We start from the raw sequence: 43249 nt of genomic DNA, 5'->3' as shown, positions 1-43249 counted from the left end.
TTTTCGTAAAAGGAGTAGAGTGATGTTGATTTCCACTACAGGATGCTCGCTTTCCATGGGGCGAGACCTGAGCCTCCTCGGCAAGCCTGCGGGGTCTCAGCCTTCCCGCTAATCCCATAGGAGTCGAGCACCCCTCCGTTCCAATCAAACTATTCATCAAAGAAAAGTCTGCAATAAATCCTAATCAAATAGCCTTTACTTAGAGTAACCAAACTATTGTATATAAATCAACTTGTAGGTCTACTATTATCGAACTTTAATTAAACTAATCAACTGAATTTGTTTTTCTAAAAATTAGACCTAGAATTTTTAACTTTGGAAAAAAATCATTACTAGTGATTTTTGGAATCATGAAATTGATCAAAATACTAACATTTGAAACCATTAATAAATCATCCGATAAATGATAATTTCATCATAAATAACTTCAATTTAATATGCTTTTTCCCTATTGACCATTTTATATTTCAACACTCTGTAAAAATGGTGCCCTTTAAAGGCACCATTTTTTTATTTCTTCAATTTTAATACAAGTTCTTCATCAGGTGTTACATAAACCGTATTGTTTTGTTCGTATATGACAAAACCTGGTTTTGAACCATTTGGTTTTTTAACATGGCGGATTTCCGTGTAATCAACTGGGACCGAGCTTGATTGACGTGCTTTACTAAAATATGCAGCAATAATAGCAGCTTCTTTAATCGCAATTTCACTAGGATCCTTAGCACGAATGACAACATGGGAGCCCGGGATATCTTTAGTATGAAACCAAAGCTCATCTCGACTCGCAAGTTTATTTGTCAAATAATCATTTTGTTTATTATTTTTACCGACTAATAATTGTTCACCAGTAGTAGAGATGTATTCATCTAATGTAACTTTTTGTTTGTTTGACTTTTGGGCTTTTTTCGATTTTTTCTTTCTTATATAACCCGTCTCCACTAGTTCTTCTCTAATTTCTTCCAAATCACGTGGTGAAGCAGACTCGATTTGCTGGATCACTGTCTCTAAATAATCATTTTCTTCTTTCGTTAATTTAATTTGCTCTTCAATATGTGCGACTGAATTTTTAAGCTTAGTATATTTGGTGAAATAAGCTTGTGCATTTTCAGAAGGTGTTTTTAATGGCGATAAAGGTATGACTACAGTGGCACCATTTTCGTCATAGTAATTAATTACTTCAATTTCTTTCATACCTTTTTGAAGTGCAAACATATTTGCAGTAAGCAATTCGCCTTGTAACTGAATTTTATCTGCTTTATCAGTATCTTCAAGACTTTTGTGTAACTTTTTAATTTTTTTCTTGTTTTTTGTTAGTTCATTTTGTAACAGTTTTTCTAAGTCTCCGCTTTGTTGTTTTACACGGTCACGTTCAGCTTTACCAAAGTAATAAACATCTAAAAGCTCACTTAAGCTATCGAAAACAGTTTGTTCGGCTTGTAAGTGAGATAAATTTATGAAATAAAACATTTCTCTCGATTCTAAGCGAAAAAGAGAAGGAGTAAACTTTTTTAATTGTATTTCATTCATGATTGTTTTAAACGAATTATACACATCTTTTTTTCCATTATAGACAATTTCATTTGCGAGTAATGGAGAGATTCCGGAGAAATGTTCAACAATTGCTTCGGAAGGTGATTGATCATTTTGTGTAATAAGTTGATTAAACTCCTCTTTAGAAGTGACTTGAAATGGATCATGTTTTTCTTGATTAGGAGGAGAAATATAAGTAGCACCGGGTTGTACTATTCGATGACGATTAACAGCCATTGGTACATGCTTTATACTATCTAATATTACTTGTCTTTCTTCATCAATTAAAAGGATATTACTATGTCTGCCCATTAATTCAATGATCAATGTTCGGTATTGTTCATCACCAATTTCATTTCTACTACGAACTTTAATGTTAACGATTCGTTCGTGTTCTAACTGTGTAATGCTTTCAATGATTCCACCATTTAAATGTTTTCTTAAAAGCATTGTAAACATTGATGGTTCTGATGGTGTATCGTAGTTTTGATTTGTAAAATGGAATCTAGCGTAACTAGGGTGAGCGCTTATGATTAGTTTGTAATTGGCACCATTAGCTCTCACAGTAAGAAGTACTTCATAGTTACTTGGTTGTACAATTTTTGATATTCTTCCAGTTGTTAGTTTAGAAGCTACTTCGTTTGTCATAGCTCCTGTAAAAAGTCCGTCAAAAGACATATGTATCACGTCCTACTCTATAAAACACTATTTTTAAAAAAATGATAACTTTTAATCATTATCAATAAAATGATGAGGTTATTAAATGTGACCTAATATCAATGAAAATAGAACGTTGATGTTCACTACAGAGTGCTCGCTTACCATTTTGGCAGTACCTGAGCACATTCCCTCTAATCACGATCCTAAAGTTTCAATTAACTTCTAATTACATTCAATCTATTTCTCAAATCATCATAATTCTTAATCTGGCTCATATCCATTAAATAAACAATCAAGAAATTTCTCGTGGAATTCAATCATACAATATCTTGATTGGTCTTGTCACAGTTCTAGTTGGTTAAAAGCTAGATTTATTTTCATCATTATATCATTTATTTGGACGAGTCTGAATATGCTTTTATGAGAGGTAAGGGGGACAACTTACCTAATGTTTAATTAGGGGTGAACGCGGGTATGAATTTTTATCGGATGAGAGCGGAAGAAGTCGTGCAAGTAACGAATACAAATGTTTCCTCCGGTTTAACTGATGAGGAGGTAAAGAAAAGGCGAGCAACTTTTGGGGCAAATGAATTAAAGGAATCAGAGAAAACTTCCAAACTCGTTTTATTTTTAAATCAGTTTAATGATTTTATGGTTTTTGTATTATTAGGCGCAACGATTATATCAATCTTTTTAAAGGAAGTAGTAGATGCAGTTGCGATTATGGCTATTGTATTAATTAACGGGATTTTAGGATATTTTCAAGAAGCAAAGGCAGAGAGATCATTAGAAGCCTTGAAAGAATTGGCTGCTCCACAAGTAAATGTTTTGCGTGATGGGCAATTTGTTAAGCTCCCTTCAAAAGATTTAGTTGTTGGGGATATTATTAAGTTTTCAAGTGGCGATCGGATTGGTGCTGATATTCGCATAATCGAAGCATCAAGTTTATACATAGAAGAATCAGCGCTAACAGGTGAATCGGTTCCAGTTCAAAAAAGATTTGAATCAATTCAGACAGATGATATTGGTATTGGTGATCAAGATAATATGGGGTTTATGGGAACACTCGTTACGCGTGGAAATGGTAAAGGTGTTGTTGTATCGACAGGAATGAAAACTGCAATGGGTCAAATTGCGAATTTACTTCAAAATACAGAAACCATTGTTACACCTTTACAAAGACGATTAGAACAATTAGGGAAAATATTGATAGTTTTAGCATTGTTTTTAACAGCTTTAGTTGTATTTATCGGTGTTTATCAAGGAAATGAATTATATCATATGTTTTTAGCTGGTGTGTCACTTGCAGTTGCTGCGATTCCAGAAGGTTTGCCAGCAATTGTAACGGTTGCTTTATCACTTGGTGTGCAACGGATGATTAAAAAGAAAGCAATCGTTCGAAAGCTTCAAGCGGTTGAAACATTAGGTTGTGCTTCGGTCATTTGTTCAGATAAAACGGGGACTATGACAGAAAATAAAATGACTGTTACAAATATTTGGTCGGGCGGATCTAGTTATGAAGTATCTGGAAACGGATATGCAATCGATGGAGAATTTACGAATAAAGAGAGAACGATTAATCCAACTTTAAATAAACAATTATTTCAAACACTTGTATTTGGATCTATTTGTAGTGATGCAGAATTAATTAAAAAGAAAAAAGAAATCGTACTAGATGGAGATCCAACTGAAGGTGCAATTGTTGTTGCGGGTTATAAAGCTGGGATTGACCGTGAATACGTAAATTCAAATTTTACTAGAATACATGAGCTTCCTTTTGATAGTACAAGGAAAATGATGTCGGTCGTTGTAAAAAATCGATCAGGTGAGCAATTTGTGATTACAAAGGGTGCACCAGACGTCTTACTTTCAAAATGTAATACAATTTTATGGCATGAAAGAGAAGAACAATTAAATACGTTTAGACAAAATTCAGTTGAAAGTATAATCGAAACATATGCAAATAATGCACTTCGTACGATTGCAATTGCTTTTAAACCATTAAATCCTAATTCGATCATTGATGAAAGGGATCTCGAAAGTAATTTAACTTTTATTGGTTTACAAGGGATGATTGACCCACCTAGAGCAGAAGTTGCACAAGCTGTTCAAGAGTGTAAAGAAGCTGGTATTAGGACGGTTATGATTACTGGAGACCATAAGTTAACAGCTTCTAGTATTGCTAGAAAACTAGGAATCTTAAGAGATAACGGTAGAGTAGTAGAAGGAAAAGAATTAGATGCACTTTCTGTAGAGCAGATCCAGGAATTTGTTGAAGATGCTGCTGTGTTTGCCCGAGTTTCACCTGAACATAAATTGAAAATTGTTAAAGCACTTCAAGCGAATGGACATATTGTAGCAATGACTGGTGATGGCGTAAATGATGCACCAGCTATTAAAGCAGCGGATATTGGAATTTCAATGGGGATTACTGGTACAGATGTTGCAAAGGAAGCTTCAGCATTAGTTTTACTGGATGATAATTTTGCTACGATCAAGTCTGCAATTAAAGAAGGACGCAATATTTATAGTAATATTCGTAAATTTATCCGTTATTTATTAGCTTCAAATGTAGGTGAAATTTTAGTTATGTTGTTTGCGATGTTATTAGCGCTACCTTTACCACTTGTTCCAGTACAAATTCTATGGGTAAATCTAGTGACTGATGGATTACCTGCAATGGCATTAGGTGTTGATTCAGCTGAAGATGATGTAATGAAAAGAAGTCCTCGTTCATTATCAGAAGGGATATTTGCAAGAGGTTTAGGATGGAAAATTATTTCAAGAGGGTTTTTAATTGGATTTGTTACTCTTTTAGCCTTCATTATTTCGTATAATCAACATCCGAATCAACTAGAATACGCACAAACAGTTGCATTTTCTACATTAGTTTTAGCTCAATTAATTCATGTATTTGATTGTAGAAGTGAACGTTCCATTTTCCATCGAAATGTATTTGGAAATTTATATTTAATTGGTGCTGTTATTGTTTCGATGCTATTAATGCTAGTTGTTATTTACTACCCACCATTACAACCTATTTTCAAAACGATTCCGATCGTGCCTAGAGATTGGTTTTTAATTGGAGGTCTATCATCAATTCCAACTTTTATGCTTGCAGGCGCATTATTTACTAAGAAAAAATAATTTACGAACAAAATGGATAACCAATTTAAAATATGTTATAATTCCTTAAGGTAGTAGAGGTATGCTCTATTACCTTTTCTCTTTTACATATTGAATGAAATTTGGGAAATAAATTAGAGAGAAAATTAGTGTATTGGAAGTGGAACAATGGTCGTAAGTATGACAGGGTATGGTAAAGCCATTTTGTCAAATGAACAGTACAAAATACATATTGAAATGAAAGCAGTGAATCATCGATACTTAGAGACAATCGTTCGAATGCCGAGGCAATTATTAGCATATGAAGATGCAATTAAGAAAATTGTAGCTGAGTATACTAGTCGAGGTCGAGTTGAGGTTTTTGTTACAATTGAGGGCTTATTACAACGTACATTACAAATAGATGAAGGCTTAATTCAACAATATAAAAAAGCGATAGAACATCTTTCAGGTGAAGAGCAAAATAAATCTTTTTACAATCCAATCGATTTATTAAAGCTACCTGAAGTTACTACAGTAAGTGAAGTAGAACAAATCAATGATAATTTTGAAGAATTATTGTTAACGACTACTGAAAATGCATGTCAGCAATTTTTTGATGTTAAGTGCAAAGAAGGTGGACAACTTAAAAAAGATTTAATAGAAAGATTAACAGCAATTGAAGAATGTAAAAAACAGATTACTGTTCATTCTCCTCTTGTTTTGAAATCATATCGTGAAAAACTGCAAACTAAATTAGCGGAAGTTGAATTAACAGCGGTTGATGAGCAAAGATTATTAACAGAACTTATGCTCTTTGCGGATCGATGTGACATATCTGAAGAATTAGTTCGACTAACTAGTCATTTAGAATTGTTTAATGAAACTTTACAAATAAAAGAATCAATTGGACGAAAATTAGATTTCATCGTACAAGAAATGAATCGAGAAGTGAATACGATTGGTTCGAAAGCAAACTCATTAGATATTTCTAAACAAGTTGTTGAAATTAAAAATAATCTTGAAAAAATTAGAGAGCAAGTTCAAAATATTGAATAATGTAAAAGATTTGTTTATAGTTGCAAAGGTCCGGTAACAATGTGAAGTAGAAGACTAATTAATTTTTTATTAATTGACTCTAACACGCAGAAGTAACAATAGATTGACCTTTAATAAATAAAACTGTCTAGAATTAGAAGGGTAGGGTCATAAATGAGGCATGAAAGAGGCTTATTAATCGTACTTTCTGGTCCATCAGGAGTAGGTAAGGGTACGGTGCGTAAAGCTATTTTTGATAATAAGGACTTAGATCTGCAATATAGTATTTCGATGACGACAAGAAATCCTCGTGAAGGTGAAGTACATGGAGTAGATTATTTCTTTACATCAAAAGAAGATTTCAAACAGAAAATAAATGAAGATAAATTTCTTGAGTGGGCAGAGTTTGTAGGTAATTACTATGGAACGCCAATTGATTATGTTGAAAAAACATTAAGCGAAGGAAAAGACATTTTCCTAGAAATTGAAGTTCAAGGTGCCTTACAAGTAAAAAAAGCCTTTCCAGAAGGAATTTTTATTTTCTTAGCCCCTCCAAGTATGAGAGAATTACAAAATAGAATTGTAACAAGAGGCACAGAAACTGAAGATGTGATTATGAATCGTATGAATGCAGCAAAAGAAGAAATTGAAATGATGGATGCTTACGATTATGTAGTTGAAAATGATCAAGTTGATTTAGCTTGTGACCGTATTAAAGCAATTATTTTAAGTGAACATTTAAAACGTGAACGAGTTGCAAATTATTATAAAAGAATGATGGAGGCCGAATAAACTATGTTATATCCTTCGATTGACCGTTTATTAACAAAATTAGACTCAAAATATACGCTAGTAACAGTTGCTTCAAAGCGTGCTCGCGAAATGCAAGTAAATAAAGATACTCGTGTTGAAAAACCAGTATCTGATAAATTTGTAGGAAAAGCATTAGAAGAAATTAATGCTGGATTATTATCTTATAGAAAACTTGAAGAAGTTAAAGAAGATTAATATTTAACTGTGTGATGAGGCTGTCCCAAAACATTTGCTAATTTTCCATATGACTAAAAAGGACAACGTGGTGTTTAACACCTCTCCTAAAAGTTTCGTGGTGATTAGAAATGGGGGCAGTCTTATTTTTGTGATAAAATGGCCGAGTAGCTTAAACGACTAAAAGCCCTGACTTCAGAAAATAAGATAATACAACTAAGCTTATGCTTTGACGATAAGCTACTTGGTGAGCTTTTTTTAGAAAAGCCTATAACATTTATTTCAAACATATTTGTGGTATCTTAGACATAGAACGTCCAAAAGACCTATTTTTTGACATATTACATAGAAAGAATAAAATTTGAAAGGGTGAAGGTGAGTGGAACAAAAAAAGATTCTCCTATGTGTTTCAGGTGGAATTGCAGTCTATAAAGCAGCAGCACTTACAAGTAAACTAGTACAAGCAGGATATGACGTTAAAGTAATGATGAGCTTATCCGCTACAAAATTTGTGGCACCTTTAACGTTTCAAGCTTTATCAAGAAATGATGTTTATATAGATACTTTTGATGAAAAAGATAGTTCAAAAATTGCACATATTGATTTAGGTGATTGGCCTGATTTAATCATTGTTGCTCCAGCAACTGCTAACACAATTGGAAAATTAGCAAATGGTCTTGGAGATGAAATGATTCAGGCAACATTACTTGCTGCAACAAAACCAGTTTGGATCGCCCCAGCTATGAATGTTAATATGTATAACCATCCGATTGTTCAAAAGAATATGAACACATTGAAAGAGATTGGTCATCGCTTTATTGAGCCAAATGAAGGATATTTAGCATGTGGCTATGTTGGAAAAGGTAGATTAGCAGAGCCGGAAGAAATCGTTCAATTCGTAAATGAACATTTCCAAAGAGATGTCGGTTTATTAAAAGATAAAAAAATTATTATTTCTGCTGGCCCAACTGTTGAAAAAATTGATCCGGTTCGTTTTGTTTCAAATCATTCAACAGGAAAGATGGGTTATAGCATCGCAGAAGCTGCAGTTTCTTTAGGAGCAGAGGTAATACTCGTTTCTGGACCAACTAATTTAACACCACCTAATGGGTGTAAATTTATCCAAACCGAGTCAGCCGAGGAAATGTTTGAAGCGATTTGGTCTTATTATAATGAAGCAGATGTTGTAATAAAAACAGCAGCAGTTGCTGATTATACACCTTCAATTACTTATGATCAAAAAGTGAAAAAAGCTGATGGTGATCTTTCAATTGCTTTTAAACGTACGAAAGATATTCTTCTAACTTTAGGCCAACATAAAACACATCAAATTTTAGTAGGGTTTGCTGCAGAAACAGATCAAATAGATGAGTATGCAAAAAGTAAACTTTTAAAGAAAAATGCTGATATGATTGTTGCTAATGATGTAACAAAAGCAGGGGCTGGTTTTGGTTCTGATACAAATATTGTAACGATTTTTAAACGTAATGGTGAAGTTAAGTCACTTCCTAAAATGAGTAAAAAAGAAGTAGCAGAAGAAATACTACTTGAAGTTCATCATTTATTAAATGAGGTAGAAAGATGACATACGCATCAGTTTTAGTTGATGTATCAGTCAGACAAACAGACCGTCCTTTTGATTATAAAGTACCAACTAGATGGCAGGATGCAATACAACCGGGAATGCGAGTAATTGTTCCATTTGGTCCAAGGAAAGTTCAAGGATTCGTATTGTCTATAAAAGAAACAACTAATTTAGAGAAGGTTAAAGAAATCGAAGAAGTTCTTGATGTCATGCCAGTTTTAACAGAAGAACTTCTTCTTTTAGGTTCTTATCTATCTCAAAAAACACTTTGTTTTTTCATTTCTGCATATCAAGCAATGCTTCCGACAGCTATTAAAGCTGTATATAAAAAACATGTTCAAGTAACATCTGACGAAGCTTTAGAACAATTAGCTCCAGAATTAGCAAATCTATTTTCGATCGTAAAAAGAAGAGAATGGACTGAAATAGAAAGTCTAGTTAGTAAAATTTCATTAGTTCAACGAGCAATTAAAGACGGGTTGCTTGAAATTGAATATGAAGTAAAAAATAAAGCAAATAAAAAAACAGAACGTGTAGTTTCGCTACTAAAGGTATTAGACGAAGAATTACCTGTAATCAAATCTCCACAACAAAAAGATATTATTGAATACTTACGTATGAATGGTCAAACAAGTGTGAAGGAGTTAAAAGAATGTCTTGGCATCACTGATTCACCTATAAAGACATTGGAGAAAAACGAGGTAGTTTCAATTAAAACAGTTGAAGTTTATCGTGATCCATATGAAGGTAAGGAAATTGAACGCTCTAAGCCTTTACCACTAATAGAGGAACAACAGATTGCATTTGAGCAAATCGTTTCTTCATTTCATGAAAGTAAGAATAAAATCCATCTTTTACATGGAGTAACAGGTAGTGGAAAGACAGAAGTTTATTTGCAAGCCATTCAAGAGGTACTGTCTGTTGGGAAAGAAGCGATCGTATTAGTACCAGAAATTTCTCTTACCCCACAGATTGTAGGCCGTTTTAAAAGTAGATTTGGAAATGATGTTGCAGTTCTACATAGCGGTCTATCTATTGGTGAGAAATATGATGAATGGAGAAAGATCCAGAGAAAAGAAGTTAAAGTAGTAGTGGGTGCCCGCTCAGCAATATTTGCACCATTTGAAAACATTGGCATGATTATAATAGATGAAGAACATGAGACAACTTATAAACAAGATGAACATCCAAGATATCATGCAAGAGATATTGCAATATGGAGAGGAGAATATCATCATTGTCCGATCGTTTTAGGAAGTGCGACTCCTACATTAGAATCTTTTGCTAGAGCTGGTAAAGGTGTTTATGAGCTAAATACAATGTCTAAAAGGGTTAATCAAGGCCCATTACCTGAAGTGGAAATTGTCGATATGAGAGAACAGTTAAGAATCGGTAATCGTACGATGTTTTCTACAGCTTTACATGAAAAAATATTGGATCGATTAGAGAAGAAGGAACAAATCATCTTATTTTTAAACCGTCGAGGCTATTCTTCGTTTGTAATGTGTAGGGATTGTGGTTACACAATTCAGTGCCCCCATTGCGAGGTTTCCTTAACTTATCATAAACATAACCATCATCTAAAATGTCATTATTGCGGATATGATACCTATATGCCAAAACAATGCCCTTCTTGCCTGAGTGAACATATTCGATTTTTTGGAACCGGAACGCAAAAGGTAGAGGAAGCTATTACAAAAACCTACCCAGAAGCACGAGTCATTAGAATGGATAATGATACGACTAGTCGAAAAGGTGCCCACGAAAAAATGCTCAAGCAATTTGGTAATGGTGAGGCTGATATATTACTAGGTACACAGATGATAGCAAAAGGACTTGATTTTCCAAATGTTACATTGGTTGGTGTTTTAGCAGCAGATAGTTCACTTCATTTACCCGATTTCAGAGCAAGTGAGCGAACATTTAGCTTATTGACACAAGTAAGTGGAAGAGCTGGTCGTCATGAAAAACCAGGTGAAGTAGTTATACAAACCTATTCACCAGAGCATTATAGTATTGAATTAGCTAAAACACAGGACTATGTAGCGTTTTATGAAGAAGAAATGAAAATAAGACGCTCATTTCGCTATCCACCTTTTTATTATTTAGTTTTAATATCAATAGCACATAATGATTTGATAAAAACAGTCAAAGTAAGCGAACAAATTGCAGGCTATTTAAGAGAGTACTTATCAGAAGGATCAATAGTACTCGGACCAGTAGCATCACCTATCGCAAAAATAAAAGACCATTTTCGTTATCAATGTGTGATAAAATACAAATCTGAACCTGCACTCTATGACGTCCTAAACCGTATCCAACAATACTACCAAGACGAAACAGACAAAGGCAAACTACAATTAACAATCGACTTTCAACCTACTATGTTTATGTAACGAAAAGCGGAAGGCGTTTGCTCAGCCCCGACAAGCATAAGACAAAGATTGAGAAAGGTTGGTTTTTAACCTTTATTGGACTTTGGCTTATGACCTCGAGGGGCTAACGCCTGGAGCTAGACAGAACGAAAAGTGGAGGCGACTGGTCAGCCTTGACACCTCGAGGGGCTAACGCCTGGAACTAGACAAAACGAAAAGTGGAAGGCATTTGCTCAGACTAAGGCAAGCATAAGACATAGGTGGTTTTAAAAATTAAATTTAACGTACAATCAAGATAGGAGTTGTGAAATTGGCTTTATTAAAAATAGTAGAATTTCCAAATGAAGTTCTTGAAACACCTTGTGAAAAAGTGACGACATTTGATAAAAATTTAGTAAAACTTTTAAATAATATGTATGAGACAATGCTAGCAGCAGATGGTGTTGGATTAGCAGCTCCACAAGTTGGTATTCTGCAACAAGTAGCTGTTGTAGATGTTGAAGATGAGAATGGAAGAATTGATTTAATTAATCCAATTGTAATGGAAACAAAAGGCGAGCAAACTGATGTTGAAGGTTGTTTAAGTTTCCCTAACTTATATGGTGATGTAACAAGACCTAGCTATGCAAAAATCAAAGCTCAAAATAAACGTGGAAAATATTTTATTATAGAAGCTCGTGGATTTTTAGCTCGTGCACTATTACATGAAATTGATCATTTAAATGGAGTTTTATTCACTTCTAAAGTCTCGAAATACTATGAAGAAAGTGAATTAGAAGGGTAGGCAAAATAATGACAAAGATTGTTTTTATGGGGACGCCAGATTTTTCTGTTCCTGTTTTAAGAAGATTAATTGATGAAGGATATGATGTAGTCGGTGTAGTAACTCAACCAGATCGCCCCGTTGGTCGAAAAAGAGTATTAACTCCACCTCCTGTTAAAGTAGAGGCTTTAAAACATAATATTCCAGTTTTACAACCTGAAAAAATTAGACTTCCAGAAGAAACAGAAAAAGTGTTGGCATTGAAGCCAGATTTAATTGTAACTGCAGCTTTTGGACAAATTCTTCCTACAGATATTCTTGAAGCTCCTAAATTTGGTTGTATAAATGTACATGCTTCATTATTACCAGAATTACGAGGTGGAGCTCCAATTCACTATTCGATCATTCAAGGTAAGAGTGAAACTGGTGTAACAATTATGTATATGGTTGAAAAATTAGATGCTGGTGATATGTTAGCTAAAGTCGTTGTTCCAATTGAAGAAAAAGATCACGTTGGAACGCTTCACGATAAATTAAGTATTGCTGGTGCGAATTTACTTTCAGAAACAATCCCACCATTATTAAAAGGTGAAATGAATGCAGTGAAGCAAGATGAAAGTAAAGTTAGCTTTGCGAAAAATATTAAGCGTGAGGAAGAGCAAATAAATTGGTCAAAAACTGGTGAAGAGATTTATAATCACGTAAGAGGTTTACACCCTTGGCCAGTAGCTTATACTACATTAAACGGAGAAGTTTTAAAAGTTTGGTGGGGTGAAAAAGTAAATACGAATCAAAATTTAACACCAGGTGAAATAATTGATGTTTTAAACGATGGCATATTAGTAGCAACAGGTAATCATACTGCTATCAAAATTACTGATTTACAGCCCGCTGGTAAAAAGCGAATGGAAGCAAAGCAATATATAAATGGTGCAGGTTCTTTTATTGAACGTGGAATGAAGTTAGGAGAATAACATGAGTAAAAATGTACGAGAGATTGCCTTAGAGGCTCTTCTTTCAGTTTATAAAAATCAATCGTATAGTAATTTGTTAGTAAATAACTATATTCAAAAGAATGATTTATCTTCTGCTGATTCGGGATTATTAACAGAAATAATCTATGGTACTATTCAAAGAGATCAATTGTTAGATTTTTATTTAGAACCATTTATAAAAAATCAGAAGAAATTAGAAGAATGGGTTTATATATTAATAAAACTTTCTTTATATCAATTGCATTTTTTAGATCGTATACCTCCTCATGCCGTTTTAAATGAGGCTGTTAATATTGCTAAAAAGCGAGGGCATAAAGGAATTGCTTCTTTAGTAAATGGGGTTTTAAGAAATATTCAAAGAAATGGTTTACGATCAATCGATGAAATAAAGGACCCAATTGAAAAGCTTTCAATTGAAACAAATCATCCTAAATGGTTAATTGAACAATGGGTAAAAGAATTCGGCGAAGAAGAAACTAGAAAAATTTGTGAAGAGAACATACTTCCACCGTTTCAAACTGCAAGGGTCAATACAATGAAAGCAACAAGAGAAGAAGTGCTAAAAATGCTAGAAGATGAAGGAGTACAGGTTAAGGAAGGAAAACTGTCTCCATTTGCAATAGAAATCCAAAAAGGAAATGTTGCTTATACGAATGCATTTAAAGAAGGTTTCCTTTCAATTCAAGATGAAAGCTCGATGTTAGTTGCACAAGCACTTGGAGTTGAAAAAGGTGAAGATATATTAGACACATGTGCAGCACCTGGAGGGAAATCAACACATATTGCTGAGTTGTTAGGCGGTACTGGATCAGTCACTTCATTAGATTTACACAAGCATAAAGTAAAGTTAATAAAAGAACAAGCTAATCGTTTAGGGTTAGATAATATAGAAACGAAAGCTCTAGATGCAAGAAAAGCACCTGAAGAGTTTGAAGGAAGATTATTTGACAAAGTATTAGTAGATGCTCCATGTTCTGGTTTAGGGGTTATTCGTCGTAAACCAGATATTTTATTAAAAAAGAATGCTACTGATGTAACGAATTTACAAAGAGTTCAGAAGTCTATTTTAGACGAAGCTTCAAAGTTAGTTAAGCCAGGTGGAACTTTAGTATATAGCACTTGTACAGTTGGACATGAAGAAAATATTGATGTGGTCGAAGCTTTTTTAGATGAGCATCATGATTATGAATTAGATCATTCATTAATTGATCATGTTCCGGAAAAATTAAATGAAAATAAATCAGTTCAAAAAGGGTATGTACAGCTACTACCACATTATTTTGGAACGGATGGATTTTTTATTGCAAGATTAAGGAAGAAGGTGTAACGTTGAAATTAGAAAATACTACAAATTCAGTCAAAATAGAAAAAACTCATAAACCCTCAATTTACTCGTTAAAAGTGAGTGATATAGAGGATTGGTTAAAGGCGCAAAAGCAGCAGGTTTTCCGTGCAAAGCAAATTTATAATTGGCTATACGTACAACGAGTTGAAAGCTTTGAAGAAATGCAAAATATTCCAAAAGAGCTACGTATGTTACTTGAAGAGAATTTTACAATAACGACATTAAAAACATTAGTTAAACAAACCTCTTCAGATGGTACTATGAAATTTTTATTTGAATTACATGATGGATATTCGATTGAAACTGTTTTAATGAGACATAATTATGGCAATTCTGTATGTGTAACGACACAAGTAGGTTGTCGAATTGGATGTACTTTTTGTGCATCGACTCTTGGCGGTTTAAAACGAAATCTTGAAGCAGGCGAAATCGTTGCACAAGTATTAGAAGTACAACGTGCTATTGATGAAGTTGAAGAAAGAGTTAGCTCAATCGTAGTTATGGGTATAGGCGAACCATTTGATAACTATAATGGTTTAATGGATTTCTTAAGAATTGTTAATTCTGATAAAGGTCTTAACATTGGTGCAAGACATATTACAGTTTCAACAAGCGGAATCATTCCAAAAATCTATAACTTTGCTGATGAAGGACTTCAAATTAATTTCGCGATTTCATTACATGCTCCTAACAGTGAGTTACGTTCTAAATTAATGCCAATTAATCGTGCATACAAATTACCGGATTTAATGGACGCTGTTCGTTACTATGTTGAAAAAACAGGTAGACGTGTAACGTTTGAATATGGTTTATTCGGTGGTGAAAATGACCAAGTTGAGCATGCTGAAGAACTTTCTAGGTTACTTAAAGGAGTTAAATGTCATGTTAATTTAATCCCAGTTAACTATGTACCTGAAAGAGATTACGTAAGAACACCAAAGGAACAAATTTTTGCATTTGAAAAAGTACTTAAAAATAATGGAGTTAATGTTACAATTCGTCGTGAACAAGGTCATGATATAGATGCAGCTTGTGGACAGTTGCGTGCAAAGGAGCGTAAAGAGGAGACGAGGTGAAACAATGCAAACTTTTTTTCAAACTGATACGGGGAAAGTTCGAGAGCATAATGAAGATAGCGTAGGTATATTTACGAACGATTCAGGAATCGTATTAGCTGTAGTTGCTGACGGTATGGGTGGCCATTTAGCGGGTGAAGTTGCAAGTATGATGGCGATCAATTTCCTTGAAGCAGAGTGGAAAAATACTAGTAATTTTGAAACACCAGTAGAAGCCGAATCATGGCTAAAAAATATTGTAGCGCAATTAAATACAAATCTATTAGTTCATTCAGAGCAAAATGAAGAGTGCAAGGGTATGGGGACAACCCTTGAAGCGATTATTTGTACTCCTTTATTTTTTACGATTGCACATGTAGGTGATAGTAGAAGTTATTTGAGGAATGATGAAGGGTTTAAGCAAATAACAGAAGATCATACTTTTGTCGCTGAACTCGTTAAATTTGGTCAAATTTCTATGGAGGATGCAGAAATTCATCCTCGTAAAAATGTTATAACGCGAGCACTTGGTACTGAGGAAACAGTTGATGTTGATATTAAAACTTTAACTTGGGAAGAAGATGATTTAATCATTTTATGTTCAGATGGTTTATCAAATAAAATATCAAATGAACTTTTTAATGAAAAATTAAATGAAAATCTACCAATTGAGATTCTCGGTAACCAATTGATTTCAATCGCAAATGATCTTGGTGGAGAAGATAACATCACCCTTGCCATTATTAAGTTTGAGCCTAGAAATATAGAGAAAGGGTGATGATGAGCGTGATGATTGGTAGACGCCTAAACGACCGATATAAGATCTTAAAATTAATTGGTGTTGGCGGTATGGCAAACGTTTATTTAGCCCGTGATATGATATTAGATCGAGATGTAGCTGTAAAAATGTTAAAAGCTGATTTTTCAAACGACCCTGACTTCTTAAGAAGATTTCAACGTGAGGCATATTCAGTTACTTCGCTATCTCATCCAAATATCGTAAGTTCATATGACGTTGGGGAAGAAGATGGATTACAGTATATCGTCATGGAATACGTTGAAGGTGAGACTTTAAAGGAGTATATTCAGCATCATACACCTATAAAGCCAAAAGAAGTATTGAGGATTATGGAACAATTAGCCTCAGCATTAGCACATGCGCATCATTTTCAAATCGTTCATAGAGATGTAAAACCGCAAAATATTTTAATCAATAAAGAAGGAAATGTAAAAATAACTGATTTTGGAATTGCAACAGCTTCTACAGCTGCAACAATTACACAAACAAATTCAGTTCTTGGTTCTGTTCACTACCTTTCACCTGAGCAAGCAAGAGGTGGAGTTGCGAATAAAAAGTCAGACATTTATTCTTTAGGAATTGTAATGTTTGAGCTTTTAACAGGAAAACTTCCTTTTTCGGGTGAGAGTGCAGTTGCGATCGCATTAAAACATTTACAAAGCGAAGTTCCACCGCCAACAAAATTTAACCCAGAAATACCTCAAAGCGTTGAAAATATCGTTTTAAAAGCTACTGCCAAAGATATCTTTTATCGATATGATACTGCAGATGAGATGAAGCTTGATTTACAAACTGCTTTAGATAGTAATCGTTTGAATGAAAAACCTTTTGTGATTCCTTCAAATGATGATGAAACGAAGGTAATTCCGATCATAAAGGATATTCCAGTTTCAACTAATGATGATACGGTTGTCGTGCCATCAAAGAAAAAATCAAATAAAGAAAAAGAACCAATCAAAAAAGAGCCAATCAAAAAAGAGGCTGTCGTAAAAGAACCTGATAAATTAAAACGGAAGAAGAAAAATTCTTTTGCAAAGTTTATTATAGGTACATTTATTGCACTTTTAATTGGTGGTTTATTAGCGATAACTTTGATTCCTGCATTATTTTTACCTGAAGACGTACAAATTCCAGATGTAAAGGATATGACATACGAAAGTGCGGTTACGTTACTTGCATCAAAAGGGTTAAAGATAAGCGATCCGAAAGAAATTTTTGATGATGAAGTTGATGAAGGGAAAGTCGTTAAAACTTCGCCTAATATTGGGGAAACTGTTAAAGAAAATTCATCGATAACGATTTATAAATCAAAAGGTAAAAAAAGTAATGAGATGGAAGACCTAAAAGGGTTTCAATACAACACGATAAAATCTCGATTACAAGACGATTATCGTTCTGTTTCAACGCATTTTATCGAAAGTGATGAATCGGAAGGTGAAATAATCGACCAATCTCCGAACGTTGGGGCTGAAGTTGTTCCATCAGAAACGGATTTAAATGTATGGATAAGTAAAGGGACATCAACGATCACTCTTCGTGACCTAAAAGGATGGTCTAGAAAAGATGTTGAAACCTATGCAGGTGACAATAACCTAAAGCTTAACGTAACGAAAGAAGATTCTGGAACTGTTGCTGAAAATCATGTTATTTCTCAATCTCCATCTGCTAACGTTGCAGTAAAAGAAGGGGATACATTAAATATCGTTATTTCTTCTGGAAAACAAAAAGAAAAGACGAAAAAAGTAACAATCAATATACAAGTACCATATACACCAACTAATCCTAGTTCACCTCAGCTAATTGAGGTATATATTAGGGATAAAAATAATAATGGTGAAAAACCTGCAATTTCAAAATCGATCACCGAAACAACTACTATACCAGTAGAAGTGACAATTGATCCTGGACAAACTGCTTCCTATAAAATTGTTAAAGATGGTCAAGTTATTGCAGAAAGAGATGTACCTTATCCATCGAATTAAAGAGTTGTAGGAGTGAGTATATGCCAGAAGGCAAAATTATAAAAGCATTGAGTGGATTCTATTATGTTGAAACAGATGAGACAGTTGTTGCTTGTCGTGGTAGAGGAAATTTTCGGAATAAGAAAATAACACCTTTAGTTGGAGACGAAGTAGAATATCATATCGAAAAAAGTGGAGAAGGTTATTTACTTGAAATTAAAGAGCGAAAAAATGAACTTGTTCGACCTCCAATTGCAAATGTTGATCAAGCAATTTTAGTTTTTTCAGCAGTAGAGCCCGATTTTTCTCCAATATTATTAGATCGATTCCTTGTATTAATTGAGTTTAATGAAATTAAACCTTTAATTGTCATTACGAAGATTGATTTGTGTTCAGAAGCACAATTAAAACTAGTGTACGAATACGTTTCTTATTATCGCCAAATTGGATATGAAGTATGTTTAACTTCTTCAAAAACTGAGGAAGGATTAGAAAAAGTACTTCCACATATGTCAAATAAAATATCTGTATTTGCAGGACAATCTGGCGTAGGTAAGTCAACTTTACTAAATGCGATTAATCCAGAGCTTGATTTAAAAACGGGTATTATTTCCTCTCATTTAGGACGAGGAAAACATACAACTAGACATGTTGAATTAATAAAAATTGGACAGGGTCTAGTTGCAGATACTCCTGGTTTTAGTTCATTGGAATTTATGGGAATCGAATCCGAAGATTTATCTTATTGTTTTGTGGAAATGCGAGAAAAAAGTCAAGAATGTAAATTTAGAGGTTGTACCCACTTAAAAGAACCAAAATGTGCTGTAAAAGATGCGGTTGAAAGTGGGGAAATTTCTCCTAAACGATATGATCATTATGTATCATTCATAGAAGAAATAAGAGATAGAAAGCCGAGGTATTAATCATGGTTAAAATTGCACCATCAATCCTTTCAGCGAATTTTGCTAAACTTGGAGAAGAAATATTAGATGTAGAACGTGGAGGGGCAGATTATATACACGTCGACGTAATGGATGGTCATTTTGTACCAAATATCACAATTGGACCACTGATTGTAGAAGCAATTAGACCTGTGACGAAGCTTCCACTTGATGTACATTTAATGATTGAAAAACCAGATCAATACATAGAGCAATTTGTAAAAGCTGGAGCGGACATTATTACGGTTCATGTTGAAGCGTGTACACATTTACATCGTACGATCCAAACCATTAAATCATTTGGCATTAAAGCAGGTGTAGTTCTTAATCCAGCGACTCCAGTTTCAACAATTGAACAGATTATTGATGATGTCGATATGGTCCTTTTAATGACCGTAAATCCAGGCTTTGGAGGACAGAAATTTATTCAATCAGTTGTTCCTAAAATTAAACAAGTTGCTAACTTGATTAAAGAACGCAATTTATCAGTTGAAATCGAAATAGACGGTGGCATTGACGAGCATACGGCTAAAATTTGTATAGAAGCAGGTGCTACCGTATTAGTAGCCGGTTCAGCAGTTTATAATAAGGAAGACAGAAAAGAAGCTATAGCGAAAATTAGAGGGTAATGTAATCATCTAAAATTGCATGGAAAATCTAATTATGAAACAAAAAATGCAATCGACATTCGATTGCATTTTTTTTAAAGGTGGAAGAAAAATTGATTATACATATTGTAGGTGCAGGACCGAAATCAAATACAATTACTGAAATTACTCAGAAAGACGAAAACCAGATACTGATTGGCGTAGATAATGGAGCTCATTACTTAATTGAAGAAGGATTAATTCCAGAGGCAATATTCGGTGATTTTGATTCTTTAAGTAATGAGAATTTAGAAAAGATAAAAGGGCTTGTTCCAAATGTTTTTATTTACCCTCCTGAAAAAGATGAAACAGATTTAGAACTTGCTATTCAGTGGGCAATTAAACAAAAACCAGAAGAGATTTTTATCCATTGTGTTACCGGAAAACGTTTAGATCATGAGTTTGGAAGTATTACATTATTAATAAAATTTATGAATTCTGGTGTTCCAATAAAAATCGTTGATGAATATAACGAAATATATGTCATTTTGCAAGGTACCCATTTCATTAGTAAACTGCAGCATTTTAAATACGTATCCTTTTTTTCATTAGGTGCTAATGTAGTAAATTTAACTTTAAAGGGCTTTAAATACCCACTAACTAATCATTTATTGGAAATTGGATCATCACTATGTGTAAGCAATGAACTACTAGAGAGTGAAGGGTCTATTTCATTTAGCGAAGGCATAGCATTAGTAGTAAGGAGCAAAGATTAACAATTTCATGTCATAGTTTTCGCTCAACGCAAGTAGAATGTAATAGGATTAATCTTTTCCTTAAAAATGCTAGAAAGCTTGTAGGAGGGAAAGCATGAGATTTTATACGATTAAATTACCTAGATTTCTTGGCGGACTTGTTCGCGCCATGCTGAGTACATTTAAAAAAGACGCTTAGCTTAATTGGAGTAGAGTATTTTGGTTAGAGGCAACAGGTATCATAAAAAAAGTAAAAAAGCATAGCGGATCGCTATGCTTTTTAGTACGTTAATAAATTAAACGCGTTCAATTTTACCTGATTTTAATGCTCTCGCTGAAACGTAAACACGCTTTGGTTTACCGTTTACTAAAATACGAACTTTTTGAAGGTTAGCACCCCAAGTACGTTTTGAAGCATTCATAGCGTGAGAGCGACTGTTACCAGAACGAGACTTTCTTCCTGTGATTACACAAACACGAGCCATCTATTTCCCTCCTAACAAAAAACGGAATAACATTTCAATGATTATTTTCATTCAAACACTACTATAATTTATCATACCGCTCTACTTAATGCAACAGTTATTGGTAAGTTGTTCAAGAAAAAAACCTTGACATCGAAATGTCTGATATACAAAATATTAAAGAGGGACCACCCGACTTACCTTAAAAGAATTTCATTAAAAATTGTATTTTCTATAATTAACCATGAATATTATTGAAATGCTAATAATAGTAGTGAGTCAATAGAATTATTTTGGAAAAAGGTATACAATAATAAGTAAGTAGTATAACTAACTATACTTGGATTATCCAATAAGGGGGACCAAAATATGTCATTAGAAATGAAAACTCAATATGGAACAATCGAGATTGGTACAGATGTGATCGCTACAATTGCTGGTGGAGCTGCCGTTGATTGTTACGGTATTGTTGGAATGGCTTCTAAGAAACAAATTAAGGATGGTCTTACAGAAATCCTAAAAAAAGATAACTTTACAAAAGGTGTTATTGTTCGCCAAGTAGGTGAGGACGTTAATATCGATATGTACATAATTGTAAGCTATGGTACGAAGATTTCTGAGGTTGCTAATAACGTACAAAATAAAGTGAAGTATACTCTTGATCAAACATTAGGATTATCAGTTGACTCTGTTAATATTTTTGTTCAAGGTGTGAAAGTAGCTAACCTGTAAAGACGCATTAAGGAGGAGAATTTGTGTCGATAAAACGTATTGACGGTAAATTATTTGCAGATATGGTGATTCAAGGTGCAAATAACTTAACGAAAAATGTAAAATTTGTAGATTCATTAAATGTATTCCCAGTACCAGATGGTGATACTGGAACAAATATGAATCTTTCTATTACTTCTGGATCTAAGGAAGTAAAAGAAAAACCAAATAGTCATGTAGGAAAAGTTGGTCAAAGCTTTGCAAAGGGCTTATTGATGGGGGCGCGTGGAAATTCTGGTGTAATCCTTTCTCAATTATTTAGAGGTTTTTCTAAATCGATTGAATCAAAGGATACAATTTCAACAACTGATTTTGCTTTAGCATTAGAAGCAGGGGTAGAAACTGCTTATAAAGCTGTTATGAAGCCTATTGAAGGAACAATCTTAACAGTTGCAAGAGAAACAGCAAAAAAAGCAGTTGTCATAGCAAAAACACATGAAGAATTTATTCCTTTTCTTGAGGAAACAATTATTGAAGCAAATGCATCATTAAACCGTACCCCAGACTTACTACCTGTGTTAAAACAAGTTGGTGTAGTCGATAGCGGAGGCCAAGGTTTAGTACTTGTCTATGAAGGATTTTTAGCATCATTAAAAGGTGAAGAAATTTCCTTAGAAGGTGCTGAGGCGACTCTTTCACTTGAGGAACTTGTTGAAGCAGAACATCGAAATGTACAAAGTATGTTAAATACGGAAGACATTGTATACGGATACTGTACTGAATTTATGGTGCGATTTGAAAAAGAAAAATTAAATAAACATCCTTTTGACATAGACACTTTCCGTAAAGAGTTAAGTGCATGGGGTGATTCTTTATTAGTAGTTGCTGATGATGAAATTGTAAAAGTTCATATTCACGCTGAATACCCTGGGGAAGTATTTAATTTAGGTCAACGTTTTGGAAGCTTTTTAAAACTAAAAGCTGAAAATATGCGCGAACAACATACTAACTTACTACATGAAGAGGTTTCAAATGAATCTCCTTCTAAAAATGAGTCTACACAACCTACTGAAAAACAAGAATTTGGTATCGTTACGGTAGCTATGGGATCAGGGATTAAAGCATTATTTGAAAGTATTGGGGCAACTGTTGTAATTGAAGGCGGTCAAACAATGAATCCTAGTACAGAAGACATTGTAAAAGCAATTGAACAATGTAACGCAGAAAATGTTATTGTACTTCCTAACAACGGAAATATCGTGATGGCGGCTGAGCAAGCAGCATCTGTTGCAGAATGTAATGTAGCAGTTGTTACGTCTAAAACAGTACCTCAAGGTATGTCAGCTTTATTAGCATTTAATCCTACTGCATCATTAGCTGAAAATAAATCAGGAATGCAAGATGCATTAAAGACAGTAAAAACAGGTCAAATAACTTATGCGGTTCGAGATACTGAAATTGATGGCGTAGAAATAACAAAAGATCATTTCATGGGAATCCTTGAAAGTAAAATTGTTACAACAGATGCAAATCAATTTGAGGCTGCAAAAAAATTATTACAAGATATGATTGATGAAGATTCTGAAATATTAACAATCTTATATGGTCAAGATGTATCAGATGAAGAAATTTCAAAATTGGTTGAATTTGCCGAAGAGAGCTTTGATCATTTAGAAGTTGAAGTTCATAACGGAAATCAGCCTTTATATTCGTATATTTTTTCAATTGAATAAAAAACAAAGAGAAGAAGTGGGATGCACTTCTTCTTTTTATTTGTTGGTTTACACTATTAAATACTCTTTTGGAAAGGACTAAGCAGGCGCGCAGAGGGGACTCTGCTCTCTCCCCAAAAAAGGGAGTAACTTGGAAAGGAAATCGACAAATTGCTTATTTAGTCTTCTTTTTTGTAAATTATTTAAGTTGTATTGTAAAATAACGTAGAACTCTGTAGAATTTCGTATTACACTATAAGGTGGACATTGTTTTGTCCATAATACCAACTTTTTATATAAATGATTTGTACTAACAAAACAAAAACTAAATATAATACGCTTTTACAATAACGTATTGGGGGAAACGTGATGAAATATAAAAGTGTTTTTGACATAATTGGTCCAATTATGATTGGCCCTTCTAGTTCACATACAGCTGGAGCGGCTAAAATTGGTCGTGTAGCAAGAAATCTTTATGGAAAAGAACCTAAAAAGATTTTGATTTCATTATATGGTTCATTTGCTAAAACATATCGTGGACATGGGACAGATGTTGCGCTTATTGGTGGTCTATTGGATTTTGATACATTCGATGAGCGTATTCCAGAATCATTAAATATTGCACAAGAAAAAGGGATGTCAATTGATTTCATTGAAGAAGATGCAGTAACGGAGCATCCAAATACAGTGAAAATTTCGATTCTCGATGATGACCAACCATTTGAATTAGTAGGAATTTCAATCGGTGGTGGAAAAATTGAAATTATTGAATTGAATGGATTTGAACTAAAACTTTCGGGTAATTACCCAGCAATTCTTGTTGTGCACAATGACCGTTTTGGTTCGATTGCTGGTGTAACAAATGTCCTAATGAAATATGCTGTAAATATTGGCCATATGGAAGTTTCACGTAAAGAAGTCGGACAAATTGCTTTGATGGCAATTGAGGTCGACCAAGATCTAGATGATAAAGTAATTAAAGAAATTGAATCTTTACCACATATCATTCGTGTTACGAAAATGGTTGATTAAGGAGAGGGGGAACTTATATGTTTAAAAATGTTGCTGAATTAGTTGAATTAGCTGAATCAAAAAATGTTAAAATTTCAGAAATAATGATTCAACAAGAGATGTTATTTACAGGAAGAAGCCGTGAAGAGATTATCGGTAAAATGGAGCAAAATCTTGTTGTTATGGAAAAGGCAGTTGAAAGAGGACTTGCAGGTGTTCACTCGCCAACAGGTTTAACAGGCGGAGACGCTGTATTACTTCAAAATTATATTGCAAAAGGTAATTTCCTTTCAGGCCATTTACTTTTAGATGCTGTTAGTAAAGCGGTTGCGACAAATGAAGTAAATGCTGCAATGGGTACGATTTGTGCAACACCAACAGCAGGTTCTGCTGGTGTAGTTCCTGGAACCCTTTTTGCTGTAAAAGAGAAATTAAATCCTACTCGAATGCAAATGATTGAATTCTTATTTGCATCTGGTGCTTTCGGTTTTGTTGTAGCCAATAATGCGTCAATTTCAGGTGCTGCAGGTGGCTGTCAAGCGGAAGTAGGCTCTGCAAGTGGTATGGCAGCAGCTGCGATCGTTGAAATGGCTGGTGGTACTCCAAGTCAAAGTGCTGAAGCATTTGCCATTACATTAAAAAATATGCTTGGTTTAGTATGTGACCCTGTTGCAGGTTTAGTAGAAGTACCATGTGTTAAGCGTAATGCAATGGGTGCTGCTAACGCAATGGTAGCAGCAGATATGGCATTAGCAGGTATCACAAGTCGTATTCCATGTGACGAAGTAATTGATGCTATGTATCGAATTGGACAAACAATGCCATCTGCGTTAAGAGAAACTGCAGAAGGAGGACTAGCGGCAACGCCAACAGGACGTGAATTAGAAGCAAAAATATTTGGTGTTTCGCTAAAAAAATAGTGAGTATTGAACTTGAACAAAAAGTATCTGTATTAAGTGGTGTCGGCGAGGAAACTGAAACACAATTAAATGATATGGGTATTTTTACTATAAATGACTTAATCGAATATTTACCGTATCGATATGAGGATTTTCGAAATAAGGATTTATCAGAAGTGAAGCATGAAGAGCGCGTGACTGTCGAGGGGATTGTTCATAGCGCTCCTCTTCTTCAATATTTTGGCAAAAATAAATCTCGTCTAACATTTCGACTTTTAGTGGATCGATACTTAATTACTGTTATTTGTTTTAATCGACCGTATTTTAAAACAAAGTTAAACTTAAATGAGCATGTAACTGTTTCTGGCAAGTGGGATCAACATAAACAAACCATTTCATTATCAGACCTCGTATTTGGTTCTCGTACGAATAGTCATGAAATTGAGCCTGTCTATTCAATTAAGGGAAAAATGTCTGTAAAAACAATGCGTAAATTTGTCGAGCAGTCTTTTAAAAAATATGGACATTTAATAAATGACTTAGTGCCAAACGAACTAATTCAAAAATATAAACTTTTAAATCGTTCAGAAACAATGAGATTACTTCACCACCCAATTGATGCGAATAGTTTAAAACAAGCTAGAAGAAGCTTTGTTTATGAGGAGTTTTTTCTGTTTCAACTAAAAATGCAAGCACTTCGAAAAATTCAGCGTAATCAATCAAAAGGTATCCCAAAAACATTAAATATTGAAAAAATTCAACAACTAATCCAATCCTTACCATTTCCTCTGACATCAGCTCAAAATAGAGTTGTACAAGAAATATTCTCAGATTTAGAAAGTCCTTATCGAATGAATCGCTTATTACAAGGTGATGTAGGGTCGGGAAAAACCGTTGTCGCTACCATTGCATTGTATGCATGTACACTTAATGGTTACCAAGGTGCATTAATGGTGCCTACAGAAATTTTAGCTGAGCAACATTTTGAATCTTTAGCAAAAATGCTACAACATACTGAAGTGAATGTTGAGCTTCTGACAAGTTCTGTAAAAGGTAAAAAGCGTCGTGAAATCCTAGAACGATTAAAAAACGGTGAAGTACATATTTTAGTCGGAACTCATGCTTTGATTCAAGATGAGGTTCAATTTAATAAATTAGGTATTGTAATTACAGATGAACAACATCGGTTTGGTGTTGGTCAACGTAGAGTTTTAAGAGAAAAAGGCTATTTTCCAGATGTATTATTTATGACAGCAACTCCAATCCCAAGAACTTTAGCAATAACGGCTTTTGGTGAAATGGATGTCTCGATTATTGATGAATATCCGGCAGGTCGTAAAAAAATAGAAACGTATTGGGTTAAACAAGAAATGTTTGATCGCGTTTTAGATTTTATCGGTAAAGAAATTAAAAATGGTCGACAAGCATATCTAATTTGTCCACTAATCGAGGAGTCAGAGAAACTAGACCTTCAGAATGCATTAGATTTACATAGTGTTCTATCTTTTCATTATCAAAATACGGCGAAAGTCGGTTTGATGCATGGAAAGCTTTCATCAACAGAGAAAGATGACGTGATGAAGGCATTTGCAGCGAATGATGTACAAATATTAGTATCAACAACAGTTGTAGAAGTAGGTGTAAATGTACCGAATGCAACTGTGATGGTTATTTATGATGCAGATCGATTTGGACTTTCACAATTACATCAGCTAAGAGGACGAGTTGGACGAGGTTCAGAACAATCATATTGTATTTTAGTTGGCGATCCAAAAAGTGAAGTGGGAAAAGAAAGACTAACAATCATGACTGAAACAAACGATGGTTTTGAGTTAAGTGAAAAAGATTTAGAGCTTAGAGGACCAGGAGATTTCTTTGGAAAACAACAAAGTGGTGTACCTGAATTTAAAATGGCTGATATGGTACATGACTATCGTGCATTAGAAGTTGCACGAAATGATGCAACATTACTTGTTAATTCAGATGTATTTTGGAAAGCTAATGAATATCAAGGATTAAGAATGTACTTGGATAGAACGGGAATATTTAATTCAGAAAAATTAGATTAGTACTAGGTATTAAAAGTTTGTCAAAAAACTATTGTAATACGTGGATTTTTAATATAAACTGTATTTAATACCTGGTCACAAATTAGTAGTTGAGGTATGTAATATGAGAAGAAATAAAAAAGATCGTCATGAATTGTTAAAAAAAATTATAAAAGAAAATCCGTTTATTACAGATGAAGATTTAGCTAATCAGTTATCTGTGAGCATACAAACTATTCGTCTTGATCGTCTTGAGTTATCAATTCCTGAGTTAAGGGAGCGCATCAAAAATGTTGCCACTCAGCAATTAGAAGATGTAAAATCACTACCAGTAGATGAAATAATCGGTGAAGTTATTGATATTCATTTAAACGAAAGTGCCATTTCTATATTTGACGTTAAGGAAGAGCATACTTTTAGTAGAAATGGAATTGCCCGAGGTCATCACTTATTTGCCCAGGCTAATTCTTTAGCAGTTGCAGTTATTCATGATGATTTAGCTCTTACAGCTAAATCCAATTTTGTTTTTATTAAACCAGTAAGAACAAATGACCGAGTAATTGCGAAGGCAAAGGTTTTACCGCAAAAAGGAGATCCGAGGCGTACTACAGTTGATATCAATGGCTATGTTGAAAAAGAACATGTATTTCATGGCTTGTTCGAAATGTACCACCGAAGTATTGAAGAATAGGAAGTGAACAAGATGAAATTAGCGATCGATGCAATGGGTGGAGATCATGCCCCAAAAGCCATCGTTGAAGGTGCGATACTTGCAGTTGAAAAATTAAATGATATACATATTACTTTAATTGGTGATGAATCAAAAATTAAACCATTCTTAACGAATGATAAAAATATAACGATTATCCATACAGATGAAGTAATTGAAGGAACGGAAGAGCCAGTTAGAGCGGTTAGAAGAAAAAAGAATGCTTCTATGGTCTTAATGGCAAACCAAGTAAAAGAAGGCAATGCTGATGCATGTATTTCTGCTGGAAATACTGGCGCATTGATGACAGCGGGCTTATTAGTCGTTGGTCGAATGGAAGGTGTAGAACGACCTGCACTTTCACCTACGATGCCTACTTTAGATGGCAAAGGCTTTGTATTTCTTGATGTAGGTGCAAATGTTGATGCAAAAGCAAACCATTTACTTCAATATGCAATAATGGGATCTGTATATGCCGAAAAAGTTAGAGGTATACATAATCCGACTGTTGGATTACTAAATGTAGGCACGGAAGATAAAAAAGGTAATGAACTTGCTAAACAAACATTCCAATTACTAAAAGAAAGTAATTTGAATTTTATAGGAAATGTTGAAGCTAGAGACTTAATGAACTCAGTAGCAGATGTGGTAGTTACAGACGGGTATACTGGAAATGTAGCTTTAAAAGCGATTGAAGGTACTGCACTTGCAATGTTTTCATTAATTAAAGATGCGATGCTTACTAATTTCACATCAAAGCTTGCAGCAGCTGTATTAAAACCAAACTTAAAAGGTGTAAAAAAGAAAATGGATTACTCCGAGTATGGTGGAGCAGCGTTATTTGGCTTAAAATCACCTGTCATTAAGGCTCATGGAAGTTCTGATGCGATGGGGATTTTTAGTGCAATTAAGCAAACGCAAACGATGGTTGAACATAATGTTGTAAAACTAGTAAGTGATCACATGGAGAAAATCGAATCAAATGCATAAGGGGGTCACTCCAATGGGTAAAGTGGCGTTTATTTTTCCTGGACAAGGATCACAAAAAGTTGGAATGGGTAAAGATGTAGCTGAGAGCTATAATGAATGTGGATCTATTTTTGAAACTGCTAATGAACAAATTGGTTTTAGTCTTTCTGAGATTATTTTCAATGGAACAGATGAAGAGTTAACTGCTACATATCATGCACAGCCAGCAATCTTAACAACTTCAATTGCTATGCTTGAGAAGATTAAATCAGCTGGAATTAAACCAGACTTTGTCGCTGGTCATAGTTTAGGTGAGTTTACAGCACTTGTTGCAGCTGAAAGCATTTCATTTGAAGACGGTGTTAAATTAGTACATACACGTGGGAAATTAATGGAGCAAGCTGTACCAGTAGGACAAGGTGCTATGGCAGCTGTATTATTTTTAGCTCCAGAAAAAATTGAAGAAGTTATTTCTGAAGTGAATAAAAATGGACATTCTGTAGGTATTGCGAATTATAATTCTCCTACACAAGTAGTTATTACAGGAGATGCAGAAGGTGTACAAATTGCTTCTGGTTTACTAAAAGAAGCTGGAGCTAAACGTGTATTACCTTTAAAAGTAAGTGGACCATTCCACTCATCTTTAATGAAACCTGCTAGTGAAGAATTCCAAAACGAGCTTGGTAAAATAAATGTAAATGATTGTGTAACGCCATTAATTTCAAATGTTACTGCTAAAGTTGTGACAGATGCAAATGAAATTAAAGAATTATTAGTTAATCAATTATATTCTCCGGTAAAATGGAATCAATCGATTCAAGAATTAGTTGATCTTGGTGTTGATACATTTGTTGAAATTGGTCCTGGAAAAGTTTTAACTGGATTAGTAAAAGCAATCTCTCCATCATCAAAATTAGTAAATGTTTATGATGTTGAAACATTAAACCAATTTTTAAATGAATGGGAGGAAATAAAATCATGCTAAATGGTAAAGTTGCATTAGTCACAGGTGGATCTCGCGGTATCGGACGAGCAATCGCCTTAACTTTAGCGAAAAATGGTGCAAATGTAGTTGTTAATTATTCAGGGAATGAAGCGGCTGCTCTTAAAGTTGTAGAAGAAATTACAGCTCTTGGAGTTAAAGCTATTGCATATAAAGCAAATGTATCAAATGGTGAAGAAGTTGCTGCATTAGTAAAAAATACTGTTGATGAATTTGGTAGTATTGATATACTAGTAAACAACGCAGGTATTACAAGAGATGGTCTTTTATTACGTATGAAAGATGCTGATTGGGATGATGTAATTGATACAAACTTAAAAGGCGTATTCAATTGTATCAAAGCAGCAGCGAAGTTTATGACTCGTCAACGTAATGGCCGCATCATTAATATTAGTTCAGTTGTTGGACAAATTGGTAATCCTGGACAAATGAACTATGTAGCTGCAAAAGCTGGCGTATTAGGTTTAACAAAAACAGCAGCAAAGGAATTAGCTTCTAGAAACATTACAGTTAATGCAATTGCACCTGGTTTTATTGAAACTGATATGACAAATGAATTAAATGAGCAAATTAGAACGCAAATGTTATCGAATATTCCATTGCAATCTTTTGGTCAACCAGAAGATATTGCAAATGCTGTAGTGTTCTTAGCAATGGATGCAAGTAGATACATTACTGGCCAAACAATCAATGTTGATGGTGGACTTGTAATGAATTAGTTTGGCGTTTGCCAAATTTTTATGTATAATGCATAAGTAGACAATCTTTGGGGGGAGGTGAATAATAATGCAAGATGTATTAGAGCGCGTATCAAAGATTATTGTTGACCGTTTAGGTGTAGAAGAATCTGAGATCCAAATTACAAGCCGTTTCAAAGAAGATTTAGATGCAGACTCATTAGACGTAGTTGAATTAGTAATGCAATTAGAAGATGAGTTTGAATTAGAAATTTCTGACGAAGATGCTGAAAAAATCGTCACAGTTGGTGATGTTGTGAACTACATAGAGAGCAACATGTAATGAGAAAAGTCCCGTATTTTATACGGGACTTCTCATCATTTTCTTGACTAGTAGGTTTAGCAGCATATCAAACTGCTTTTTAGTTGGAGGTAAATATGCCGCATTCAAGAAGAGTAAGAGAATATAAACTTTCTGATGTTGAAAAAGAGAATTTTGTAAAATTACAAAAACAAATAAATATTATGTTTAATAATGAGGGCTTGCTAATTCAAGCGTTTACACATTCATCCTATGTGAATGAGCATCGTAAAAAACCATATGAAGATAATGAGAGATTAGAATATTTAGGGGATGCTGTTTTAGAGCTTACCGTTTCACAATATTTATTTCAAAAATATATTACTATGAGTGAAGGCGAGTTAACAAAATTACGTGCCGCAATCGTTTGTGAACCATCACTTGTGAAATTTGCGAATGAATTAGATTTTGGTCGATATATATTACTTGGTCGCGGAGAAGAAATGACAGGTGGTCGAACACGTCCAGCATTACTTGCGGATGTTTTTGAAGCATTCATTGGATCATTATATTTGGACCAAGGATTACAAACAGTTATAAACTTCTTATCTCTTCATATATTCCCAAAAATAAACGATGGTGCTTTTTCGCATGTGATGGATTTTAAAAGTCAATTACAAGAGTTTGTACAAAGAGACTCCACAGGTTCAATTGAGTATAAAATACTTCAAGAAAAAGGACCAGCTCATAACCGTGAATTTGTTTCAAAAGTATTATTAAATGGCGAAACATTAGGAATCGGTAGTGGTAGATCTAAAAAAGAAGCAGAGCAACAAGCAGCTAAAGAAGCATTATTAAAATTAAAAGAGTCAAGTAAATAGATTAACTAAAAAATCTAGTAGAAACTTGTCAATTAAACAATCAAACTTGATTTTTAGACTGATTGCAAGCGCTTGACATTCGAGGGTTGAAGCCTGGTGAGGAGTTTAAGTTATCATAGATGATAAAGAGCACCGTTAGACAGGTGAAGCAACGAAGAAAGCGAGTGTTTGGCGGGCAGTCTGCTCCCCCTTTTATGGGGGAGTTTTTGTGTATATAATTAAATCAAAAAGGGGGAATTCAGTTGTTCCTCAAACGACTAGATATAATTGGATTTAAATCATTCGCTCAGCGAGTTACGATCGATTTTGTAAAAGGTGTTACAGCAGTTGTAGGCCCTAATGGAAGTGGTAAAAGTAATATTACAGATGCCATTAGATGGGTATTAGGCGAACAGTCAGTCAAATCATTACGAGGAGCGAAGATGGAGGATATCATTTTTGCTGGTAGTGATGGAAGAAAACCTTTAAATTATGCAGAAGTTACTTTGACTTTAGATAATGAAGATCAACAATTACCACTTGAGTATAGTGAAGTAAGTGTAACTAGACGTGTTTACCGTTCTGGAGATAGTGATTTTTATATTAATAAACAATCTTGTCGCTTAAAAGATATTGTTGATTTATTTATGGATTCTGGACTTGGAAGAGAGGCATTCTCTATTATTTCTCAAGGGAAAGTTGAAGAAATATTAAGCAGTAAGCCAGAAGAGCGAAGAGGAATTTTTGAAGAAGCAGCTGGAGTATTAAAATATAAAAACCGAAAGAAAAAGGCTGAAGCAAAATTATTCGAAACGCAAGAAAACTTAAATCGAGTTGATGATATTTTATTTGAATTAAGTTCTCAAATTGAACCATTAAGAATGCAAGCTTCAATTGCAAAGGAATACATAGAACATAGGGATGAGCTAGAACAGGTTGAGGCAGCTCTCTTAGTATACGAAATTGAATCGCTTCACCAGAAATGGGAAGAGCTTAAACGAGAAATTGCCCAAAATTCTGATTTAGAGATTGCGTTATCGACAGAGATTTCGACTGAAGAATCAAAACAACACGAATTACAAGAGAAGTTAAATGCATTAGATGAATCAATCGATCAATTGCAGCAAGTTTTATTAAGTGTAACGAAGAACTTGGAAAAATTTGAAGGTCAGAAAGAGCTAATGAAGGAGCGAAAAAGAAATACTTCAACTCAATCTGAACAATTAAGAAAACAGATTGATGAAGTTACTGAACAAATAAACGAGACGACTAAATTAATCGAAGTAGAAAAAGAACAAGAAAAACTTTCTCGTCAAAATGTAAACAAAACGAGAACAAATATTGTTGAGATCCAAAATGAGATTACATCTTATGAGGGTGATATTGAAGAACAAATCGAATTAATAAAATCTGATTATATTGAGCTTTTAAATAATCAAGCATCGATAAAAAATGAAAAAACGATGCTTGAAAAACAAAGCCAGCAATATTCAGTAAAATCGAGTCGATTAGATTTAGAAAATGAAAAATACATTCGTCAAAGAGAGCAATTACAGAATAGAAAAACTGAGTTGCTTAATGAAAAAGAACAATTTGATTTAACGTTTAAAGAGTTAAATGGAAAGTTTGAATCTCTGAATAAGCAGTACAATGAAACTTCAACAGTTTTAAAGGAAAAAGAAGAATTACTTAATAAAGCTTATCAGTTTATTCAACAAACAAAATCTAGAAAAGAAACACTTGAAGAACTTCAAGAAGATTTTGCTGGTTTTAATCAAGGTGTTAAAGAAATATTGAAAGCAAGAGGCACAAGACTAGAAGGTATTAAAGGTGCAATTGCTGAACTAATTACAACAAACAAACAATACGAAATTGCAATTGAAATTGCACTAGGTGCAGCTACACAACAAATTGTTGTTGAAAATGACGAGCATGCTAGAAGAGCAATTCAATTTTTAAAGCAACAACGATTAGGCCGAGCTACATTTTTACCAATGAATATTGTTAAAGCTCGTTTTGTACCAGCTAATGTAATTGAAGGATTAAAAAGAAATCCTTCCTTTATTGGGGTTGCATCATCACTTGTTAGTTATTCAAGCGAGTATGAGCAAGTGATTCAAAACTTACTTGGAACTGTTTTAATCGCACAAGATTTAAAAGGTGCTAATGAGTTGGCTAAACTCGTTGGGCATCGCTATCGCTTTGTCACGCTTGAAGGTGATGTAGTTAATCCTGGTGGAGCGATGACTGGTGGAGCCGTTCGAACAACGAATTCTTCACTTATAGGAAGACAGCGAGAATTAGAAGAAATCACTGTAAAGCTAAAGGATATGCAAGAAAAGACGAACTTGCTTGAAAATGAGGTTCAAACGCTTAAAACGACAAATCTAGAAAGTTCTTCTAAAGCTCAAACGTTAAATGATGAAATTCAAAATGTTAAGCAATTAATTGTTTCAATTATGGAACAACTAAAAAGTATCGAATTTGAAGAAAAGAATATAAACGATGCTTTAGCAATCTATGATTTAGAAATGGGAAGTTCAGCAAGTGATTTATTAAAGGTTAAAGACCGTCTAGAGGAATTATCATCATTAGAAGCTAATGTAAAAAATGAGATTATTTCAAAAGAACAGAAAATCAATGAATTAACTGAACGGAAACTAAATCAAAAGGAAATTAAAGATGAATTACAATCGAAGTTAACTAGTCTAAAAATTTCTCTAGCACAAGAAGAGCAAAAGTTAAGTTATAGTAACGAAAGAATTCGCCAGTTTGAGGAAAATTCGATAAAACAAAAGCAAATTCTTGAAGAAACGAAGGAAAAAATAATCTTCTTATCAAGTGAACTTATGACGAATGAAAATGGTAAGGAAGAGCTCGAGAAAATCATTTCGGATACTCGAATTGAATTTTCAAAAACGACAGAAATTATTTCGAAACGTCGAGAGCAACGAAGTGCTTACCAAACAGAACTAGAAGATTATGTTCAATCATTACGTGAAAAGCAACGTCAATATAAGTCACTTTCTGATTTACTAAAACAGCAAGAAGTAAATAGTAATCGACTGGATGTAGAGCTTGAAAATCGTCTTGAACAACTAAATGTAAAGTATATGACTACTTACGAAGCGGCCAAAATGAAATATACACTTGAAATGACAGTTGATGATGCAAGGAAACGAGTTAAACTATTAAAGCGTTCAATTGAGGAATTAGGAACTGTTAATATTGGTGCAATTGATGAGTATGAACGTGTATCTGAACGTCATGATTTTCTTCAAGAACAAAGAACTGATTTAAATGAAGCAAAAATCACACTTTACAATGTAATTAGTGAGATGGATGAAGAAATGACAAAACGTTTTGAAACAAGTTTTAGTGCAATTCGTGAAAAATTCCAAGTCGTCTTTACTCAGTTGTTTGGTGGCGGAAGAGCTGATTTAGTTCTAACGGATGCGGAAAATTTATTGTTAACAGGTGTTGATATTGTTGCACAGCCTCCAGGTAAAAAACTTCAAAATTTAGGCCTATTATCAGGAGGCGAACGAGCGCTTACTGCAATTGCTCTACTTTTTGCTATTTTACAAGTACGTCCAGTACCTTTCTGTGTACTTGATGAGGTGGAAGCTGCACTAGATGAAGCCAATGTAGCTCGATTTGCAAAGTTCTTAAAATACTTTAGTGAACAAACTCAATTTATTGTTATTACACACCGTAAAGGTACGATGGAAGAATGTGATGTATTATACGGTGTTACAATGCAAGAATACGGAGTTTCTACGCTAGTATCAGTTCGTTTAGATGAAGGTGAAGCATTATTATCGAATGGTAATTAGAAAGGATTGAAATTATGAGCTTTTTTAAGAAATTAAAAGAAACAATCTCGAAGCAAACGGAGTCAGTGACTCAAAAATTTAAATCTGGATTAGAGAAATCTAGAAATAACCTGACAGAAGGGTTAAACGATTTATTTGCTAGATACCGTAAAGTAGATGAAGATTTTTTTGAAGAACTTGAAGAAATTCTAATTATGGCTGATGTTGGTGTAAACACAGTAATGGAATTAGTAGAGGACTTGAAATTTGAAGTTAAACGAAAAAATATTCAAGATCCAAAAGGTGTACAAGAGGTTATTTCTGAAAAATTAGTTGAATTGTATAAAGGTAATGATTTAACAGATGATTCATTTGAGTTAAATTTAAATCCTGATGGTTTAACAGTTGTTTTATTCGTTGGAGTTAACGGTGTAGGAAAAACGACTTCAATTGGTAAAATCGCTCATAAACTAAAAACTGAAGGCAAAAAAGTACTACTTGCTGCTGGAGACACATTTAGAGCCGGAGCGATTGAACAATTAGAAGTTTGGGGAGATCGTGTCGGTGTTGAAACAATTAAACAAGGTGAAGGATCAGACCCTGCTGCAGTAATGTATGATGCAGTTCAAGCTGCAAAAGCTCGTAAAGTCGATGTTTTACTTTGTGACACAGCAGGCCGCCTACAAAATAAAGTAAACTTAATGAAAGAACTTGAAAAAGTACGTAACGTCATTGCTAGAGAAGTACCTGGTGCACCACACGAAGTATTACTAGTAATTGATGCAACGACTGGCCAAAATGGTCTTGTTCAAGCGAAAACATTCTCCGAAGCTACAAATGTTTCTGGTATCGTCTTAACGAAACTAGATGGAACGGCTAAAGGTGGTATTGTTTTAGCAATCCGAAACGAACTAAAAGTACCCGTTAAATTCGTTGGCCTTGGCGAACAAATGGACGACCTACAACCATTCCAAGCAGAACAATTTGTATATGGCCTATTTGGAGATTTAATAAATAAAGAAGCATAAGTAATTAAGAATTGAAGTGGATCTGTTTAAATTAAAAAGACATATCCACTTTTTTTTAAATATGTTAATAACAAGATTGGTAAGACCATGTTGAAAGAATGCAAGATGGCCCACATAAAGCAAGGACTCAACATTGGAAATTAACTAACAAATAACGTAAGTTTCAAATTTGCTAAAGTTAAGACAATTAGGATAAAAGTTCAAATTAATTTCGTTGTTTTGATTTTCATTAATCGTCAAGTAAAAAACTTGACAGATATTTGTGTATTAGGTAAACTAGCATATGTAAAGGCAATTCACTTAACAAAGGAGTGATAGTTTTGGCAGATCATACAATGTTAGATAAGACGATGAGAATCAATTATCTATATGATTTTTATCATTCTCTTTTAACTCCTAAACAACAAAGCTATATGTCATTATATTATTTGGATGACTATTCTTTAGGTGAGATTGCGGAAGAGTTTAACATTAGTAGACAGGCGGTTTATGATAATATAAAACGTACTGAAGCTATGTTAGAAGAATATGAAGAGAAATTATTACTTCTAAAAAAATTTCAACAACGAAATGAACTTTTAAATCATTTGAAAACTTATGCTAAAAAAGGTAAAGTTGTAGATGACGAGTTTCTTCGAGTGATCGATGCGTTAGAGAAATTAGAATAATAAGGAGGACGGTTTTATGGCATTTGAAGGATTAGCCGACCGACTTCAAAAGACATTACAAAAGGTTCGAGGCAAAGGTAAAGTATCTGAATCTGATGTCAAGGAAATGATGAGAGAAGTTCGTCTTGCTTTACTAGAGGCGGATGTTAACTTTAAAGTTGTTAAAGATTTTGTGAAACGTGTTTCTGAACGAGCTGTAGGACAAGAAGTATTACAAAGCTTAACGCCTGGTCAACATGTTGTAAAGGTAGTTCAAGAAGAACTAACGGCATTAATGGGTGGAGAACAAAGCAAAATTGCTGTTTCAAATCGCCCGCCGACTGTTATTATGATGGTTGGTTTACAAGGTGCTGGTAAAACAACAACGACTGGTAAATTAGCGAATTTACTTCGAAAAAAGTACAATCGTAAGCCACTTTTAGTTGCAGCAGATATTTACCGTCCTGCCGCGATTAAACAGCTTCAAACATTAGGTAAACAACTAGATTTGCCTGTATTTACATTAGGAGATCAAGTAAGTCCGGTTGAAATTGCGAAACAAGCGATTCAACACGCTAAGGATGAACATCATGACTATGTCCTAATTGATACTGCAGGTCGTTTACATATTGACGAAGGTTTAATGGAAGAACTTGCACAAATTAAAGAACTTTCAAAACCTGAAGAAATCTTCCTAGTTGTTGATGCAATGACAGGACAAGATGCAGTCAATGTGGCACAAAGCTTTAATGATCAATTAGGTTTAACTGGAGTCGTTTTAACGAAGCTTGATGGCGATACTCGTGGTGGTGCCGCATTATCAATTCGTGCAGTTACAAATACTCCAATTAAATTTGTTGGACTTGGTGAAAAACTAGATGCAATTGAGCCGTTCCATCCAGAACGAATGGCATCACGTATTCTAGGAATGGGTGATGTGCTTACTTTAATTGAAAAGGCACAAGAAAACGTAGACCAAGAAAAAGCAAAAGAAATGGAACAAAAATTAAGAAATGCATCTTTTACTTTAGATGATTTCTTAGACCAACTTTCTCAAGTTAAAAAAATGGGACCACTTGGTGATATTTTAAAAATGATGCCAGGTGCAAACAAAATTAAAGGATTGAATGATCTGCAAATTGACGATAAACAAATCGCTCATGTAGAGGCAATTATTCAATCGATGACAAAGCAGGAAAAGCTTACACCAGATATTATTAACTCAAGTCGCAGAAAGCGAATAGCTAGAGGTTCTGGTCGCCCTGTACAAGAAATAAACCGTTTATTAAAACAGTTTGAAGAAATGAAAAAAATGATGAAAATGATGGGCGGTATGCAAAAAGGGAAGAAGAAAGGTTTTAAATTTCCGGGCTTATTCTAACCTATTTGTATAATTTTCCAGCATTTAAACATCATTTAATAAAAAATTATGCTGTTAAGAAATTTTACTTTACAAACAGTATTGGTTTTTGATAATATATAAATCGTTGTAAATATTTTCGGAGGTGCTTTAAAAATGGCAGTTAAAATTCGTTTAAAACGTATGGGAGCTAAAAAATCTCCTTTTTACCGTGTAGTAGTAGCAGACGCTCGTTCTCCTCGTGATGGACGTTTCATCGAGGAAATTGGAACTTACAATCCAGTTGCTCAACCAGCTGAAATCAAAATTAACGAAGAAGCAGCATTAAAATGGTTAGGAACAGGTGCTAAACCATCTGATACAGTTCGTAACTTATTCTCTAAAGCTGGTATCTTAGAGAAATTCCACAACGCTCGCAACGGCAAGTAATTATGGAAAAAAAGATGAATACACTCATCAATGCAATTGTTTCAAGTCTTGTAGATCATCCAGAGGATATTTCACTTCAAGTTAAAGAAGATGAGAACAATCTATTCTTTCATTTACAGGTAAACCCTGAAGATGCTGGTAGAGTGATTGGCAAACATGGTAAAATTGCTAAAGCGATTCGTACGGTTGTATATGCAGCAAGTAATGAACACGCAAAACGTATTCACTTAGATATTCAGTAAAGTAAAACGGTCCTTGGCTATAGCTAAGGGCCGTTTTCAACATTACAGAGTTTACGAGCACTAGCTCTCCAATAACATGTTGTCGTTTGAACTTTGAGGTAGCTTTTAATGCTTTTATGACTTTTAGATATGCTATACTTGGCATTAGACATCTTGTATTAACCGTCTAAGGTCTCAGATAGACATATATACCATCTAAATGGTCAAACTAATCATAAACATAGAAATTTTAATATAGAGGTAAAAAAATGAAAAAATATTTAAATGTCGGAAAAATTGTAAATACACATGGAGTTCGAGGAGAGGTTCGTGTTATTTCAAGAACTGATTTTCCAGAAAAACGTTACGTAAAAGGTAATACACTATATTTCTTTAAGGAAAACGAATCGACACCAATTGAATTAGTCGTAACAAGTCACCGTGTACATAAAAATTTTGATTTACTTACATTTGAAGGGTATGAGTCTTTAAACTCTGTAGAACCACTTAAGAATGGGATTTTAAAGATTACTGAAGATCAATTACACGAGCTAGATAAAAATGAGTACTATTACCATGAAATTATTGGTTGTGCTGTTGAGACAATTGATGGAGAAGAAATCGGAAAAATAAAAGAAATATTATCTCCAGGCGCAAATGATGTATGGGTTATTCAAAGAAAAGGTCAAAAAGATGCTCTTATTCCTTATATCGAGCAAATTGTGAAAGAAATAGATGTAGCGAATAAAAAGGTTAAAATCGAATTAATGGAAGGTCTATTATGATGAAATTAGACTTTTTAACCCTTTTTCCAGAAATGTTTGAAGGAGTTTTAAATTCTTCTATTTTAAAAAAAGCACAAGAAAAAGAGGCGGTTAAATTTCGCTGTGTAAATTTTAGAGATTACTCTACGAATAAACATTCAAATGTTGATGATTATCCATATGGTGGCGGCGCTGGTATGGTACTAGCCCCACAGCCGATTTTTGATGCTGTTGATGAATTAGTATCAAAAAGTGAGAATAAGCCGAGAGTAGTCCTTCTATGCCCTCAAGGAGAGCGATTTAATCAACGTAAAGCTGAAGAGCTTGCAAAAGAAGAGCATTTAATTTTTATTTGTGGACATTATGAAGGCTATGATGAACGAATTCGTGAACATGTAGTGACGGATGAAATCTCAATTGGGGATTATGTATTAACAGGTGGAGAACTTGGTGCTATGGTTATTGCTGATAGCGTTGTTCGTTTATTACCTGGGGTACTTGGTAATACTACTTCAAAAATTGAAGATTCATTTAGTACAGGCTTATTAGAGCATCCTCATTACACGAGACCTGCAGAATTTAGAGGTCATAAAGTACCAGATGTTTTATTATCAGGAAATCATGCGAAAATCGAAGAATGGCGAACAAAGCAATCTTTTAAACGAACGATCACGCGACGTCCAGACTTACTCGAAAACTACTCTCTTTCTAAAATAGAGTCAAAATGGATGGAGCAAGTAAAAGAAGAATTAAACAAAGAAAACTAGTTGCGTGCACTAATAGAATATGTTAATATAACTTGTGGCTTGAGTAAATACTTAAGCCTTTATTCTCGGTGTTCCGCTGCGAGTCACTAAATCTTGTAAGAGCATCGGTTGGAAAAGGAGAGCATACATTATGCAAAATTTAATCAACGAAATTACAAAAGAACAACTAAGAACTGACTTACCAGCATTCCGTCCTGGTGATACTGTACGAGTTCACGTTAAAGTTGTTGAGGGTACTCGTGAGCGTATCCAATTATTCGAAGGTGTAGTTATTAAACGTCGTGGTGGCGGAATTAGCGAAACTTTCACAGTTCGTAAAATTTCTTACGGAGTTGGTGTTGAACGTACGTTCCCAATTCACACTCCAAAAATTGCTAAATTAGATGTTGTTCGTCGCGGTAAAGTACGTCGTGCTAAACTTTACTACCTACGTGCACTTACTGGTAAAAAAGCAAGAATTAAAGAACTTCGATAGTCTTTTGAAAGGAGCTTGTATTAAACAAGCTCCTTTTTTTCCAATATTTGTAGATTATGGATATAATAAAAAGTAAAATAGAATACATAAATTAAGTTATTAACTTAACTGGTTAAAACTGCAAAACGTATGGTTATAAAATGGAGGGATTAGGTTGAAAGAAAGCAATAGTGGTGGAATTTGGGAATTAGTTAAAACAATTTTTATTGCGCTTGTACTTGCACTTGGTATTCGAACATTCCTTTTTACACCGGTTTTAGTTGACGGTATCTCAATGATGCCAACACTACAGGATCAAAGTAGAATGATTGTAAATAAGATCGTATACAAACTACATGAACCTAGACGTTTTGATATTGTAGTCTTCCATGCTACAAAGGAAAAAGATTATATTAAACGAGTGATTGGCTTACCTGGTGACACAGTAGAATATAAAAATGATGTCCTATATGTTAACGGTAAACCGTATAAAGAACCATATTTGAACGAATATAAAAAAGAAACGACAGATGGTCCTCTAACTGAAGACTTTAAGTTAGAAGAGATTACTGGTAGAAAAACTGTACCTAAAGGACAAGTATTCGTTTTAGGGGATAATCGTCGATTAAGTAAAGATAGTCGTATTATCGGAACAGTTAGTCAAAAAGAAATTTTAGGCCGAGCAAGTTTTGTTTTTTGGCCGTTATCTGAGGTTGAAATGGCGAAATAAAAGCCAAATTAATCTTGATTATTCAATGTATAAGAAGGTGGCAACATGACGATTCAATGGTTTCCTGGCCATATGGCAAAAGCTAGAAGACAAGTTACAGAAAAACTTTCACTAATTGATGTAGTAATTGAATTAGCAGATGCAAGGGTACCTGCTGCTTCTAGAAATCCAATGATCGATGAAATAATTTCAAATAAACCGAGATTACTTTTATTAAATAAAGCAGATTTAGCAGATCCAAGAATTACTCAGCAATGGTTAGCACATTACGAAAAACAAGGCGTAATGGCAATTGCTATTGATGCAGCATCTGGACAAGGGTTAAAAGCGATTATTTCTTCCTGTGAAATACTTGTAAAAGAGAAATTTGATAAAATGAGATCAAAAGGGATTAAACCACGCGCAATTCGAGCATTAATAGTTGGGATCCCGAATGTAGGAAAATCGACTTTAATCAATAAGCTCGCACGAAAAAATATTGCTAAAACTGGTGACCGTCCAGGCGTAACGCAAGCACAGCAGTGGATAAAAGTAGGGAAAGAAATTGAACTGCTTGATACACCGGGTATATTGTGGCCTAAATTTGAAGATCAACTTGTAGGTCTTCGTTTAGCAACTACAGGGGCAATAAAAGATAGTATCATTAACCTACAAGAAGTAATGATTTATGCGATTAAATATTTAAGAGAGTTTTATCCAAATGTATTAAAAGATAGATATGACATGAATGAGGAAGTTTTATTTTCTGAAGAAGTCGTTGATATTTTTGATCATATTGGAAAGAAACGTGGATTACTTATGTCAGGCGGAATGATAGATTATGATAAAACATCTGATTTATTTTTACGTGAGCTAAGAGCAGGGAAATTAGGAAGATTAACTTTCGAAAATCCATCAATGCTTGAAGTAACTGATGAAATATTAGAAGAAAGTGCGCAAGAATAAGCGTACTTTCTTCTTTTTTAATGAAATTTTATGGTCCAAACAAAGATAAAAGGAGTTCTATATTATGTCTCTGAAAATAGATGAAATAAAAAATATACTAAGTGAAATAACTGACCCTACGAACGAACTCTTAAAAGAATTTGAAAGTGATCAAAGAATTGGTGTGCAAAAACTAGTTGCTAAATGGTATAGAGAACAAGAAAAAAGAGATTTAGCTAGGGAGAAATTCCTTAAAATGATG

At 34.1% G+C, this 43249-nt stretch carries 41 protein-coding genes (1 of these 41 cut by a window edge); 39 read left to right on the top strand and 2 right to left on the bottom strand.

The window, feature by feature from the left end; all coding sequences use genetic code 11:
- Nucleotides 1-510 precede the first annotated feature (510 nt).
- A complete protein-coding gene (locus BED47_RS16505; protein WP_025568824.1) occupies nucleotides 511-2211 on the bottom strand; it encodes an Rqc2 family fibronectin-binding protein in 1701 nt (566 codons plus the stop codon).
- 456 nt (nucleotides 2212-2667) lie between these two features.
- Between BED47_RS16505 and BED47_RS16500 the strand changes: the two genes are divergently transcribed.
- The 16 genes from BED47_RS16500 to spoVM all read left to right on the top strand — a co-directional run bounded on the left by BED47_RS16500 (nucleotide 2668) and on the right by spoVM (nucleotide 20683).
- A complete protein-coding gene (locus tag BED47_RS16500) occupies nucleotides 2668-5340 on the top strand; it encodes a calcium-translocating P-type ATPase, SERCA-type (RefSeq protein ID WP_069034532.1) in 2673 nt (890 codons plus the stop codon).
- Nucleotides 5341-5487: 147 nt separating this feature from the next.
- Entirely contained in the window at nucleotides 5488-6357 is an 870-nt protein-coding gene (locus BED47_RS16495) for a YicC/YloC family endoribonuclease (protein WP_069034531.1), read from the top strand.
- A 153-nt stretch (nucleotides 6358-6510) separates the two neighbouring features.
- Nucleotides 6511-7128 (top strand): guanylate kinase, encoded by a 618-nt coding sequence (gene gmk, locus BED47_RS16490; protein ID WP_069034530.1) that lies wholly within the window; start codon nucleotides 6511-6513, stop codon nucleotides 7126-7128.
- Nucleotides 7129-7131: 3 nt separating this feature from the next.
- The gene (gene rpoZ / locus BED47_RS16485) at nucleotides 7132-7344 is read left to right on the top strand and encodes a DNA-directed RNA polymerase subunit omega (protein ID WP_025568819.1); all 213 of its coding nucleotides are present in this window, start codon (nucleotides 7132-7134) and stop codon (nucleotides 7342-7344) included.
- Nucleotides 7345-7702: 358 nt separating this feature from the next.
- A complete protein-coding gene (gene coaBC / locus BED47_RS16480; protein ID WP_025568818.1) occupies nucleotides 7703-8908 on the top strand; it encodes a bifunctional phosphopantothenoylcysteine decarboxylase/phosphopantothenate--cysteine ligase CoaBC in 1206 nt (401 codons plus the stop codon).
- Nucleotides 8905-11304, top strand: a complete 2400-nt coding sequence (priA, locus tag BED47_RS16475) for a primosomal protein N' (protein ID WP_069034529.1) — start codon at nucleotides 8905-8907, stop codon at nucleotides 11302-11304. The genes coaBC and priA overlap by 4 nt, the downstream gene beginning before the upstream one ends.
- 289 nt (nucleotides 11305-11593) lie before the next feature.
- On the top strand, nucleotides 11594-12067 hold the full coding sequence (def, locus tag BED47_RS16470; protein ID WP_025568816.1) for a peptide deformylase: 474 nt from the start codon (nucleotides 11594-11596) through the stop codon (nucleotides 12065-12067).
- An 8-nt stretch (nucleotides 12068-12075) separates the two neighbouring features.
- Nucleotides 12076-13020 carry a methionyl-tRNA formyltransferase gene (gene fmt / locus BED47_RS16465; protein ID WP_029715330.1) on the top strand — a complete coding sequence of 315 codons (945 nt, stop codon included), beginning with the start codon at nucleotides 12076-12078 and terminating at the stop codon, nucleotides 13018-13020.
- A 1-nt stretch (nucleotide 13021) separates the two neighbouring features.
- Complete coding sequence (gene rsmB, locus BED47_RS16460; protein ID WP_069034528.1) at nucleotides 13022-14368, top strand: 16S rRNA (cytosine(967)-C(5))-methyltransferase RsmB; 1347 nt, start codon at nucleotides 13022-13024, stop codon at nucleotides 14366-14368.
- A gap of 2 nt (nucleotides 14369-14370) precedes the next feature.
- Nucleotides 14371-15462: a 23S rRNA (adenine(2503)-C(2))-methyltransferase RlmN gene (rlmN, locus tag BED47_RS16455; protein WP_025568813.1), complete on the top strand. Its 1092-nt coding sequence runs from the start codon at nucleotides 14371-14373 to the stop codon at nucleotides 15460-15462.
- A 4-nt stretch (nucleotides 15463-15466) separates the two neighbouring features.
- On the top strand, nucleotides 15467-16219 hold the full coding sequence (locus tag BED47_RS16450; protein ID WP_025568811.1) for a Stp1/IreP family PP2C-type Ser/Thr phosphatase: 753 nt from the start codon (nucleotides 15467-15469) through the stop codon (nucleotides 16217-16219).
- An 8-nt stretch (nucleotides 16220-16227) separates the two neighbouring features.
- Nucleotides 16228-18222, top strand: a complete 1995-nt coding sequence (gene pknB / locus BED47_RS16445) for a Stk1 family PASTA domain-containing Ser/Thr kinase (RefSeq protein WP_025568810.1) — start codon at nucleotides 16228-16230, stop codon at nucleotides 18220-18222.
- 20 nt (nucleotides 18223-18242) lie between these two features.
- Nucleotides 18243-19124, top strand: a complete 882-nt coding sequence (rsgA, locus tag BED47_RS16440; protein WP_025568809.1) for a ribosome small subunit-dependent GTPase A — start codon at nucleotides 18243-18245, stop codon at nucleotides 19122-19124.
- A gap of 2 nt (nucleotides 19125-19126) precedes the next feature.
- Nucleotides 19127-19771 (top strand): ribulose-phosphate 3-epimerase, encoded by a 645-nt coding sequence (gene rpe, locus BED47_RS16435; RefSeq protein ID WP_069034527.1) that lies wholly within the window; start codon nucleotides 19127-19129, stop codon nucleotides 19769-19771.
- A gap of 92 nt (nucleotides 19772-19863) precedes the next feature.
- On the top strand, nucleotides 19864-20505 hold the full coding sequence (locus BED47_RS16430; protein WP_069034526.1) for a thiamine diphosphokinase: 642 nt from the start codon (nucleotides 19864-19866) through the stop codon (nucleotides 20503-20505).
- A 94-nt stretch (nucleotides 20506-20599) separates the two neighbouring features.
- A complete protein-coding gene (spoVM, locus tag BED47_RS16425; RefSeq protein ID WP_049813551.1) occupies nucleotides 20600-20683 on the top strand; it encodes a stage V sporulation protein SpoVM in 84 nt (27 codons plus the stop codon).
- 97 nt (nucleotides 20684-20780) lie between these two features.
- Here spoVM and rpmB read toward each other — a convergent pair whose 3' ends face one another.
- A complete protein-coding gene (gene rpmB / locus BED47_RS16420) occupies nucleotides 20781-20969 on the bottom strand; it encodes a 50S ribosomal protein L28 (protein ID WP_025568947.1) in 189 nt (62 codons plus the stop codon).
- Nucleotides 20970-21317: 348 nt separating this feature from the next.
- Between rpmB and BED47_RS16415 the strand changes: the two genes are divergently transcribed.
- The 23 genes from BED47_RS16415 to BED47_RS16305 form a co-directional block, all read left to right on the top strand.
- The gene (locus BED47_RS16415) at nucleotides 21318-21680 is read left to right on the top strand and encodes an Asp23/Gls24 family envelope stress response protein (RefSeq protein ID WP_025568946.1); all 363 of its coding nucleotides are present in this window, start codon (nucleotides 21318-21320) and stop codon (nucleotides 21678-21680) included.
- 23 nt (nucleotides 21681-21703) lie between these two features.
- Nucleotides 21704-23392: a DAK2 domain-containing protein gene (locus BED47_RS16410; RefSeq protein ID WP_069034525.1), complete on the top strand. Its 1689-nt coding sequence runs from the start codon at nucleotides 21704-21706 to the stop codon at nucleotides 23390-23392.
- 348 nt (nucleotides 23393-23740) lie between these two features.
- Nucleotides 23741-24403, top strand: a complete 663-nt coding sequence (gene sdaAB / locus BED47_RS16405) for an L-serine ammonia-lyase, iron-sulfur-dependent subunit beta (protein WP_025568944.1) — start codon at nucleotides 23741-23743, stop codon at nucleotides 24401-24403.
- A 17-nt stretch (nucleotides 24404-24420) separates the two neighbouring features.
- Nucleotides 24421-25302, top strand: a complete 882-nt coding sequence (sdaAA, locus tag BED47_RS16400; RefSeq protein WP_025568942.1) for an L-serine ammonia-lyase, iron-sulfur-dependent, subunit alpha — start codon at nucleotides 24421-24423, stop codon at nucleotides 25300-25302.
- Entirely contained in the window at nucleotides 25302-27350 is a 2049-nt protein-coding gene (gene recG, locus BED47_RS16395; protein WP_069034524.1) for an ATP-dependent DNA helicase RecG, read from the top strand. Before sdaAA ends, recG begins: the two co-directional genes overlap by 1 nt.
- 103 nt (nucleotides 27351-27453) lie before the next feature.
- A complete protein-coding gene (gene fapR / locus BED47_RS16390) occupies nucleotides 27454-28020 on the top strand; it encodes a transcription factor FapR (protein WP_025568940.1) in 567 nt (188 codons plus the stop codon).
- Between the two features lie 12 nt (nucleotides 28021-28032).
- Entirely contained in the window at nucleotides 28033-29028 is a 996-nt protein-coding gene (plsX, locus tag BED47_RS16385; RefSeq protein WP_069034523.1) for a phosphate acyltransferase PlsX, read from the top strand.
- A gap of 13 nt (nucleotides 29029-29041) precedes the next feature.
- A complete protein-coding gene (gene fabD, locus BED47_RS16380) occupies nucleotides 29042-29992 on the top strand; it encodes an ACP S-malonyltransferase (protein ID WP_069034522.1) in 951 nt (316 codons plus the stop codon).
- Nucleotides 29986-30729 carry a 3-oxoacyl-[acyl-carrier-protein] reductase gene (gene fabG / locus BED47_RS16375; RefSeq protein WP_025568937.1) on the top strand — a complete coding sequence of 248 codons (744 nt, stop codon included), beginning with the start codon at nucleotides 29986-29988 and terminating at the stop codon, nucleotides 30727-30729. Before fabD ends, fabG begins: the two co-directional genes overlap by 7 nt.
- 67 nt (nucleotides 30730-30796) lie before the next feature.
- Nucleotides 30797-31030: an acyl carrier protein gene (gene acpP, locus BED47_RS16370; RefSeq protein ID WP_025568936.1), complete on the top strand. Its 234-nt coding sequence runs from the start codon at nucleotides 30797-30799 to the stop codon at nucleotides 31028-31030.
- Between the two features lie 95 nt (nucleotides 31031-31125).
- Nucleotides 31126-31869 carry a ribonuclease III gene (gene rnc, locus BED47_RS16365; protein ID WP_025568935.1) on the top strand — a complete coding sequence of 248 codons (744 nt, stop codon included), beginning with the start codon at nucleotides 31126-31128 and terminating at the stop codon, nucleotides 31867-31869.
- Nucleotides 31870-32111: 242 nt separating this feature from the next.
- Nucleotides 32112-35684 (top strand): chromosome segregation protein SMC, encoded by a 3573-nt coding sequence (gene smc / locus BED47_RS16360; protein WP_069034521.1) that lies wholly within the window; start codon nucleotides 32112-32114, stop codon nucleotides 35682-35684.
- A gap of 14 nt (nucleotides 35685-35698) precedes the next feature.
- Entirely contained in the window at nucleotides 35699-36691 is a 993-nt protein-coding gene (ftsY, locus tag BED47_RS16355) for a signal recognition particle-docking protein FtsY (RefSeq protein ID WP_069034520.1), read from the top strand.
- A 335-nt stretch (nucleotides 36692-37026) separates the two neighbouring features.
- Complete coding sequence (locus tag BED47_RS16350; RefSeq protein WP_025569019.1) at nucleotides 37027-37359, top strand: putative DNA-binding protein; 333 nt, start codon at nucleotides 37027-37029, stop codon at nucleotides 37357-37359.
- 16 nt (nucleotides 37360-37375) lie between these two features.
- On the top strand, nucleotides 37376-38719 hold the full coding sequence (ffh, locus tag BED47_RS16345) for a signal recognition particle protein (protein ID WP_025569020.1): 1344 nt from the start codon (nucleotides 37376-37378) through the stop codon (nucleotides 38717-38719).
- 135 nt (nucleotides 38720-38854) lie between these two features.
- Nucleotides 38855-39127: a 30S ribosomal protein S16 gene (gene rpsP / locus BED47_RS16340; RefSeq protein ID WP_025569022.1), complete on the top strand. Its 273-nt coding sequence runs from the start codon at nucleotides 38855-38857 to the stop codon at nucleotides 39125-39127.
- Between the two features lie 14 nt (nucleotides 39128-39141).
- Nucleotides 39142-39369 carry a KH domain-containing protein gene (locus BED47_RS16335; protein WP_025569023.1) on the top strand — a complete coding sequence of 76 codons (228 nt, stop codon included), beginning with the start codon at nucleotides 39142-39144 and terminating at the stop codon, nucleotides 39367-39369.
- Between the two features lie 248 nt (nucleotides 39370-39617).
- Nucleotides 39618-40133, top strand: coding sequence for a ribosome maturation factor RimM (gene rimM, locus BED47_RS16330; protein WP_025569024.1), 516 nt, complete (start codon nucleotides 39618-39620; stop codon nucleotides 40131-40133).
- Nucleotides 40133-40879, top strand: coding sequence for a tRNA (guanosine(37)-N1)-methyltransferase TrmD (trmD, locus tag BED47_RS16325; RefSeq protein WP_025569025.1), 747 nt, complete (start codon nucleotides 40133-40135; stop codon nucleotides 40877-40879). Before rimM ends, trmD begins: the two co-directional genes overlap by 1 nt.
- Nucleotides 40880-41009: 130 nt before the next feature.
- Nucleotides 41010-41354: a 50S ribosomal protein L19 gene (rplS, locus tag BED47_RS16320; RefSeq protein ID WP_025569026.1), complete on the top strand. Its 345-nt coding sequence runs from the start codon at nucleotides 41010-41012 to the stop codon at nucleotides 41352-41354.
- 154 nt (nucleotides 41355-41508) lie between these two features.
- On the top strand, nucleotides 41509-42063 hold the full coding sequence (gene lepB / locus BED47_RS16315) for a signal peptidase I (protein ID WP_025569027.1): 555 nt from the start codon (nucleotides 41509-41511) through the stop codon (nucleotides 42061-42063).
- A gap of 45 nt (nucleotides 42064-42108) precedes the next feature.
- Nucleotides 42109-43008 carry a ribosome biogenesis GTPase YlqF gene (ylqF, locus tag BED47_RS16310; RefSeq protein WP_025569028.1) on the top strand — a complete coding sequence of 300 codons (900 nt, stop codon included), beginning with the start codon at nucleotides 42109-42111 and terminating at the stop codon, nucleotides 43006-43008.
- Nucleotides 43009-43069: 61 nt separating this feature from the next.
- A protein-coding gene (locus BED47_RS16305; protein WP_025569029.1) for a ribonuclease HII crosses the window boundary here: on the top strand, nucleotides 43070-43249 show its beginning. It continues 588 nt past the right edge of the window; only the first 180 of its 768 coding nucleotides appear in the window; it begins with the start codon at nucleotides 43070-43072; the stop codon falls past the right edge of the window.

The organism is Gottfriedia luciferensis (assembly GCF_001712755.1).
Classification (GTDB): Bacteria; Bacillota; Bacilli; order Bacillales; family Bacillaceae_G; genus Gottfriedia; species Gottfriedia luciferensis_B.
The sequence above is the reverse complement of the archived record's forward strand: the minus strand, read 5'-3'. Positions and strand labels throughout refer to the sequence as shown.

What these genes read in the sequence shown, in the direction of transcription:
- fabD (WP_069034522.1), top strand. Translation starts at nt 29,042, where the DNA reads ATGGGTAAAGTGGCGTTTATTTTTCCTGGACAAGGATCACAAAAAGTT.
- fabG (WP_025568937.1), top strand. Translation starts at nt 29,986, where the DNA reads ATGCTAAATGGTAAAGTTGCATTAGTCACAGGTGGATCTCGCGGTATC.
- sdaAB (WP_025568944.1), top strand. Translation starts at nt 23,741, where the DNA reads ATGAAATATAAAAGTGTTTTTGACATAATTGGTCCAATTATGATTGGC.
- ylqF (WP_025569028.1), top strand. Translation starts at nt 42,109, where the DNA reads ATGACGATTCAATGGTTTCCTGGCCATATGGCAAAAGCTAGAAGACAA.
- BED47_RS16495 (WP_069034531.1), top strand. Translation starts at nt 5,488, where the DNA reads ATGGTCGTAAGTATGACAGGGTATGGTAAAGCCATTTTGTCAAATGAA.
- rnc (WP_025568935.1), top strand. Translation starts at nt 31,126, where the DNA reads ATGCCGCATTCAAGAAGAGTAAGAGAATATAAACTTTCTGATGTTGAA.
- spoVM (WP_049813551.1), top strand. Translation starts at nt 20,600, where the DNA reads ATGAGATTTTATACGATTAAATTACCTAGATTTCTTGGCGGACTTGTT.
- priA (WP_069034529.1), top strand. Translation starts at nt 8,905, where the DNA reads ATGACATACGCATCAGTTTTAGTTGATGTATCAGTCAGACAAACAGAC.
- fmt (WP_029715330.1), top strand. Translation starts at nt 12,076, where the DNA reads ATGACAAAGATTGTTTTTATGGGGACGCCAGATTTTTCTGTTCCTGTT.
- sdaAA (WP_025568942.1), top strand. Translation starts at nt 24,421, where the DNA reads ATGTTTAAAAATGTTGCTGAATTAGTTGAATTAGCTGAATCAAAAAAT.
- BED47_RS16500 (WP_069034532.1), top strand. Translation starts at nt 2,668, where the DNA reads ATGAATTTTTATCGGATGAGAGCGGAAGAAGTCGTGCAAGTAACGAAT.
- BED47_RS16505 (WP_025568824.1), bottom strand. Translation starts at nt 2,211, where the DNA reads ATGTCTTTTGACGGACTTTTTACAGGAGCTATGACAAACGAAGTAGCT.
- rpsP (WP_025569022.1), top strand. Translation starts at nt 38,855, where the DNA reads ATGGCAGTTAAAATTCGTTTAAAACGTATGGGAGCTAAAAAATCTCCT.
- rpoZ (WP_025568819.1), top strand. Translation starts at nt 7,132, where the DNA reads ATGTTATATCCTTCGATTGACCGTTTATTAACAAAATTAGACTCAAAA.
- ffh (WP_025569020.1), top strand. Translation starts at nt 37,376, where the DNA reads ATGGCATTTGAAGGATTAGCCGACCGACTTCAAAAGACATTACAAAAG.
- rsgA (WP_025568809.1), top strand. Translation starts at nt 18,243, where the DNA reads ATGCCAGAAGGCAAAATTATAAAAGCATTGAGTGGATTCTATTATGTT.
- rpe (WP_069034527.1), top strand. Translation starts at nt 19,127, where the DNA reads ATGGTTAAAATTGCACCATCAATCCTTTCAGCGAATTTTGCTAAACTT.
- BED47_RS16335 (WP_025569023.1), top strand. Translation starts at nt 39,142, where the DNA reads ATGAATACACTCATCAATGCAATTGTTTCAAGTCTTGTAGATCATCCA.
- BED47_RS16450 (WP_025568811.1), top strand. Translation starts at nt 15,467, where the DNA reads ATGCAAACTTTTTTTCAAACTGATACGGGGAAAGTTCGAGAGCATAAT.
- rsmB (WP_069034528.1), top strand. Translation starts at nt 13,022, where the DNA reads ATGAGTAAAAATGTACGAGAGATTGCCTTAGAGGCTCTTCTTTCAGTT.
- acpP (WP_025568936.1), top strand. Translation starts at nt 30,797, where the DNA reads ATGCAAGATGTATTAGAGCGCGTATCAAAGATTATTGTTGACCGTTTA.
- gmk (WP_069034530.1), top strand. Translation starts at nt 6,511, where the DNA reads ATGAGGCATGAAAGAGGCTTATTAATCGTACTTTCTGGTCCATCAGGA.
- rpmB (WP_025568947.1), bottom strand. Translation starts at nt 20,969, where the DNA reads ATGGCTCGTGTTTGTGTAATCACAGGAAGAAAGTCTCGTTCTGGTAAC.
- rimM (WP_025569024.1), top strand. Translation starts at nt 39,618, where the DNA reads ATGAAAAAATATTTAAATGTCGGAAAAATTGTAAATACACATGGAGTT.
- rplS (WP_025569026.1), top strand. Translation starts at nt 41,010, where the DNA reads ATGCAAAATTTAATCAACGAAATTACAAAAGAACAACTAAGAACTGAC.
- ftsY (WP_069034520.1), top strand. Translation starts at nt 35,699, where the DNA reads ATGAGCTTTTTTAAGAAATTAAAAGAAACAATCTCGAAGCAAACGGAG.
- fapR (WP_025568940.1), top strand. Translation starts at nt 27,454, where the DNA reads ATGAGAAGAAATAAAAAAGATCGTCATGAATTGTTAAAAAAAATTATA.
- BED47_RS16350 (WP_025569019.1), top strand. Translation starts at nt 37,027, where the DNA reads ATGTTAGATAAGACGATGAGAATCAATTATCTATATGATTTTTATCAT.
- BED47_RS16415 (WP_025568946.1), top strand. Translation starts at nt 21,318, where the DNA reads ATGTCATTAGAAATGAAAACTCAATATGGAACAATCGAGATTGGTACA.
- trmD (WP_025569025.1), top strand. Translation starts at nt 40,133, where the DNA reads ATGAAATTAGACTTTTTAACCCTTTTTCCAGAAATGTTTGAAGGAGTT.
- plsX (WP_069034523.1), top strand. Translation starts at nt 28,033, where the DNA reads ATGAAATTAGCGATCGATGCAATGGGTGGAGATCATGCCCCAAAAGCC.